The sequence below is a fragment of the Streptomyces sp. KL116D genome (genome assembly GCF_030766975.1).
Classification (GTDB): Bacteria; Actinomycetota; Actinomycetes; order Streptomycetales; family Streptomycetaceae; genus Streptomyces; species Streptomyces longispororuber_A.
In genome coordinates this window covers 1-52,129 of record NZ_JASERH010000151.1, presented here as the reverse complement: position 1 = coordinate 52,129, position 52,129 = coordinate 1, and the positions used below count along the sequence as shown (strand labels likewise).

General features: G+C 70.0%; 81 protein-coding genes and 4 pseudogenes (1 of these 85 cut by a window edge). 71 read left to right on the top strand and 14 right to left on the bottom strand.

What is annotated here, in order from left to right; translation table 11 throughout:
• From RBJ77_RS60195 to RBJ77_RS60100, 20 genes are all read left to right on the top strand, one after another.
• On the top strand, nt 1-582 hold the 3' portion of the coding sequence (locus RBJ77_RS60195; protein WP_372352673.1) for a hypothetical protein. 63 nt of this gene lie to the left of the window's left edge; the window shows 582 of its 645 coding nt (coding positions 64-645); the start codon falls outside the window, past its left edge; the stop codon is at nt 580-582.
• Entirely contained in the window at nt 579-1,151 is a 573-nt protein-coding gene (locus RBJ77_RS60190) for a hypothetical protein (RefSeq protein WP_372352672.1), read from the top strand. The genes RBJ77_RS60195 and RBJ77_RS60190 overlap by 4 nt, the downstream gene beginning before the upstream one ends.
• Complete coding sequence (locus RBJ77_RS60185; protein ID WP_372352671.1) at nt 1,148-1,447, top strand: WhiB family transcriptional regulator; 300 nt, start codon at nt 1,148-1,150, stop codon at nt 1,445-1,447. Before RBJ77_RS60190 ends, RBJ77_RS60185 begins: the two co-directional genes overlap by 4 nt.
• On the top strand, nt 1,444-1,713 hold the full coding sequence (locus tag RBJ77_RS60180; protein ID WP_372352670.1) for a hypothetical protein: 270 nt from the start codon (nt 1,444-1,446) through the stop codon (nt 1,711-1,713). The genes RBJ77_RS60185 and RBJ77_RS60180 overlap by 4 nt, the downstream gene beginning before the upstream one ends.
• On the top strand, nt 1,710-2,087 hold the full coding sequence (locus RBJ77_RS60175) for a hypothetical protein (RefSeq protein WP_372352669.1): 378 nt from the start codon (nt 1,710-1,712) through the stop codon (nt 2,085-2,087). The genes RBJ77_RS60180 and RBJ77_RS60175 overlap by 4 nt, the downstream gene beginning before the upstream one ends.
• Nucleotides 2,088-2,241: 154 nt before the next feature.
• Nucleotides 2,242-2,901: a DUF2303 family protein gene (locus RBJ77_RS60170; protein WP_372352678.1), complete on the top strand. Its 660-nt coding sequence runs from the start codon at nt 2,242-2,244 to the stop codon at nt 2,899-2,901.
• Nucleotides 2,902-3,242: 341 nt separating this feature from the next.
• A complete protein-coding gene (locus tag RBJ77_RS60165) occupies nt 3,243-5,015 on the top strand; it encodes an AAA family ATPase (protein ID WP_372352668.1) in 1,773 nt (590 codons plus the stop codon).
• A 580-nt stretch (nt 5,016-5,595) separates the two neighbouring features.
• The gene (locus RBJ77_RS60160; RefSeq protein ID WP_372352667.1) at nt 5,596-5,769 is read left to right on the top strand and encodes a hypothetical protein; all 174 of its coding nucleotides are present in this window, start codon (nt 5,596-5,598) and stop codon (nt 5,767-5,769) included.
• A 20-nt stretch (nt 5,770-5,789) separates the two neighbouring features.
• Nucleotides 5,790-6,539: a hypothetical protein gene (locus RBJ77_RS60155; RefSeq protein WP_372352666.1), complete on the top strand. Its 750-nt coding sequence runs from the start codon at nt 5,790-5,792 to the stop codon at nt 6,537-6,539.
• Nucleotides 6,536-6,958, top strand: coding sequence for a hypothetical protein (locus tag RBJ77_RS60150; protein WP_372352665.1), 423 nt, complete (start codon nt 6,536-6,538; stop codon nt 6,956-6,958). The genes RBJ77_RS60155 and RBJ77_RS60150 overlap by 4 nt, the downstream gene beginning before the upstream one ends.
• Entirely contained in the window at nt 6,940-7,317 is a 378-nt protein-coding gene (locus RBJ77_RS60145; protein ID WP_372352664.1) for a hypothetical protein, read from the top strand. Before RBJ77_RS60150 ends, RBJ77_RS60145 begins: the two co-directional genes overlap by 19 nt.
• Nucleotides 7,318-7,840: 523 nt before the next feature.
• Entirely contained in the window at nt 7,841-8,296 is a 456-nt protein-coding gene (locus tag RBJ77_RS60140) for a hypothetical protein (RefSeq protein ID WP_372352663.1), read from the top strand.
• A 54-nt stretch (nt 8,297-8,350) separates the two neighbouring features.
• A complete protein-coding gene (locus RBJ77_RS60135) occupies nt 8,351-8,632 on the top strand; it encodes a hypothetical protein (RefSeq protein WP_372352662.1) in 282 nt (93 codons plus the stop codon).
• Nucleotides 8,629-8,781 carry a hypothetical protein gene (locus RBJ77_RS60130; RefSeq protein ID WP_372352661.1) on the top strand — a complete coding sequence of 51 codons (153 nt, stop codon included), beginning with the start codon at nt 8,629-8,631 and terminating at the stop codon, nt 8,779-8,781. The genes RBJ77_RS60135 and RBJ77_RS60130 overlap by 4 nt, the downstream gene beginning before the upstream one ends.
• Complete coding sequence (locus RBJ77_RS60125) at nt 8,778-9,128, top strand: hypothetical protein (protein ID WP_372352660.1); 351 nt, start codon at nt 8,778-8,780, stop codon at nt 9,126-9,128. Before RBJ77_RS60130 ends, RBJ77_RS60125 begins: the two co-directional genes overlap by 4 nt.
• Before the next feature lie 58 nt (nt 9,129-9,186).
• Nucleotides 9,187-9,402 carry a hypothetical protein gene (locus RBJ77_RS60120; protein ID WP_372352659.1) on the top strand — a complete coding sequence of 72 codons (216 nt, stop codon included), beginning with the start codon at nt 9,187-9,189 and terminating at the stop codon, nt 9,400-9,402.
• A complete protein-coding gene (locus RBJ77_RS60115; protein ID WP_372352658.1) occupies nt 9,399-9,890 on the top strand; it encodes a hypothetical protein in 492 nt (163 codons plus the stop codon). The genes RBJ77_RS60120 and RBJ77_RS60115 overlap by 4 nt, the downstream gene beginning before the upstream one ends.
• Complete coding sequence (locus RBJ77_RS60110; protein ID WP_372352657.1) at nt 9,887-10,564, top strand: hypothetical protein; 678 nt, start codon at nt 9,887-9,889, stop codon at nt 10,562-10,564. The genes RBJ77_RS60115 and RBJ77_RS60110 overlap by 4 nt, the downstream gene beginning before the upstream one ends.
• Nucleotides 10,565-10,756: 192 nt before the next feature.
• On the top strand, nt 10,757-10,948 hold the full coding sequence (locus RBJ77_RS60105) for a hypothetical protein (RefSeq protein ID WP_372352656.1): 192 nt from the start codon (nt 10,757-10,759) through the stop codon (nt 10,946-10,948).
• Between the two features lie 89 nt (nt 10,949-11,037).
• Nucleotides 11,038-11,223: a hypothetical protein gene (locus RBJ77_RS60100; protein WP_372352655.1), complete on the top strand. Its 186-nt coding sequence runs from the start codon at nt 11,038-11,040 to the stop codon at nt 11,221-11,223.
• Between the two features lie 39 nt (nt 11,224-11,262).
• Here RBJ77_RS60100 and RBJ77_RS60095 read toward each other — a convergent pair whose 3' ends face one another.
• The 3 genes and pseudogenes from RBJ77_RS60095 to RBJ77_RS60085 all read right to left on the bottom strand — a co-directional run bounded on the left by RBJ77_RS60095 (nt 11,263) and on the right by RBJ77_RS60085 (nt 12,150).
• The gene (locus tag RBJ77_RS60095) at nt 11,263-11,496 is read right to left on the bottom strand and encodes a hypothetical protein (RefSeq protein ID WP_372352654.1); all 234 of its coding nucleotides are present in this window, start codon (nt 11,494-11,496) and stop codon (nt 11,263-11,265) included.
• A pseudogene (locus RBJ77_RS60090) lies at nt 11,496-11,743 on the bottom strand (hypothetical protein). Before RBJ77_RS60090 ends, RBJ77_RS60095 begins: the two are co-directional and overlap by 1 nt.
• A gap of 74 nt (nt 11,744-11,817) precedes the next feature.
• Entirely contained in the window at nt 11,818-12,150 is a 333-nt protein-coding gene (locus tag RBJ77_RS60085) for a DUF6233 domain-containing protein (protein ID WP_372352653.1), read from the bottom strand.
• Nucleotides 12,151-12,241: 91 nt separating this feature from the next.
• On the opposite strand from RBJ77_RS60085, the gene RBJ77_RS60080 reads away from it, so the two are divergent.
• The gene (locus tag RBJ77_RS60080) at nt 12,242-12,427 is read left to right on the top strand and encodes a hypothetical protein (protein ID WP_372352652.1); all 186 of its coding nucleotides are present in this window, start codon (nt 12,242-12,244) and stop codon (nt 12,425-12,427) included.
• A gap of 164 nt (nt 12,428-12,591) precedes the next feature.
• On the opposite strand, the gene RBJ77_RS60075 is transcribed toward RBJ77_RS60080, so the two are convergent.
• The gene (locus RBJ77_RS60075) at nt 12,592-12,900 is read right to left on the bottom strand and encodes a hypothetical protein (RefSeq protein ID WP_372352651.1); all 309 of its coding nucleotides are present in this window, start codon (nt 12,898-12,900) and stop codon (nt 12,592-12,594) included.
• 191 nt (nt 12,901-13,091) lie between these two features.
• Here RBJ77_RS60075 and RBJ77_RS60070 point away from each other — a divergent pair, with 191 nt between their 5' ends.
• From RBJ77_RS60070 to RBJ77_RS60035, 8 genes are all read left to right on the top strand, one after another.
• Nucleotides 13,092-13,280: a hypothetical protein gene (locus RBJ77_RS60070; protein ID WP_372352650.1), complete on the top strand. Its 189-nt coding sequence runs from the start codon at nt 13,092-13,094 to the stop codon at nt 13,278-13,280.
• Nucleotides 13,277-13,456, top strand: coding sequence for a hypothetical protein (locus RBJ77_RS60065; RefSeq protein ID WP_372352649.1), 180 nt, complete (start codon nt 13,277-13,279; stop codon nt 13,454-13,456). Before RBJ77_RS60070 ends, RBJ77_RS60065 begins: the two co-directional genes overlap by 4 nt.
• Nucleotides 13,457-13,593: 137 nt before the next feature.
• Nucleotides 13,594-13,929: a hypothetical protein gene (locus tag RBJ77_RS60060; protein WP_372352648.1), complete on the top strand. Its 336-nt coding sequence runs from the start codon at nt 13,594-13,596 to the stop codon at nt 13,927-13,929.
• Nucleotides 13,892-14,791, top strand: a complete 900-nt coding sequence (locus RBJ77_RS60055; protein ID WP_372352647.1) for a GIY-YIG nuclease family protein — start codon at nt 13,892-13,894, stop codon at nt 14,789-14,791. Before RBJ77_RS60060 ends, RBJ77_RS60055 begins: the two co-directional genes overlap by 38 nt.
• Nucleotides 14,792-15,011: 220 nt before the next feature.
• Nucleotides 15,012-15,344, top strand: coding sequence for a hypothetical protein (locus tag RBJ77_RS60050; protein ID WP_372352646.1), 333 nt, complete (start codon nt 15,012-15,014; stop codon nt 15,342-15,344).
• 314 nt (nt 15,345-15,658) lie between these two features.
• Nucleotides 15,659-15,847 (top strand): hypothetical protein, encoded by a 189-nt coding sequence (locus RBJ77_RS60045; protein WP_372352645.1) that lies wholly within the window; start codon nt 15,659-15,661, stop codon nt 15,845-15,847.
• A complete protein-coding gene (locus RBJ77_RS60040; protein ID WP_372352644.1) occupies nt 15,844-16,209 on the top strand; it encodes a hypothetical protein in 366 nt (121 codons plus the stop codon). The genes RBJ77_RS60045 and RBJ77_RS60040 overlap by 4 nt, the downstream gene beginning before the upstream one ends.
• A gap of 723 nt (nt 16,210-16,932) precedes the next feature.
• Nucleotides 16,933-17,190 carry a hypothetical protein gene (locus tag RBJ77_RS60035; protein ID WP_372352643.1) on the top strand — a complete coding sequence of 86 codons (258 nt, stop codon included), beginning with the start codon at nt 16,933-16,935 and terminating at the stop codon, nt 17,188-17,190.
• Between the two features lie 48 nt (nt 17,191-17,238).
• Here the strand turns inward: RBJ77_RS60035 and RBJ77_RS60030 are convergent, their stop codons facing one another.
• The 3 genes and pseudogenes from RBJ77_RS60030 to RBJ77_RS60020 all read right to left on the bottom strand — a co-directional run bounded on the left by RBJ77_RS60030 (nt 17,239) and on the right by RBJ77_RS60020 (nt 17,966).
• The gene (locus RBJ77_RS60030) at nt 17,239-17,400 is read right to left on the bottom strand and encodes a hypothetical protein (protein WP_372352679.1); all 162 of its coding nucleotides are present in this window, start codon (nt 17,398-17,400) and stop codon (nt 17,239-17,241) included.
• Between the two features lie 171 nt (nt 17,401-17,571).
• Nucleotides 17,572-17,778, bottom strand: a pseudogene (locus RBJ77_RS60025) (endonuclease domain-containing protein); the annotation flags it as partial.
• Complete coding sequence (locus RBJ77_RS60020; protein ID WP_372352642.1) at nt 17,775-17,966, bottom strand: hypothetical protein; 192 nt, start codon at nt 17,964-17,966, stop codon at nt 17,775-17,777. The pseudogene RBJ77_RS60025 and the gene RBJ77_RS60020, both read right to left, overlap by 4 nt.
• Before the next feature lie 100 nt (nt 17,967-18,066).
• On the opposite strand from RBJ77_RS60020, the gene RBJ77_RS60015 reads away from it, so the two are divergent.
• The 15 genes and pseudogenes from RBJ77_RS60015 to RBJ77_RS59945 all read left to right on the top strand — a co-directional run bounded on the left by RBJ77_RS60015 (nt 18,067) and on the right by RBJ77_RS59945 (nt 29,095).
• Nucleotides 18,067-18,417, top strand: a complete 351-nt coding sequence (locus RBJ77_RS60015) for a DUF6011 domain-containing protein (RefSeq protein WP_372352641.1) — start codon at nt 18,067-18,069, stop codon at nt 18,415-18,417.
• An 18-nt stretch (nt 18,418-18,435) separates the two neighbouring features.
• Nucleotides 18,436-18,849, top strand: a complete 414-nt coding sequence (locus RBJ77_RS60010; protein ID WP_372352640.1) for a hypothetical protein — start codon at nt 18,436-18,438, stop codon at nt 18,847-18,849.
• 96 nt (nt 18,850-18,945) lie between these two features.
• Nucleotides 18,946-19,473, top strand: coding sequence for a hypothetical protein (locus RBJ77_RS60005; RefSeq protein WP_372352639.1), 528 nt, complete (start codon nt 18,946-18,948; stop codon nt 19,471-19,473).
• 38 nt (nt 19,474-19,511) lie between these two features.
• A complete protein-coding gene (locus RBJ77_RS60000; protein WP_372352638.1) occupies nt 19,512-19,799 on the top strand; it encodes a hypothetical protein in 288 nt (95 codons plus the stop codon).
• Nucleotides 19,796-21,133 carry a phage terminase large subunit gene (locus tag RBJ77_RS59995; protein ID WP_372352637.1) on the top strand — a complete coding sequence of 446 codons (1,338 nt, stop codon included), beginning with the start codon at nt 19,796-19,798 and terminating at the stop codon, nt 21,131-21,133. The genes RBJ77_RS60000 and RBJ77_RS59995 overlap by 4 nt, the downstream gene beginning before the upstream one ends.
• A complete protein-coding gene (locus RBJ77_RS59990) occupies nt 21,133-21,306 on the top strand; it encodes a hypothetical protein (protein ID WP_372352636.1) in 174 nt (57 codons plus the stop codon). The genes RBJ77_RS59995 and RBJ77_RS59990 overlap by 1 nt, the downstream gene beginning before the upstream one ends.
• Nucleotides 21,307-21,323: 17 nt before the next feature.
• Nucleotides 21,324-22,891 (top strand): annotated as a pseudogene (locus tag RBJ77_RS59985) (phage portal protein).
• Complete coding sequence (locus RBJ77_RS59980) at nt 22,888-23,967, top strand: head maturation protease, ClpP-related (RefSeq protein ID WP_372352635.1); 1,080 nt, start codon at nt 22,888-22,890, stop codon at nt 23,965-23,967. Before RBJ77_RS59985 ends, RBJ77_RS59980 begins: the two are co-directional and overlap by 4 nt.
• Nucleotides 23,968-23,978: 11 nt before the next feature.
• Nucleotides 23,979-25,352 (top strand): phage major capsid protein, encoded by a 1,374-nt coding sequence (locus tag RBJ77_RS59975; RefSeq protein ID WP_372352634.1) that lies wholly within the window; start codon nt 23,979-23,981, stop codon nt 25,350-25,352.
• Between the two features lie 96 nt (nt 25,353-25,448).
• Nucleotides 25,449-25,889 (top strand): hypothetical protein, encoded by a 441-nt coding sequence (locus RBJ77_RS59970; protein WP_372352633.1) that lies wholly within the window; start codon nt 25,449-25,451, stop codon nt 25,887-25,889.
• Nucleotides 25,890-25,974: 85 nt separating this feature from the next.
• The gene (locus RBJ77_RS59965) at nt 25,975-26,196 is read left to right on the top strand and encodes a hypothetical protein (RefSeq protein WP_372352632.1); all 222 of its coding nucleotides are present in this window, start codon (nt 25,975-25,977) and stop codon (nt 26,194-26,196) included.
• A 3-nt stretch (nt 26,197-26,199) separates the two neighbouring features.
• The gene (locus RBJ77_RS59960) at nt 26,200-26,565 is read left to right on the top strand and encodes a hypothetical protein (RefSeq protein ID WP_372352631.1); all 366 of its coding nucleotides are present in this window, start codon (nt 26,200-26,202) and stop codon (nt 26,563-26,565) included.
• A gap of 37 nt (nt 26,566-26,602) precedes the next feature.
• Complete coding sequence (locus RBJ77_RS59955) at nt 26,603-27,667, top strand: hypothetical protein (RefSeq protein ID WP_372352630.1); 1,065 nt, start codon at nt 26,603-26,605, stop codon at nt 27,665-27,667.
• 2 nt (nt 27,668-27,669) lie between these two features.
• Nucleotides 27,670-28,719, top strand: a complete 1,050-nt coding sequence (locus RBJ77_RS59950; protein ID WP_372352629.1) for a hypothetical protein — start codon at nt 27,670-27,672, stop codon at nt 28,717-28,719.
• Nucleotide 28,720: 1 nt separating this feature from the next.
• Nucleotides 28,721-29,095, top strand: coding sequence for a hypothetical protein (locus tag RBJ77_RS59945; protein ID WP_372352628.1), 375 nt, complete (start codon nt 28,721-28,723; stop codon nt 29,093-29,095).
• Here the strand turns inward: RBJ77_RS59945 and RBJ77_RS59940 are convergent.
• Nucleotides 29,077-29,235 carry a hypothetical protein gene (locus tag RBJ77_RS59940; protein ID WP_372352627.1) on the bottom strand — a complete coding sequence of 53 codons (159 nt, stop codon included), beginning with the start codon at nt 29,233-29,235 and terminating at the stop codon, nt 29,077-29,079. The two genes, RBJ77_RS59945 and RBJ77_RS59940, sit on opposite strands and share 19 nt — an antisense overlap.
• Nucleotides 29,236-29,239: 4 nt before the next feature.
• On the opposite strand from RBJ77_RS59940, the gene RBJ77_RS59935 reads away from it, so the two are divergent.
• From RBJ77_RS59935 to RBJ77_RS59895, 9 genes are all read left to right on the top strand, one after another.
• Nucleotides 29,240-29,545 (top strand): hypothetical protein, encoded by a 306-nt coding sequence (locus RBJ77_RS59935; protein WP_372352626.1) that lies wholly within the window; start codon nt 29,240-29,242, stop codon nt 29,543-29,545.
• On the top strand, nt 29,545-29,718 hold the full coding sequence (locus RBJ77_RS59930) for a hypothetical protein (protein WP_372352625.1): 174 nt from the start codon (nt 29,545-29,547) through the stop codon (nt 29,716-29,718). The genes RBJ77_RS59935 and RBJ77_RS59930 overlap by 1 nt, the downstream gene beginning before the upstream one ends.
• A 280-nt stretch (nt 29,719-29,998) precedes the next feature.
• On the top strand, nt 29,999-30,319 hold the full coding sequence (locus RBJ77_RS59925; RefSeq protein ID WP_372352624.1) for a hypothetical protein: 321 nt from the start codon (nt 29,999-30,001) through the stop codon (nt 30,317-30,319).
• Between the two features lie 11 nt (nt 30,320-30,330).
• Entirely contained in the window at nt 30,331-30,552 is a 222-nt protein-coding gene (locus tag RBJ77_RS59920) for a hypothetical protein (protein ID WP_372352623.1), read from the top strand.
• Nucleotides 30,549-30,770: a hypothetical protein gene (locus RBJ77_RS59915; RefSeq protein ID WP_372352622.1), complete on the top strand. Its 222-nt coding sequence runs from the start codon at nt 30,549-30,551 to the stop codon at nt 30,768-30,770. The genes RBJ77_RS59920 and RBJ77_RS59915 overlap by 4 nt, the downstream gene beginning before the upstream one ends.
• Nucleotides 30,771-30,855: 85 nt before the next feature.
• Nucleotides 30,856-31,182: a hypothetical protein gene (locus RBJ77_RS59910; protein ID WP_372352621.1), complete on the top strand. Its 327-nt coding sequence runs from the start codon at nt 30,856-30,858 to the stop codon at nt 31,180-31,182.
• A 167-nt stretch (nt 31,183-31,349) separates the two neighbouring features.
• Nucleotides 31,350-31,745 (top strand): hypothetical protein, encoded by a 396-nt coding sequence (locus tag RBJ77_RS59905; RefSeq protein ID WP_372352620.1) that lies wholly within the window; start codon nt 31,350-31,352, stop codon nt 31,743-31,745.
• A gap of 1,487 nt (nt 31,746-33,232) precedes the next feature.
• A complete protein-coding gene (locus RBJ77_RS59900) occupies nt 33,233-34,834 on the top strand; it encodes a hypothetical protein (protein ID WP_372352619.1) in 1,602 nt (533 codons plus the stop codon).
• Entirely contained in the window at nt 34,743-35,474 is a 732-nt protein-coding gene (locus RBJ77_RS59895) for a hypothetical protein (RefSeq protein WP_372352618.1), read from the top strand. The genes RBJ77_RS59900 and RBJ77_RS59895 overlap by 92 nt, the downstream gene beginning before the upstream one ends.
• Before the next feature lie 629 nt (nt 35,475-36,103).
• Here RBJ77_RS59895 and RBJ77_RS59890 read toward each other — a convergent pair.
• Nucleotides 36,104-36,856 (bottom strand): hypothetical protein, encoded by a 753-nt coding sequence (locus RBJ77_RS59890; protein ID WP_372352617.1) that lies wholly within the window; start codon nt 36,854-36,856, stop codon nt 36,104-36,106.
• Between the two features lie 1,026 nt (nt 36,857-37,882).
• On the bottom strand, nt 37,883-38,128 hold the full coding sequence (locus tag RBJ77_RS59885; protein WP_372352616.1) for a hypothetical protein: 246 nt from the start codon (nt 38,126-38,128) through the stop codon (nt 37,883-37,885).
• 146 nt (nt 38,129-38,274) lie between these two features.
• On the opposite strand from RBJ77_RS59885, the gene RBJ77_RS59880 reads away from it, so the two are divergent.
• The 10 genes and pseudogenes from RBJ77_RS59880 (at nt 38,275) to RBJ77_RS59835 (ending at nt 44,763) form a co-directional block, all read left to right on the top strand.
• Complete coding sequence (locus tag RBJ77_RS59880; protein ID WP_372352615.1) at nt 38,275-39,345, top strand: hypothetical protein; 1,071 nt, start codon at nt 38,275-38,277, stop codon at nt 39,343-39,345.
• A 9-nt stretch (nt 39,346-39,354) separates the two neighbouring features.
• Nucleotides 39,355-39,876 carry a hypothetical protein gene (locus RBJ77_RS59875; protein ID WP_372352614.1) on the top strand — a complete coding sequence of 174 codons (522 nt, stop codon included), beginning with the start codon at nt 39,355-39,357 and terminating at the stop codon, nt 39,874-39,876.
• A 16-nt stretch (nt 39,877-39,892) separates the two neighbouring features.
• Entirely contained in the window at nt 39,893-40,102 is a 210-nt protein-coding gene (locus tag RBJ77_RS59870; protein WP_372352613.1) for a hypothetical protein, read from the top strand.
• 11 nt (nt 40,103-40,113) lie between these two features.
• The gene (locus RBJ77_RS59865) at nt 40,114-41,010 is read left to right on the top strand and encodes a GH25 family lysozyme (RefSeq protein WP_372352612.1); all 897 of its coding nucleotides are present in this window, start codon (nt 40,114-40,116) and stop codon (nt 41,008-41,010) included.
• 13 nt (nt 41,011-41,023) lie between these two features.
• Nucleotides 41,024-41,290, top strand: coding sequence for a hypothetical protein (locus RBJ77_RS59860; protein ID WP_372352611.1), 267 nt, complete (start codon nt 41,024-41,026; stop codon nt 41,288-41,290).
• A 30-nt stretch (nt 41,291-41,320) separates the two neighbouring features.
• The gene (locus tag RBJ77_RS59855; RefSeq protein WP_372352610.1) at nt 41,321-41,608 is read left to right on the top strand and encodes a hypothetical protein; all 288 of its coding nucleotides are present in this window, start codon (nt 41,321-41,323) and stop codon (nt 41,606-41,608) included.
• 830 nt (nt 41,609-42,438) lie between these two features.
• Nucleotides 42,439-43,178: pseudogene (locus RBJ77_RS59850) on the top strand (DUF6879 family protein).
• On the top strand, nt 43,175-43,942 hold the full coding sequence (locus RBJ77_RS59845) for a helix-turn-helix domain-containing protein (protein WP_372352609.1): 768 nt from the start codon (nt 43,175-43,177) through the stop codon (nt 43,940-43,942). The pseudogene RBJ77_RS59850 and the gene RBJ77_RS59845 overlap by 4 nt, the downstream one beginning before the upstream one ends.
• Before the next feature lie 255 nt (nt 43,943-44,197).
• Nucleotides 44,198-44,557 (top strand): hypothetical protein, encoded by a 360-nt coding sequence (locus RBJ77_RS59840; protein ID WP_372352608.1) that lies wholly within the window; start codon nt 44,198-44,200, stop codon nt 44,555-44,557.
• Complete coding sequence (locus tag RBJ77_RS59835) at nt 44,557-44,763, top strand: hypothetical protein (protein WP_372352607.1); 207 nt, start codon at nt 44,557-44,559, stop codon at nt 44,761-44,763. The genes RBJ77_RS59840 and RBJ77_RS59835 overlap by 1 nt, the downstream gene beginning before the upstream one ends.
• Before the next feature lie 255 nt (nt 44,764-45,018).
• Here RBJ77_RS59835 and RBJ77_RS59830 read toward each other — a convergent pair whose 3' ends face one another.
• The 4 genes from RBJ77_RS59830 to RBJ77_RS59815 form a co-directional block, all read right to left on the bottom strand.
• Nucleotides 45,019-45,249 carry a helix-turn-helix domain-containing protein gene (locus RBJ77_RS59830; protein WP_372352677.1) on the bottom strand — a complete coding sequence of 77 codons (231 nt, stop codon included), beginning with the start codon at nt 45,247-45,249 and terminating at the stop codon, nt 45,019-45,021.
• Between the two features lie 802 nt (nt 45,250-46,051).
• Nucleotides 46,052-47,278, bottom strand: coding sequence for a tyrosine recombinase XerC (gene xerC / locus RBJ77_RS59825; protein ID WP_372352606.1), 1,227 nt, complete (start codon nt 47,276-47,278; stop codon nt 46,052-46,054).
• A 149-nt stretch (nt 47,279-47,427) separates the two neighbouring features.
• On the bottom strand, nt 47,428-47,679 hold the full coding sequence (locus RBJ77_RS59820; protein ID WP_372352605.1) for a hypothetical protein: 252 nt from the start codon (nt 47,677-47,679) through the stop codon (nt 47,428-47,430).
• A gap of 213 nt (nt 47,680-47,892) precedes the next feature.
• On the bottom strand, nt 47,893-48,249 hold the full coding sequence (locus RBJ77_RS59815; RefSeq protein WP_372352604.1) for a helix-turn-helix domain-containing protein: 357 nt from the start codon (nt 48,247-48,249) through the stop codon (nt 47,893-47,895).
• Between the two features lie 564 nt (nt 48,250-48,813).
• On the opposite strand from RBJ77_RS59815, the gene RBJ77_RS59810 reads away from it, so the two are divergent.
• The 8 genes from RBJ77_RS59810 to RBJ77_RS59775 form a co-directional block, all read left to right on the top strand.
• Nucleotides 48,814-49,050, top strand: a complete 237-nt coding sequence (locus RBJ77_RS59810; RefSeq protein WP_372352603.1) for a hypothetical protein — start codon at nt 48,814-48,816, stop codon at nt 49,048-49,050.
• A gap of 171 nt (nt 49,051-49,221) precedes the next feature.
• A complete protein-coding gene (locus RBJ77_RS59805; protein WP_372352602.1) occupies nt 49,222-49,500 on the top strand; it encodes a hypothetical protein in 279 nt (92 codons plus the stop codon).
• Nucleotides 49,501-49,523: 23 nt separating this feature from the next.
• Nucleotides 49,524-50,102, top strand: a complete 579-nt coding sequence (locus RBJ77_RS59800) for a hypothetical protein (protein ID WP_372352601.1) — start codon at nt 49,524-49,526, stop codon at nt 50,100-50,102.
• A complete protein-coding gene (locus RBJ77_RS59795; RefSeq protein ID WP_372352600.1) occupies nt 50,099-50,224 on the top strand; it encodes a hypothetical protein in 126 nt (41 codons plus the stop codon). The genes RBJ77_RS59800 and RBJ77_RS59795 overlap by 4 nt, the downstream gene beginning before the upstream one ends.
• On the top strand, nt 50,221-50,598 hold the full coding sequence (locus RBJ77_RS59790) for a hypothetical protein (protein WP_372352599.1): 378 nt from the start codon (nt 50,221-50,223) through the stop codon (nt 50,596-50,598). The genes RBJ77_RS59795 and RBJ77_RS59790 overlap by 4 nt, the downstream gene beginning before the upstream one ends.
• Entirely contained in the window at nt 50,595-51,050 is a 456-nt protein-coding gene (locus RBJ77_RS59785) for a hypothetical protein (protein ID WP_372352598.1), read from the top strand. Before RBJ77_RS59790 ends, RBJ77_RS59785 begins: the two co-directional genes overlap by 4 nt.
• On the top strand, nt 51,047-51,310 hold the full coding sequence (locus tag RBJ77_RS59780; protein ID WP_372352597.1) for a hypothetical protein: 264 nt from the start codon (nt 51,047-51,049) through the stop codon (nt 51,308-51,310). The genes RBJ77_RS59785 and RBJ77_RS59780 overlap by 4 nt, the downstream gene beginning before the upstream one ends.
• Nucleotides 51,303-52,129: YqaJ viral recombinase family protein (locus RBJ77_RS59775; RefSeq protein ID WP_372352596.1), on the top strand; the 827-nt coding region annotated here is incomplete at its 3' end. The genes RBJ77_RS59780 and RBJ77_RS59775, both read left to right, overlap by 8 nt.

Sequence of the window (52,129 nt, the reverse complement as noted above, 5' to 3'; positions counted from 1 at the left end):
AACCAGAACCACAACGACATCCCCAAGGTCATCGGCCTCGACGTCGCCATGGGCATCACAGGCATCGCAGGCGACGGCTGGACCGACTACGTCAAGGCCAAGGGAGCCAGCCAGCACAGCCGCTTCGAGCAGCAGCTCGCAGGTATCGCCGACCACATCCGGCACGCCCGGTTCGTCGTCATCGAGGGCGCCGCGTTCTCGAAGAACAACAACGGAGCAGACGCACTCAGCGCCATGCGCTGGATGGTCCGCCACGAACTGTGGAAGCGGCGCATCCCGTACGCCGTGGTGAACCCGGACCAGCGGATCATCTACGCCGTCGGCACTGCGGCCCCGAAGGACCCGGACACGGGCCTGCGTCTGAAGGGCGTCCCGCTGAAAGCCGTCGTGCGGCAGGCCGTCGCCGACACGTACGGGATCGTCACCGAGGGCGAAGCAAAGTACGACGAGGCGGACGCGCACATCCTCTACGCGATGGGCCTGCACTGGCTCGGCCATCCGCTCGCCGTCGTGCCGGACACGCACCGCCGCGCGCTCGACGCGGTGCGGTGGCCGGACCGCGAGGCGGTGACCGCCCGATGAACCAGAACGCCACCCGCACCGACATCGTCGCCATGCTCCGCGACGGCCACAGCAACAGCCGCATCGTCCGCGAACTCCACTGCGACAAGGGCCGCGTCGCCCGCATCCGCCGCGAACTCGACCTCCCCGCCTACGTGAAGACCGAGCAGACCCGCACCATCGAGGAGAAGTGGCACAGCCTCACCCGGCCGACCGACGACGGACACGTCGAGTGGCTCGGCGAGCGCGCCACCATGTCCGGCACCCCCGTCATGCGCCACAAGGAGCAGTCCTACAGCCCCGCCGCAATCGCCTTCCGCATCCGGCACGGCCGGGACGCCGAGGGCTACGCCATCGCCGACTGCGGCCGACAGCACTGCGTCGCCCCCGACCACGTCGAGGACGAGGCCGGCCGCCGCCGCAACCGCGAGCAGCTCCGCTATCTGACCGGCGGACGCGAGCGGAAACCGGAGTGCGTCCACGGCCACGACCAGGCCGAGCACGGCCGGTACGAGCCGGACGGCACGGCCTACTGCGGACGGTGCAACGCCCTCCGCAAGTGCGAGGACCGGAAGGCGGCCGCCGCATGATCCGCCGCATCACCTACCGCGCCGCCACCCCCGAGACTCCCACGGCCGTCAACTGGCGCCTGCGCGGCGCCTGCACCGAGGTCGACCCGGAGTTGATGTTCCCCAGCACCAAGCAGGTCGAGATCGACGCAGCCAAGGACGTCTGCCGCCGCTGCCCCGTCCTGGCCCAGTGCCTGAAGGACATCCTCGCCGCCGAGGGCGGCAAGGACCCCGCCGCCCGTCACGGCATCGTCGCCGGCCTCACCCCGACCGAACGCCGGAAGATCTGGCGCCAATCGAAGAAGGACACGGCGTGACCGGCCAGCACGGGCTCATCGTCACCGGGGTCCTCACCATCGACGCCGGCCAGGGCTACGAGGACAAGGAAACCGGCCAGATCCACTACCGCACGCCGCCCCGGGCCAAGTACGAGTGCGGCCTCTGCCTCACCCGCGAAGGCCCCGTCTACGGCGTCGCGCCCGTCCGGGACTTCGTCCGCGAGATCCGCACAGGCCACCGGGCGCGCTGCCGCCCGGCCACCACCACCGCAACCCAGCACCAGCAAGGAGCACAAGCCGCATGACCACCCACACCAACCCCGAGACCGGCGAGGTCACCGAGATCACCGAGTTCTCGGCCTTCCTCGTCCAGCACATCGGCGGCCGAGCTCACGACGAGATCAGCACCGAGATGCACCAGCTCCTCGCCGCCGTCAACGAGCACGGCAAGAAGGGCTCCCTCAACATCACCGTCACCGTCGAACCGCCGAAGGGCCACATCGACGGCGCGCCCGTCGCCATCTCCATCGACAGCGTCCTCAAGGCCCCGAAGGCCAGCGCCCCGCCGTCCATCTACTTCGTCGACGACGACGGCAACGCCACCCGCAACGACCCCCGCCAGACGCAGGCGTTCGACGTCCGCGACCTGTCCACCACCACCGAGATCAAGGACATCTGACCGTGACCAACGACAACACCACCGCCGTCGCCGCCCTCGCACAACAGGCCCTCGCCCCACAGCAGGTCGAGCCCGGCCACATCTACCTCGTCGCCACCGCCAGCGGCCTCGTCGAGCGCGCGTCGACCTCACCGGCCCCCAGTACACCGGCCAGCTGGAGCGGAAGACCGGCACCACCACCGTCCGCGACAGCGGCAGCTTCCTCACCTACTACGGCAAGCACCACGACGCGAACACCGAGGTGTACGCCGACGTCGAGAAGCTGTCTGTCACCGCCGTCCTCGACGCGCACACCGACAACACCCCGCGGTTCGGCGGCCACCGCCTCGTCCTCGCGCTGCGCCAGACGAAGGCGTGGGGTGACTGGCTGCGCCACGACGGCAAGCTTCTCGACCAGGACACCTTCGCGAACTTCCTGGAGGACCAGCTCCCCTACCTGGAGACCCCGGACGCGGCGACCATGCTGGAGATCGCCCAGTCGATCAAGGCCACGACGAAGGCCGAGTTCCAGAGCAGCAGCCGACTCACCTCCGGCGAGCGGAAGTTCGTGTTCACCGAGGACACCAAGGCGTCTGCGGGCAGCAAGGGCGACCTCGGCATCCCCGAGGTGTTCACCATCGCCATCCCGCCCTTCGAGAACGCCAACGCCTACCGGATGACGGCCCGGTTCAAGTACCGCATCGACCGCGGCACGCTGCTCCTTGGCTACAAGCTGGAGCAGCCGGAGGAGCGCGCCCGCGCGGCGTTCACCGACGTACTGAAGTCGATCGGCGAGGGCATCACCACGCCGATCCTGAACGGGACGCCGGCCTGATGACCGGGGCCCGGCCGCGGGGCGGTACTTCCCCCGACGCTGCCCCGCGTGCCGGGCCCCCATCCACCGCCAACTCGTCGGCACTCGAGCAGCACTCCAGATAACCGCCGACCTCGAGCCCTCTCCCTCGAGGAACAGGCCGCCGCTCGAGAACCCAACCGGCTCATCTGGTGCCTGCACTCCTCGAGGACCGGCGAGCGCGAACTCCGGTGGATCCACCCATGGCATCCCCCCGACTGCCCCCACCCCCACGTCACAGAACACCGCTGCACCGCCCGCACGGCCCCACCCGTCCGGCCCGCACCACCCGAGCCCGACACCCTGTTCTGAGGAGACCGCCCGTGGACAACGTCCGCCCCTTCCAGCGCGACACGGCGGACCGCGACGGCCTCAACCGCACCTCACCCCACGATGCGGACGCCGAGAACTACGTCGCCGGCATCGTCATGCACGACCGCGTCGCCTACCTGGAGTGCGCCGAAGTCCTCGACCGGGAGGACATCTACCAACCCGCGGTCCGCCTGATCTGGGACACGGTCGGCGGCATGGTCGCCGAGGGCAAGCAGCTTCACCCGGTCACCGTGAAGGCGGAGATCGAACGACAGAAGCGACTGCATGAAGTCGACGGCGGCCGCCTCATCGACCGGCTCGGCGCCGAAACCATCACGGCCGGGATGGCGCAGTCGTTCGCCGAGCGGATCGCCGAGCGCGCACAGCTGCGCCGCTGGGACGAACACGCCAACGACCTCAAGGCCCGCATCCTCGGCGGCGCCACCACCGAGGAACTCGACAAGCTCGCCGACAAGCACCGCGAAAGCGAGCAGCGCCGCCACTCCGCCCACGGGCCGAGCCACCTGACCGGCTCGCTCCTCGACTGGGACCCCTTCTTCGCCACCGACTTCGGGAACGTCGAGCTCCTCCTCGGCGGGCTCATGGCCCCCGGCCAGCAGATCACCATCGTTGGCGACGGCAAGGCCGGCAAGTCCCTGTTCACGCAGGAGTGGCTGTGGCGCATGGCCACCGGCCAGGCGTTCCTCGACGACCGCGCCCTGCACCCCGTCCCCCTCCTGTACGTCGACGCCGAGAACGGCCACCAGGACATCCAGGAACGGTTCCTCTCCTACGGCGGCGGGCCCGGCCGCATGGGCCTCATGTCGTACGCCTCGTTCCCGCCCATCCGCCCCCTCGACACCGCCGGCGGCGGCGCCGACCTCCTCGCCATGGTCGCCGAGTGCGAGGCCCAACTCGTCTGCCTCGACACCGTCTCTCGGTTCATCTCCGGCCCGGAGAACGACGCCGACACCTGGCTCTCCCTCTACCGCCACACCCTCCTCCCTCTCAAGCGGGCGGGCATCGCCTCTGTCCGCCTCGACCACCTCGGCAAGGACAGCGAGCGCGGCGCCCGCGGCTCGTCCGCGAAGAACCAGGACGTCGACCACGTATGGGAGTTGCGGGCCCAGGGCGGCGGCACCGTCGTCCTCAAGCGCACCCACACCCGCACCGGAATCGGACCCGACTCGTTCGTCATGCTCCGCCAGTACCGCAAGCACGGCGACACCTACGTGCCCGGTGCCACCCGCCACGTCCTGATGACCTACGACGCGCCCATCGAGAACCTCATCGAGGGCTCCGTCGCGTGGCTCGTGAAGAAGCTCGACGCGATGGGCGTGCCCAACGATGCGGGCAACCCGAAGACCATCTGCTGCTCTCGCCACGGCCGGGATCAAGGCGTCCAAAGACAAGATCGCCGCCGCCGTCCGGGAACGGAAAAACCGGGACAACTTGGGTTCCCGGAATACCTTCCCCGAGACCTTCCCGGAAGACCTTCCGGGGAACGTTCCCCAGGGAACTTCAAAGGGAACGCAAAAACCCCAGGTCAAACATTCCCCGGGAACCTCGCGGGAACCTTCCCCGACCCAGGTTCTTCTCTAAGAGAGGGGAAGGGGGAGGGAACGCCCGCCACAGACACCACAGACACCCCCCTCTGCACCGTCTGCGAGCACCCCCTCACCGGCTACCGACTCGACCGCGGCTACACCACACACCTCGCCTGCGACCCCGAAACCGGCAGCCACCCACCAGACCAGGACGACGCACCCCACGACGCCGCCTGACCCGCGCACGCACCCGGTTAGCCCGGCCCCGCGCACACAACCCCACCCCAACGAAACGCCAGACCACCGGAGATCACCGTGTACCCGACCCTGTTCACCACCCCCGGCGTCCGCCAGTTCGCCGAGGACATCGACGCCGAACGCCAGCGCCAGCTCCAGAAGTTCGGCGACCAGCACCACCCCGACGGAACCGGCGGCTCGGGAGCGCGGTACGTCGCCGACCGATACCGCTCGATCGTCGACCACGCCCTTCAGGCCGACGGACCCACGTGGCGCGACGTACTGCTGGAGGAGGTGTACGAGGCGCTCGCCGAGTCGGACCCCGCCAAGCTGCGCGCCGAGCTGGTCCAGGTCGCCGCCGTGTGCGCCGCATGGGTTGCCGACGTCGACAGCCGCACGCCGGCCCCCGAGCCGCCCGCGGCGTGCGCGAAGTGCCGCACCCCGTTCGACCCCGCCGACACCTCGGTTCGACGGCCACGCCCGGCACTACGACACTGTACTGCCGCGGCTGCGTCGACGCCTGCCACGACAACGAGATCGCCGACCACCGCTGCGTCATCTGCGCCCCGAAGAACAGCCGATGACCGCCACCCCGGCCGACGCCGCCCGCCTCCTCGCCGAGTACGGCCACACCGACTCGGACACCCCGACCACCGCGGACCTCGTCGCCGCCGCCGAGCTGGCCGGCCTCGGCCATCCGGACCGGGCGCAGCAGGCCGCGATCCGTACCGCCCTCGACCACCTCGTCCGCTGACACCACGAAGGAGCACCACGATGCCCGACCGCCCGTACACCGACGCCGACCTCCGCGCCGAAGCCGGCCGCCAGCACGCCGTGTTGGCCGAGGACCCCGACTTCATGGGCGTCGGCGAGATGATGGCCGACGCCGAGGTCGAGAGCCTCGCCCCGCAGCACGTCGGTGAGGACATCGACGGCCAGCCGAACGACGCAGGCGGCGTCACCTGGGACGGTCTCCTCTGCCCGGAGACCGACGACAGCGAGGCGTTCGGCGAGGCGCAGCGGAAGATCCACGACCTGATCCAGGGCGCGGCCGACACGTCCCGCTGGGCCGTCCACCTCGGCGCCGACGGCCTCGTCCCGTCCACCGAGCACGAGATCACCCTCAACGCCGGGCGCCCGATCGCACGCATCCACTTCGCCTTCGAGCCCGACATGCCCGAGGACATGCGTACCGACCTCGTCGAGGGCATAGGCGACGCCATCAACGAGGCCGGAGCCGAGCGCGAGGACGACAACGGGCCGGTCGACTCGGACACCGAAGTCTTCGACCTGATCAGCGACATCGCGCTGAAACTCCGCGACGCCACCGACAGCGGCGAGTACCACGCCGTCGGCCTCATCTACGACCTCGCGATGAACCGGACCACGTGCGCTGAAGCGCGCGCCGAGCTGGCCGACATCGAGTTCGGCCACGTCTCGACGAGAGCGCCGGCCGCCGCGGTCCCGAACCTGCGGCGGCCGGCACCCCAGAGTCCACCACACGACACCCCGGAGCCACCATGACCACCACCCCGCTCGACCTCGACGCGATCGAGGCCCGCGCCACCGCCGCCACCCCCGGCCCCTGGTGCACCGACAGCTGGGAGATCTACAAGGGCGCCGAGTACGAGGCCGGCGCCGAGTGGCTCGGCGAGACCTGCCGCGCAGGCGAGATGGACGACAGCCGAGCCGACGCCGAGTTCGTCGCCCACGCCCGCACCGACGTGCCCGCGCTGATCGCAGAGGTACGTCGACTGCGCGCCGCCGATGACCGGGCGTCCTCGGCCTACGCGTACTTCGAGTCCTTGCGCAGCAGCCCGACACCGACGAGCAGCACGCCGACCGCGAGGAGACGGAGCGCGACCACGCCGCGGGCAGTCACGAGTACTGCGGCGCCGACTGCGAGGTCCAGTTCCCGGCCGAGATGCTTCGCAACTTCGTGATCGTCAAGGGCTACCCGGGCACCGCCGGGATGCTGCACGAGCTGCTCCGCCGCGCCCGCGAGGAACGCCCCCTCTCGCCGTTCTACGAGCACCCCGCGTGCGGGTTCCGCTGGCACGGCCGCGACGGCATGGACATCCCCATGCGCGACGGACAGCCGGTCTGCCCACGCTGCGAACTGCGCCGCCTGGCAGACGCAATCGAGCGCGTGCGAGCCTTCGCGGCTCACCTCGACGACATCGCCCGCAGCATGGCCGGCCCCGAAGCCGTACACCCGGTGGCCGCGCACATCCGCCACCAGCTCAACGCGACGGCCGACGAGGCGCAGCAGACCGAACAGAGCAACTGCCCCACACCCTGAGACCCACAACTGGGGCTGCGGCTGCCCCACCGACCAGACACCGCAGACCGAACCAGCCCCGGCGACCGTCGCGTACAGCGGCAAGGGCCGCTCCTACTGCCTCCGCTGCCCCCACCCCGCCGACGAGAACGTCCCTGCTCACCGCCAACGACATCGACCCGCACGAGCAGTGCACCACCTGCGGGCGCCACCTCCTCGACGCCGCAAGGAAGCAGCCGTGATCGTCCACGACCTCGCAGACCTCTGGCTCACCCTCATCTGAGCCATCCTCACCCTCGCAGCCACCGCCGGCCTCTGCGCCGTACTCGTCGTCGGCTGCGTACTCGTAGCCACCAGCGCCCTCACCGGCAACTGGCCCCGCCGCCGTACGAAGACCGCCGTCGAGTACGACGAGGCCGCCTGACATGGCCGGCCCCCTCGGCGTCGCGCTGCTCGTCTGGCCGCTCGCCTCCGCGCTCCTGCTCACCATCCGGTGGGCAGGGCGCACCCTCCTCAACCGCACCCACCGAAAGGCCCACTGATCATGGGATGGTCCAGCGCCAACAGCATCTTCGACCCCGTCGCCAAGGCCCTCGTCGAGACCGGCGCCGACGACGACACCAAGCGCAAGGTCCTCGGCGACCTCATCCATGAACTCCAGGACGGCGACTGGGACACCGAAGACGAGTCGCTGGAGGACTTCCTCGACGATCCGGCCATCGTCAGCGCGTTCGCCGACCGCAACGTCCACCTCAGCGACCGGCGTTGCTGCCCCCGCGAGCTGAACGTCACCCCTCGCGATGCGCTCATACTCATGCGCCGCGAGGACACCAGCGAAGGGCAGATGGGCGTAGCGGTCGACGCGTACGGCCACCACCTCGCTGACATGATCCGGGCCCACCGCGACGAGGTGAAGGGCTCCACGCTCGGCGCCGTCGCCATCGCCGACTGGGCAGCCAACCTCATCGACCCTCACCCCCACGCCTCGCGCAGTTGGTGACCACCGCGCCGCCGCCCCGCGCCCGGGGCGGCGGCTCCCACCGGAAGGCCCGCCATGCAGTTCCTCCTCATCACCGACGAACCCGTCCAAGTCCTCGCCGCCGAGCCCCGCACCCTCGCCGCCCTCACCGAGACGCTGCTCGCCACCCTCCCGCCCGTCCAACACCGCAACCAGCTCGGACTCTTCGAGGGCATCGACCTCATCGACGACCCGAACCTCCCGCCGGGCACCATCCACCTCCGCCCACGCCGAGACGTCTCGGCGCTCACCGCCGCGGAACTGGCCGATCTCGCCGACTGGTGCACCAGCCACACCGACCCGAAGACCGAACCGTGACCGTCGAACAGCTCGCCCTCGACTGCGAACCCGACTGGGACGACGAGGACGACCCCGACGAACTCGCCCTCCCCAACGACCTCCGCGGACAACGCATCCCCTACGGCGCCCACATCACCGACATCCCCCTGACAGGAGACCTCCTGTGACACCCGCCCTCCGCACCGCCCGCACCTGCACCACCGCCGCCCTCACCCTCACCGCCGGCGGCATCTACCTCGCGATCACCCTCGCCTGGTGGGCCGTCCTCCCCGCCCTGTACGTTGCCGCCTTCCTCGCCTGGGTCGCCGCCCGCGAGTACGGCTACCACCGGCTGATCCTCGCCGAGCATGAGCGGGCCCGCCGCGCCGCCCGCCTGGAGGTGCGGGTGTTCACGCCGTGCTGCCGCCTGCACGAGATCTCGTACGGCTACGCCCACGGCCGCGACTGCCGGCGCCCGCCCGACCCGACCCGACCGAGGAGCTTGCCGCCGCGTGCTGCACGGACGGCTTCGTGACGAGCGGCAAGGTCCACGCCTCGACGTGCCACATCAACCCGCAGAGGAGCAGCGCCGCATGAGCCAGCCCACCCCCGAAGAACTCGCCCAACAGCGACACGAGTTGTCGAACGCACTGCTCACGATGGCCGAGCAGACAGCGCCGATCTTCGACTCCGCCGACGGCATGCGCGCCGACCTGGAGCAGCGCGGCTGGTCGCCCACCGCCGCCGAACAGGTCGCCCTCGCCTGGCTGCTCGGCGCTATCCGTCTCACGATGGGAGGCGCCTCGTGACGTGCGCCCGGTTCCCTGACGCCTGCCCCAACCTGCGCACCGTGGCGCCCGACCTGCCGCATCACGAGGGCGGTCTCCGGTGCGGCTGCGACGACCTCGGGCCCGGCGCGCGGATCCCGCTGGACGAGATGACCAGCGACCAACTCGACGCCCTGTACGAGCGCGTCGACACCTACCGTGCCGCGTGGCACAGCGCCCGCGGCCGGGCCGCGCACCAGCGGTGCATCAACGCGGACCTGCGTACCGAGCTGGTCGCGAAGACCGCGCGCACCGAGCAGGCTGAGGCCGCCATCGAGCGGGCCCGGGGGCTCGCCTCGCAGTGGGCCGTGCTGCGCGCGTACGGCGGCGCCGCGACCGAACTCCGGGCCGCGCTCGCCAGCCTGGCGGCGGGCGTACAGCGCGCGGCCAGAGCGGAGCAGGACGACTTCGCCCTCACCGGCGAGCAGCCCGGACCGGCAGCGACCGAAGCGACCAAGGAGACCCCGTGAAGCTGATTGCCAAGGGCGCCTGCAACGGCGAAACCCTCTGCCCCGCCGTCACCCAGCTCGACAACGGCGACTACCTCATCGTCGGAAAGCTCCCCACACGGGAGCACCTCGACGGCCTGTCCGGAATCGAAGTGGGCATCGGCCCGGACGAGGCTGTGGTCATCCTCCCCCGCGCCGTCATGCAGGACGTCATGCCCTCGGCCGGCCCCCGCGTGCACTGCGGCCAGCTCATCTCCAACCTCTTCAGCACCCGCGCCGAGGAGTGCGTCCTCCCGCCCGGGCACACCGGCAGCCACGCCACCGACGACGGCGCGCGCTGGCTGCCCGCCGCCGACCCCGCGCAAGGAGCAGCCGTGATCCGCCTCATCTCGAACAAGGCTCTGTGGAACCTCCACGTCGCCGAAGGTCGCGCCGAGGAGATACAGGAGTGGGTGCGCGCCAACAACATCGACCCCAGCGACGTGCCCGTCGACGCCGACATGACGATCGAGGACACCCCCGACGGGCGCGTCATCCGGTACGCGGCCAACCTCCGCGATGCCGAGGGCGGCAGGCTCCTTGCCGACCCGGCCGGTGGGGTGCAGCAGGAGGAGCGGACCGTGCCGCTCGTCGTCGAGCCGCCGGCCGGGTGGCCCGTGTACGCCGCGCCCGACACGAAAGGAATGCAGCCGTGACGTGGCTCGACGCCGTCTTGTACGGACCGGGCTGGCTGGCCTGCGCCCTCACCCCAGTCCGTTGGTACGCGGAACGACGCCTCCACCGCCGCATCTCCAGTGGCAGCAAACCGAGTTCATGATCTGGAACCGCGGGGGCGAATCCTGCGTTACCCACATCACCACGCACAACTCACCACGCACGGAGCACACATGACACAGCAAGTCCAGGTCGGGAAGGCCAGCAACTACACGGACGCCAGGCGCGCTGCGGGATCCGCGCTGCTCAACTCGATCACAGACGCCGTGAAGGAGGTCGAGGAGGAGGGCAGCCTCGACGGGAAGATCTCGCGACTCCACTCGCTGGCCGAGGCCTACGCGCTCGTTGCCCACGGCAAGGAGTAACAGCAGCGAGCAACGCGGCCGGGAGTGGGACCGACAGGGGCCTGCCCCGGCCGAGCCGTGTCCGGCTTCGACCGGCCCGTTGTCCAGGCATGGACCTCGACGACGACACAACCGCCGAAGACCCGCCGGCCAAGCTGCTCCCCGTGCTCACCCTCGACGACGTGCACCAGCTCATGGAACTCCTCGCGGACGTACGCGACAGCCGCGAGGCGGACCCGGAGGTGGCGCGGTACCTCCTCGGGAACCTCGCGGCGCGCGTGTCCTCTCGCGAATGACCTACTACGGGCGGCCCGCGCCCGGCGGCATGCCCGGCATCACGCCGGTGTGGCTCGGCGCGATCCACTGTGCGGGCCTGCGCGTGTACCAGCGTGGTGGTCTTGGGCGACCTGCACCTTCACGCCGTCGGAGAACTTGATCGACACGTCCTGCCGCCGGATCGTAAGCCGCTTGATCCGGAACCACTGGTCGTCCCGCAGCACCTCGTCCGACGAGACGAGAAACAACGCGGGCTTCCACGCGTACACGTAGCCAGCGGGCGGCGTGCCCATCACGCGGCCTCGTAGTGGTGCGCCCGGCCGCCCCGCCACTTCACCCATGACGGGTCATCGAGCAGCCCTCAGCGTCCGGGAGACCGGCCCGGCGCAGGAACTCGACGACGTCCGCGTCCGAGTGCGCGAGGCCGAGGATCTGCCCGCGCGCCGTGACTCGCCGGCCGCCGGTTCCGAGCGGCGGGTGGACGACTATCGGCGCGGGGGGCACTACGTCCAGGGTGACTCTGTTCGGAACAGCCTGCATCCGTGAGGCGTGCTGAGACGGAAGAGCAGGGAGAGCCACCGTTGCCGTGACCCCGCGCGGTGGCTCGCTTTCGTTCAGTCCTCTATGCCGAGGGCTACGTCCGGCTGGCAGAACGGGCACGCCTCGATGCCCTCCGCGAGAGTGCGCACCGCGTCGTCGCGTGTGGCAGCGGTGGTGTTCTTGCCCGTCATGTTGCAGTCGCCGACGTGCACGGACAGGACGAGATCGCTGTGGACGACGCGCTCGATGAGCCATTCCGGGGGCGGTGGCTTGCTGGCGGCGGCGGTGCGGGCCTGCGCGGCGTGGCGCTGTTCCTCGTCCGCGATCCACTTGCGCGTGCGCGCGAGGTCCTGTTCCTGTACGCGTTCCAGGAAGCGCAGCAGGTCGAGGCGGGTAGAGTCGTTCACATGTTCGAGTCTAGATCGGTGCGCGCCCCGCGAGCCACGGTCCGATCGGGCGTACGATTCCGTTGAATCCCGAACAGAACAGGACCCCGCCATGACCGCGCCCGCCGCCGATGAGGTCACGTACATGCCGCCGACCAGCGGAGCCGGGCCGTGCGCCGGGAACTGCGGCAACCAGGCACAGAAGTACGGGCCCTCGAACGGCGGCCGCCCCTCCTCGCCGCTGTGCAACGTGTGCCTCGCGAAGGCCGAAGCCCGCCGACGCAAGGCGAGCGCGTAGCGCGCAGGCGGGCCGCTCGCAGCTGGCGCCCGCCTGCGCTACCCGCGAACGTAGGGCCGCCAAGGTTCGAACAGGAACCGAAAGTCGTGGCGTAACCACGCCAGGCACGAAGACGCCAGCACGAAGCCCCCGCCCATCCGGGTCGGGGGCTCGTTCGCGTGCGGCTACTCGGATCCCTTCTGCGCCGACTCGCCCGCCTTTCGGCGCTGCGCCCCGCTCACGCCCGCGCCGATCTGCTGAGCACGCGCCGCACTGATCCCGCCGAGTAGCTGGCCGATCTGCGCCCACGTCTTCCCGTCAGCCTTCAACGCCAGCACGCGACGCTTCCGCAGCTCACGCAACTGCACCTGATGGTCGGGCAGATCCTGCAACGCCTGCGATACGGCGACGGCGCACGCCTCGTCGTCCGCGATGGCCTCGAACGCCTTGATGGCTTCCATCAGGCGGGTCACCTCCTCGGGCTGGTCTGCCACTCCCGCGCTCCTTCCTGCGGTGCGGCCACCCATGACCCTAAACCCCGGGGTTGCGCTACATCAACCCCGGGGTTTAACTTGGTCGGGCGAGGCCGCCTACACCGGTCCCGTGCCAACAAGTACGGCCCCGGCCGGAGTTCGCACCTCCCGCCGGGGCCAGCCATCCACCTGCATCACCAGGAGGAATGACCGTGTCCAACGGTACAGAGCAGTCCACCCCGCAGCCCAGCCCCCAGCCCGGTACGCCGCCGAGCGGCAACCCGATCATCGACACGCCCGCCACCGTGGAGCTCTGCGCCAAGGACTACGCAGGCGGCGCCTTCGAACGGGTCACCAGCGAGAACCGCGACGCCGCCACGACCATGCGACACCGCGGATGAGCCTCCTCAGCCGACTCCTCGGCAACGACAAGCAGCGCGCAGCCACCCAGTACGCCGGCCGCGAGTCCGCCACCGAGACCGCCGCCCGCAAGCGCCGCGAGGGCCACCGCGCCCGCGTCATCCGCGACGGCGACGCAGCCGGTCAGCCGTTCCGCGGCCGCCGCGACTGGACCTGACCGCCACATGCCGGCCGGGCTCGGCGAACATCCCCCCGCCGGGCCCGGCCTCCTCGCTCCCTGGAGTAGCTCCGTGAAGACCCGCCGCATCACCCGCGAGCGTCTCGTCCCGCACACCGTCGACGGCAAGACCCTGCATGGTCCCCGACGACGACGTCATCGAGGTGCCCCTCCCGCCGCGCGACTGGGACCAGATCGCGCTCAACACGGTCACGGTCATCGTCACCGCGCTCGTCCTGGCATGCGTGGTGTGGTCGACCGTGTCCATCGGCGACCTCCTCTCCCGCGTCGTCATCGCGCCAGCCGCGTACGGCGCAGCCACGGTCTTCGATCTCGCCTGGATCGCCCTCATGATCATTGAGTGGCTGGCCCGCTACACCCCCGCCCGCGCCCGCGCGGCACGCAACGAGGGGCATCGCCGCACTCCTCATCGCCATGGGAGCAGTCGGCGCGCACGGCTGGCTGGCCGGTGACGCGGCCACCGGCATCGTCGGCGCTGTCGTCTCCGGCCTGGCCAAGGGCACATGGACGATCCTCCTCGCCTACCAGTCCGTACCGCTCGACAAGCGCACGGCCGCGTTCCTGGAGCAGGAGCTCGGCGAGGCCGGCGCCGAACTGGCCCGCATTCCGGTGGACCGTCGCGTCCAGCGAGCCCGCGCGCTGCGTGACGCCGAGCGCCGCGCCCTCACGGCCGACACTGTCGCGGCCCCCACCGAAGCCGAGAACGTCATCGAGCCGCCCGCGCCCACCAGCGGCGCACACGGGACCCCGGTCTCAGACCTGCGTTCCCTTTGGGGAGCACACGGCCCGATCGTCTACTTCCTCGGCAACGGCAGCCGCGTGAAGATCGGCACCACGAAGAACCTGCCCGGCCGCCTCTCCGCCCTGTGCCTCCCACCCGAGTCGCTCCTGTGCGCGTTCCACGGCGGGCACGACATCGAGCGGCGGTTCCACTCGATGTTCGCCGAGCACCGCGTGCCCAAGAGCGAGTGGTTCGATCGCACCGGCGCCCTCGCCGAGTTCATCGCCGCGCAGACCGGTGATGCGCCCCATGATGCGGGCGGCGCATCAGGTGATGCGGATGCCGCAGACGACGATGCGCGCGACGTGAGGCAGGCGCTTCCACCCCTGCCGCCGCTCCCTGCGGGCGCGTCGAAGACCGCGCTCATCCTGGCCGCATCGTCCACGCTTCAGCCCGGCGCAGCACCCGCAGCAATCGCGCATCTTCTCGCGCAGCACGGCCACGCCGTCGACACCGCGTACATCCGCACCGTGCTGTCCCGCGCCGCCGCGAAGGACGACGAGGTCGGCAAGGGCGGAGGTGGCTACGCATGACCCGCCCCGGCCCCGACGAGCTGCGCGTGCGCGCCCTCCTCCGCAAGCACGGCGTAGGCCCGGACGCCGTCGACCGGCCACTCCCTGCCCGCCCCCGCGACCCTGCCACCCGGCTACAAGACGAGGCCTCGGGACTGGCTCGACGACGTCCTCGACGGCAACACCGACCAGCCCACTCCCGCGGCCGGCCCCCGCGCCCACCGCCGGGCCCGCGGCGCCCGTGGCCGAGCCACGCGAGCGCCGTGACTGGTCGTGGGTGTGGCAGTGGATCCGCCCGTGGCAGACCGTCACGGCCGGCGCCGTGGCCGTGCTGCCGCTCTTCAACGGCTGGTCGCTGGCCACCGGTTGGGCCCGCGCGCTGCACGCCATGCGCGACGACACCATCGGCGGCGCCTACACCACCGCCGTCATGGCGCTCGCCCTCACCTACGCGCTTGACCTGCGCCGCCGCCGCTGGCTGCTCCGCCTCGCCCTCATCACCACCGCCATCGGGTCGCTCGGCGTCCTCGACTGGTTCGACCCGATCACCTTCGTCACTGGAGTCCACCGATGACCGGCACCGGCCTCACGTTCGCGGGCGTCGCGATCGTCCTCGTCGTCCTGTGGGCGAACCTGCGCCCCTGGTGGAAGGGCGACCGCAACCCGGCCAAGCTCAAGTCGTTCGGGAACGGGCGTTGCTCGGCGCCGTGTCGACGATGTGCGCGGGCGGGATGCTCGGCTGGCTCGCCGGATGCTCCGCGCGCGCCGCGAACACGGGCGGCAGCAGGGCGTTCAGGCCACCACCGGCCAGACTGCGGAGGCCGCGATCACCCACGGCGACCTCGGCCAGCTCACCCCCGAGGGCGCAGTGATCGTGTTCCTCCTGACGTGCGCCACGATCTTCGCGTACCGGGCCGCAGGCAGGACGAGCGCAAGCGCATGGTCGGCGGGATCTTCTGCGGCGTCTGCCTGTGCCTCACCGCCGGAGTCGCCTCCGCCCTGAACTGGCTGCCCGACCTGATCAACTCGGCCGGGTCCGTGCTGAAGGACAGCGTCGAGGGGGCCGGCCTCCTGTGAAGAACCGCCTCGCCCGCACCGTGCGCGCCCACGCCGCGGACCGTCTCATCCGGGGCAGCGCCATCGTGTGGGAGCGCCGCACCGCGGGCCTCGCCGCGTGGATCCGCAGGAGCCGCCGCGACGACCTCACCGGATGGAAGGCCGCCCTCGGCCCCGTGCTGTGCCTCGTCCTCGTCGGCATCCTGGCGTGGATCCTCTACAGCGTGCTGCGCGCGCTGCCGTGGCTGCTCGGTCTCCTCGTCGCCCTGTGGTGCCGGGCCGCATGGAAGGCTGGCCGCGCCCCCGCCGAGGAGGCGCCGGCCGAGACCCCGAGGAGGCCCCGGCGCCGCCCGATGTGGAGGCCGTTCGCACCCTCCTGTTGACCCTTATGGGGAGTGGCTCCGGGGTGCACCTCAGCACCGTCCTCGCCCACCTCCAGGAACACGGCCAGTGGGAGGGCCGCACGGTCACCGATCTGCGCCGCCATCTGGCCCGCCTGGAGGTGCCCCACGACGTTCGCGTGAAGGTGCGCGGTGTGCCGACGTGGGGGGTGCGCCGGAGGATCTGGAGGCCCCTTCCCCGGACAGGCCGCAGGAGCCGTCTACCGCCCCGTCTCCCACTGTCTGACCTGCGCGTCTACCGGCGTATCTACCGCCGTCTACCGGTCATCTACCCGGTCATCTACCCCGGGGCGGCCGTCCGCCTGGCAGCTAGCCGGCCGCCCCGGTTCACCCATCCCGATCACACGAGACAGGACCGTCATCATGGCATTTTGGAAGAAGGACGAGGCCCCGCGGACGCCGTCGGAGTCGACCCTGGACACGACGCTGAGCGGCCTGTCCGGCAACCCGGCGGACTGGACGGCGGAGCAGCGGCAGGCGTACGCCGCCGCGTCCAACCAGGTGGCTGGCGAGAACGCCACGCGGCCGGGTGACGAACGGCTGACACACTGGAGTCTGCGAGCCGGGTCGCGCCCGGCAGGCCCCTGCCACGTTTCCCCCGTCGTGGCGGGGCTCTCCCATGTCACAACCCGGACAAGCCCACTGCACACCAGGCGCAGCGCGTCGCATCATGCCCCTCAACACCAACCTGAGGGGGCGAGCGTCGTGGGGACCGAGCCGACGTACAACGAAGTGCAGTCAGCAGTACGGGTCGAGAAGCTGAAGATCTGGCTCGCGTGGATCGCAGGCAACGTGATCATGTTCCTGATTGCGAGCGCCACACGGAACGTGGCCGTCGTCAGCGTGATCACTCAAGTGCTGGTCGTCGTCGTGTTCCTGACGCTCACCGTGGCCCTGTTCCGGATGACGGGCGCACTGAACCGGAAGGCCGACGCGAGGCGGCGCGAGGTGCTCGGCGAGTAGCGCCGGCGCGAATGGAGCGGCCCCGCTGGAGTTCGGGCGGGGCCGTCGTCATGCCGGGGTGTCGTCGCTCTCGCCCTGCGGCGGTTGGTAGTCGAGACAGTCCTTCGTGTGCTTGATCGCCACGGGCACCCCGTCCGGGCCGGGGGCGACGATACGCACGTCGAGGTTGTCGAACGTGGCCCGGCAGTGCGGGCACTCGACGTCACTCATGCGGCCGGCTCCTCGCTGCTCGTCGGTCGCTCGACTTCCGGCCGGCGGATGCGGCGGCGCTCGCGCACGTTGGCGGCGTGGCGTGCGTGCAGCACACGGACGAACCACGCGTTCGCAAGGTAGCCAATCGCATCGGGGGTCCTGCTTCTCGCCTCGATCGACGTACCCCATGAGGGAGTTGCACTTCGAGCACAGCAGGCCGCGCACGGCGAAGAAGCCGTACGGCCCGGCGTGGTCGATGAACAGCTTCCCGTCAGGTGTCTGCGCTGCGCCCGTGCCGCAGAGCTCGCAGCAGCCCCCAGCGTGCCGCCACAGCTCGTCGTAGTCCTCGCACGTGAGGCGGTAGCGCTCGTGCTGGCAGGTTGCGTGGTGCGTCACCCGGCTTGCCGCCCCTCTGCAATCAGGCGCCTGACGGTCTCTCGGCTGTAGCCAGTCGCCTCGATGATGTCCTTCTGCGGCATGTGGTCTGCGGCTTCGGCGAGGCCGCGTGCGCGCACTCGTTCAGCCTCGGCGATGGTCGCGTCGTAGGTCTCGCGGATCTTCTTCACGTCGTCTCGGGTTGCCATGACTCCAGTATGCCTAATCGAGTAGGCCTAATCCAGTTGACATGCCTCATCGGTTAGGCCTAACCTATTAGGCATAGCCAGTCGCACCGAGGGGGACCACATGAACGCCGCAGCCACCACCACCCAGCACGCCACCTGCCTCGGCTGCGGCCGCAAGCTCACCTCCGCCAAGTCCATCGCCGCCGGCCGTGGCCGCGTCTGCGCCGCCAAGGTCCGCGCCGCTGAGCAGACGGTCGACACCAGCGACTACAAGGCCCACCAGATCGCGAGCGCCCGCGAGTTGATCGCCGACGCCGCGATCATCCCCCTCCGCTCGACCGTCTTCCTCGCCGTGTCCACCGACGGCACCGAGACCTACCGCAGCGCCCCGACCGCCTGCACCTGCCCGGCCGGCATCAAGGGCTCCCGCTGCTACCACCAGCTCGCCGCCCGCCTCCTGCTCGCCGCCTGAACCCCGAGGAGATCCGCCATGCAGACCACCGCACTCGACTGGGCCGTCCGCACCACCGACGGTTACACCGTCTCCTGCGACAGCCGCGACACCGCAACCGAACTCGCTGCCGACAAGCCGCACTTGACCGTCATCTACCGCCGCCCCGGTGGCAGGTGGTTCACCTTTACCGCGGAGACTCCCATGCGCAAGCTCGACGCCGCCGCGCTTGCCGAGTGCGGTGACGTCGAACTGAACGAGCGGCCCGAGGTGCAGCACGTCAGCGAGGACATGGTCCGCGAACACGTCATCGACGCCGGCGAGCTGCCGCGCTACAGCGCCGCACCATTCGCCGCGTGGCTGCACGGGGCGTGGACCGAGTACACCGCGGACGGCGCGCACACGAACGGCGACGTCATCGCCAGAGCCCTCGCGGACTGGCGCGGCCAGTAGGTCACCGGTAGCGCCAGAGGCCCGCCCCCACCGACGGGGGCGGGCCTCTCTTCGCGCGCCACACGCAACCCTGCACTTCGCAGTTACCATCAGACCATGTCAACCGGTAACACGCCACCCAAGCCGGAAGACCCCAACGCCCGGCAGCGCAACGGACGCGGGTCCTTCGAGCGCAGCATGGACACCGTCCGCCGCGACGCGCGCGCCGCCGAACTCCGCGCCGACGGGCTCACGTACGCGCAGATCGGCGAGCAGCTCGGCATGAACAAGGGCGACGCATACCGCGCCGTGCAGAACGCGAAGGCCGACGTCGCCCGGCCGGCCGTCACCAAGTTGATCGCCGCCGAGTCGGGTCAGCTCGATGACCTGTACGTGATGGCCCTGGAGATCATCGAGCGGAATCACGTGACCGTGTCGCACGGCAAGGTGGTCACGATGGCCGACGAGTCGGGCGCGGAGGTTCCGCTCCTCGATGACGGGCCCCGGCTCCAGGCGATCCAAGTCGCCCTGCGGGTGCGGGAGTCGTACCGGAAGCTGCACGGCCTGGACGCCGAGCAGAAGGTGAACGTCAGCGGTGCCGTGCGGTACGAGGTTGTCGGAGTCGACCCCGCGGACCTCACGTGAGACGGCCGGGCGCGTGCGCGTTCTTCTGCCCACACGCCGTGGCATGGGTGCGCCTGCTCGACGGCACCCACAACCGGCTGTGCCGGACCTGCCTCGACGACTGGTTCGACATGGCCGACGACTCGCCCGCCTGGGAGCCTGAGGCGTGGGGCTGGCTCACGGGCGGCGAGCCGCTCACGGCCGCGGACATCACCGCTGCGCTCAGGGATCCGAGTAACCGCGGCATGGTCACCGGTGTCCTGCGGCGAGAAGCGCGCGTGAACCCTGGCTGGCTGCGCTCCCTCATGCCCTCCGGGTACCGCGCCTTTCGTACGGCGGCGTGGTGACGACCGCGCTCGACCGTGACGCGGTCGTCCGCTACGAACCCCGCGGCGCCGCCCGCGACCTGTTCAAGAACCGGGACGCCGAGGTCGTCATCGCGGGCCCGGCGGGCACCGGCAAGAGCCTCGCAGCCCTGTTCCGCGTGCACCTCGCCGCGCTCAACAACCCGGGGATCAGGGCGCTGATCGTCCGCAAGACCGCGGTGTCTCTCGGCTCGACGACGCTGGTGACGTACGAGAAGAAGGTCGCCGCCGACACGCTCGCGCGGGGCGTGGTCCGCTGGTTCGGTGGCAGCCCGCGCGAGGCGCCGTGCTACCGGTACTCGAACGGCTCCGTGATCGTCGTCGGCGGGATGGACAAGCCCGAGAAGATCATGTCGGCGGAGTACGACCTCGTGTTCGCGGACGAGGCGACTGAACTCACCGAGACGGACTGGGAATCGATCGCGACCCGCCTCCGCAACGGCGCCCTGTCGTGGCAGCAGCAGATCGCCGCCTGCAACCCGGCGCAACCAACGCACTGGATCAAGCGCAGGTGCGACCAGGGCCGGGCCAAGATGCTCGTCTCCCGGCACGCCGACAACCCCGCCTACGTGAACGCGGACGGCAGCCTCACCGAGCAGGGCCGCGACTACTTCAACAAGCTCGACGCCCTCACCGGAGTGCGCAGGCTCCGGCTGAAGGACGGCGTATGGGCTGCGGCCGAGGGCCTGATCTACGAGGAGTGGGACGACGCCGTCCACCTCATCGACCCGTTCAAGATCCCGCCCCAGTGGTCGCGTTGGATCGCGGTCGACTTCGGGTTCACGAACCCGATGGTCATGCAGTGGTGGGCCGAGGACGGCGACGGCCGCCTCTTCCTGTACCGGGAGCTGTACCACTCTCGGCGCCTGGTCGAGGAGATGGCGCGGCAGGCCCGGGAGTTGATGGTGTACCCGTCCGGTCAGTGGCGCGAGCCTCAGCCCCGTGCGGTCATCTGTGACCACGACGCCGAGGACCGGGCGACGCTGGAGAAGTACCTCCAGATGGGCACGCAGCCTGCGGAGAAGGCGGTGTCGACGGGCATTCAGGCGGTGAAGTCGCGGCTGAAGGTGGCGGGTGACGGTCGCCCGCGGCTGTACGTCGTGCGCGGTGCGCTGGTCGAGCGGGATCCGGTGATGGACGAGGTGAAGAAGCCGGCCAGCACGGAGGAAGAGCTGAGCGGTTACGTGTGGGCGGTGAAGCCCGGCGGGACTGCGCCCGAGGCGCCGTTGAAGGAGAACGATCACGGCGCGGATGCGCTCAGGTACATGGTCGCCGAGCGGGATCTCGGTGGGCGGCCCCGGATGAGGTGGGTGTGATGAGGAAACTGGACCCCTCGAAGCTGAAAGATTTGCGGCCGAGCGCCATGTTGACAGGAGGATTTACACTCATCACAGCAGGAACTTGGAATATCTTCGGTACAGGGATTGGTCTGATCACTGCCGGAGTGTCCGTGATGGTCATGCAGTGGTGGGTCGACGGCGACGACTGATGTGAGGGAGGTGACCGATGGGCAGAACGCTCCTCGGATCCCTGGCCTCCGCCGCAACAGGCATCGTCAACCGCACCCCCGTCCCCTTCGCCTCCGCCACCAGCCGCGCCGGATTCGGCTCCGGCTTCGTCCGCCCTGCCGGACAGCTCGCCCAGATGCGGGCTATGAGCAGCTCGTCGACCCTGTTCGCGATCGTCGACCGCATCACCACCACCTACGCCGGCGCCGAGTGGAAGCTCTACCGCTCCGCCAAGAGCGGCCGCGACGAGGACCGCGTCGAGGTCACATCACACGCTGCACTCGACCTGTGGACCCGGCCGAACGCCCACATGACCGGCCCGAGTTTCCGCGAGAGCGCGCAGCAGCACGAGGAGCTGACCGGCGAGCAGTGGTGGGTGATCGGCCGCCACGAGAACAGCAGCCTGCCCCTGGAACTGTGGCCCGTGCGCCCGGACCGGATGGAGCCGATACCGGACGCGAACGACTTCCTCCTCGGCTACGTCTACCGCGGCCCGTCCGGTGAGCGTGTGCCGCTGGCCGTCGACGACGTCATCGGTCTGCGCCGTCCGAATCCCGAGGACCCCTACCGGGGATGAGCGTCGTCCAGACGATCCTCATGGACATCGACGCCACCCGCGCCTCGGCTGAGTGGAACGCGAACTTCTTCCGCAACAGCGCCGAGCCGGGCGGCCTCGTCGAGGTCGACCGGCGCCTGAGCGACGACGAGTTCAACGAGTTCCGCACCCGCTGGCGCGAGCAGCACCAGGGCGTGAGCAACTCGCACCGAGTCGGCGTGCTGGAGAACGGCCTCAAGCGGGTCGACCGTAAGTACTCGATGCGGGACATGCAGTTCACCGAACTGCGAGGCGTGAACCGCGAGGTGATCCGCGAGGCGTTCGGGTTCCCGAAGCCGCTGCTCGGCGCGGTCGACGACGTGAACCGGGCGAACGCGGAAGCGGCGGAGCTGGTGTTCGCGCGGTGGCTGATCAAGCCGCGCCTGGAGCGCGTGCGGGAGATGCTCAACACCCGCCTGCTCCCCATGTATGGGACCACGGGCAGGGGCCTGGAGTTCGACTTCGTCAGCCCCGTCCCGGAGGACATCGAGGCCGAGGCCGACGTCCTGCACAAGCGCAGCCTCGCCGCGGCCACCCTCCAGAGCGCCGGCTACTCGGCGGTCGACGTCCTCAAGGCCACTGACCTACCGGAGATGGGCGCGCGGACGCCGGAGGAGCAGCTGCTCGTTGACATCGTCCGCGGCGCCCCGTCGACGGCCCCCGTGATCCTGCCTCTCCTCGGCTTCGATCTGCCGGAGGGGTTCGGCGAGCAGCCGGCCGCGCAGCCCTCCAACGTGTGGCGGCCGCCGGCGTGGGCCGCCGAGGAGATCGAGAACGCGGCGCGGTGGGTCGTCGTCGCCGAGGACGACGACAACACCTGCCAGCCCTGCCGCGACAACGACGGCCACGTCTACCGCACTCGGCGCGACGCGTACGCCGACTACCCCGAGGGCTCCGGCTACAAGAAGTGCGTCGGTGCGCAGCACGGCAACGCGTGCCGCTGCCGTGTCGAGAAGAGGCGAGGTAAATGACCGGAATCCCTGGCCTCGTGCTGCCCGCCGCCGCGGCCGGCTTCGTGGCCCGTCAGCGGGAGCAGGCCGAGAAGCTCCGCGCGCAGCATGGCGTCGAGGCGCAGTCCTGGTACCGCATCACGAACGCGGCCGACCCGGACGAGGCCGAGCTCCTCTTGTACGACGAGGTCGGCGGCTGGTTCGGCGCGACGGCCGATGAGTTCATTGCGGACCTGCGCGGGATCACCTCCCCGAACCTCCGCGTCCGCATCAACAGCCCCGGCGGCTCAGTGTTCGAGGGCATCGCCATCGCCAACGCACTGCGCTCCCACCCGGCGAACGTCGTGATCCAGGTCGACAGCATTGCCGCGTCGATCGCATCCGTGATCGCGATGGCCGGGGACCGGGTCGAGATGGCCCCGAACTCGATGCTGATGATCCACGACGCGGCCGGGGTGTGTCTCGGCAACGCGAGCGACATGGAGGAGATGGCCGAACTCCTCGGCCTGATCAGCGACAACATCGCCGACGCGTACGCCGCACGCGCCGGAGGCACCCGCGAGCAGTGGCGCGCGGCCATGCAGCAGGAGACTTGGTACCTGCCCGACGACGCGATTGCGGCCGGGCTGGCGGACGAGGCCCTCGCGAAGCCGCGCACGGGCGAACCCGTCGCGCCGGACGAGGACGACGAGCCGGACATGGCGCGCGCGTGGGACCTCGCCGCGTACGGGTACACCGGGCTGGCGCCAGAGCGGCCGAAGCCCGGCCCGCCGCCCGCCGCCCACGAGGACGAGCCGCAGACCCTGACGATCAACTTCGGCGAGAGCCTCGGTGAGGAGTTCGTCGCCGCCCTCCGCGCTGCGGTGGCACCCCCGGTCAGCAAGCCTGCCGAGCCGGAGCAGCAGCCCAGGGCCGAGGCGGAGCAGCCGGACGAGCCCGAGGCGCCGGCCGAACCGGAGCCCGCGACCGCACCCGTCAACGAATGGGCGGCCGACGTCGCGCACCTCACCACAGACCCAGCGGACGAATGGGCCGCGGATCTCGCTCATCTCACCGGCCCCGACTCGTCGTCCAGCACGGCGACGGTATCTGCCTGAAGGAGGCACCAGTGGCTACACCTACGACGACCGTCCCGCGCAACAGCGATGAGCTGGCGGAGATGCTCGCCGACCCGGCGAAGCGCAAGGAGATCTTCGCGACGCAGGACTCCACGCAGGAGTTCATCGTCGCCTACGCCGAGGAGCAGCAGGGCGACGGCACCGAGCTGAACAAGCTCGTCGCCGAGGAGACCCAGCGGCAGTTCGCCGCGATGCTCCGCGACAACGGGTTCGACGCGAAGGACAAGGACGCCCGCGCGGCGATCAAGCGCCTCGACCTCGACCCGCAGGCGCGGCGCGGCGGCGCGATCATGCTGACGTCGCACCGGCAGGGCACGGCGCACAACGCCGCAGCGCCGGGCGCGGTCCTCGACCAGCACTTCTCGAACGCCATCGAGTACGTACAGAACATCTGGCACAAGAACCCGCGCGCGGACGCCGAGAAGCTCGGGGCGCTCCGTAACGCGGCGTCGTCGATCTCTCCGGCCGACGGCGGGTTCCTCGTCCCGGAGACGCTCCGCGCGCAGCTGCTCCAGCTCGCCCTGGAGAAGGCGGTCGTGCGGCCGCTGGCGACGGTCGTGCCGATGGAGTCGGCCCGCGTCCCGTTCCCGATGATCGACACCACGACGAACGCCGGGTCGGTGTTCGGCGGCATGGTCGCCTACTGGGGCGAGGAGGGCGCCGCCCTCCAGGACTCGAACCCGAAGTTCGGCCGGGTCGAGCTGGACGCGAAGAAGCTCACGGGCCTCTCCGCCGTCCCGAACGAGCTGCTTCAGGACTCCATCGTCTCCTTCTCCGCGCTGATCGAGACGCTGTGGCCGCAGGCCCTCGCCTTCAGCGAGGACAACGCGTTCCAGTCCGGCACCGGCACCGGTGAGCCCCTCGGCTTCCGCGGCGCGGGCAACCCGGCCGCGGTCACCGTGACCCGCGCGAACGCCAACAAGATCCAGTACGTGGACGTCATCGGCATGTACGCCCGCATGCTGCCGTCGTCGCTGTCCAACGCCGTGTGGATGTGCGCCCCCGACGCGCTGCCGCAGCTCCTCCAGCTGTCCCTCACCGTCGGCACCGGCGGCAACTCGGTGTTCGTCGTCAACGCCGCAGCCGGAATGCCGATGAGCATCTTCGGCCGCCCCCTGATCATCACCGAGAAGGGTTCGGCGCTCGGCTCCCGCGGCGACCTCGCGTTCGTCGACCTGTCGTACTACCTCGTCGGCGACCGACAGGTGATGACCGCCGACTCGTCCACGGACTACGCGTTCGGCAACGACAAGACCACGTTCCGGATCATCCAGCGCGTCGACGGCCGCCCGTGGATCCAGTCCGCCATCACCCCCGCCAACGGCAGCACCGCGACGCTCTCCCCGTTCGTCGAGCTCAACTAACCCCCACCGGCCGCCGCTGGCATTCACACCCCGGCGGCGGCCACGACCGGGCCGGCAGTGTCGCCCCGGACCGGACTCAGACGGAAGGAACACCCCATGTCTCAGCGAGCACTCGGCCGACTGTTCAACGTCACCCCCGCCGCCGACGGCGTATGGATCGCTCTGAAGGGTGCCGCGGCTGGCGTCACCTTCTCGTGCTTCCTGACCGGCGCGGCCGGGGACACCTACACGCTCCAGGAGGCGAAGGACAGCTCCGGTACCGGCGCGCAGAACCTCGCCAACATCGCCGAGTACCACACGAACACCGGCAACGCGTCGGACGCGTGGACCCGCCGCACGCAGGCCGCCGCGGCGACGGTCGTCACGGCCGCTGCGGCGACGCAGAACGCGATGGTCGTCGAGGTCGAGGGGACGAGCCTCAGCGACGGCTACCGGTACGTGAAGCTCACGTCGACCGGCGCCGGAACGGTGACCGCGATCCAGCGGGACCTCGGCGTGATGCGCGCCCCTGCGTCGCTGCCGGCCACGGGCGCCTGACATGGCGGTGTGGGAGTGCGCCGAGTGCACGGCCAAGTACAGCGTGGGCGCCCCGAAGTGCCCGCAGTGCCGGTCGACGGTGCGCATGAACGAGGCCACGCAGCCCGACGAGCAGGAGGAGACCAGCATGCCGAAGATCACCGTGCACGGCGGTCCGTCGATCGAGGGCGCCGACGTCGACCCGGACAGCGGCGACGTGACACCGGCCGACGAGACGGCGAAGGACGAGGACACCACGGCTGAGAGCGAGACGGCCGAGCAGCCGCAGCGCTCCCGCCGCGGACGCAAGAACACCACCGCGGAGTAGGACATGGCCGAAGGATTCTCAACCGCCGCAGCGAATGCGGTGCTCGACGCGCAGGTCACGGCGTACCCCTGGTTCAAGCTCCACGTGGGGGCGCCCGGCTCGGCCGGGACCGCGAACCCGGCTGTCGAGACGACCCGGAAGAGCGTCGCTTTCGCCGCGGCGACCGGGGCGACGAAGACGTCGAACGCGGACGCCGTGTGGTCGAGCGTGGCCGGCACCGAGGACTACACGCACTGGTCGCAGTGGTCCGCGTCGAGCGGTGGATCCTTCGGCGGCTCCGGCACCGTCACCGCGAACCCGATGGTGACCGGCGACTCCTTCACGTTCCCGGCCGGGAGTTTCGTGCTCTCCGTGCCGACCGCATCCTGACCGACCGTCCACCACACCCCGAGGGAGGTGATCGACCATGACGACCTTTACCGACGACTTCGCCCGGCCCGACGGCACTGACCTCGGCGCCGGCTGGGTCGAGGTGTCCGGCGACTGGGCGATCGTCTCCGGCCAGCTGTCCCCGGGCGCGGACACTGGCACGATTGTCCTGCGGGCCGCTGCCACGGTGGCCACCAGCGACAACTACGCGCAGGTGACGATCTCCGTTCCCGCGGTGGCGAGTCAGGGTGTGTGGTGCCGAGGCGATGCCACCATTGCCAACGGCTACCTGTTCCGCAACAACGGCACGAGCTGGGATCTCTTCAGCGTCGTCAGCGGCTCGTTCACCGCCATCGGCACCTACGCCGCCGCGGCCGCGCCCGGCGACGTCGCACGAGTGCAGGCCGTCGGCTCGGCGATCAAGGGAATCGTCAACGGCGTCGAGCGGATCAGCGTCAGCAACACCGCTGTCACCACCGGCACGTTCGTCGGGCTCCGCTCGGACTCCGTCAGCTCGATCCGCTACGACCAGTTCATCGGCGGCGACGTCACCGCCGGCGTGGAGGGCAGTGCGGCCGGCGTGTTCGGCGGCCTGTCCGGGGTCGCGTCCGGCGTCCGTACGGTGCTCGGCACCGCGGCTGGTGCGCTCGGTGCGCTCGCCGGTGCGGCCGTCGGCACACGGCGGGTGAACGGCGCTGCGGCCACCGTGCTCGGCGGCCTGAGCGGTACGGCGTCCGGGGCCCGCGGCGTGCGCGGCACGGCCGCCATGTCGGCGGGGCCACTGGCCGGCATCGCGGTCGGAGTGCGCGCCGTGTCCGGGGCTGCGGTCGGCGAGTTCGGGCCGCTCGGCACGGTCACGGCGACGACCGAGGAGACACCGGCCGCCGGGCCCGGGTCTTGGTACGGGCTCCTCGACATCGTCCAGGAGGCCGGGCAGCTGTACCGCGAGGACCGGGAGCGTATCCCGAGCGCGTGCGAGGACTGTGGTGAACCGCTGCGCACCGGCCCGCGGGGTGAGCTGTACTGCTCGTTCGACGGCTCGATCTGGGGGCCCGGCGGCCGGCGCCTCGGCCACGTCGGCGCCGCCTCGGGGCGGTGGTGACGGTGATCTGGTACGCGACTCGCGAGCAGGTGAAGGATGCGCTCGACGCGAAGGAGACCGCCCGCGCGAACGCCCGGATCGACCGGGCGCTCGGTGCCGCGACGACGGCGGTCGAGGGGCTGTGTCACAGGCGGTTCTACCCGGAGGTGGCGTCCCGGTCGTGGGACTGGCCGTCGGGGCAGGGCGCGCCGTCGTGGCGGTTGTGGCTCGACGACAACGAACTGATCGCCGTGTCCACGTTGACGTCAGGCGGCCGGGACATCGCCGACACCGACTACCTCCTCCGCCGCTCCGACGGCCGTGACGAACCGCCGTTCACGCACGTCGAGTTGAACCTCGCGACGTCGGCCTCGTTCGGCGGCGGCGCGACCACACAGCGGGACATCACGGTGACCGGCCTGTTCGGCTACCGCAACGACGAGACGGTCCTCGGCGCCCACACCGGCATCACGGGTGGTGCGACCACGCTGGACGTCGACGCGGCTACGTCGGCCGAGGTGGGCGTCGGCTCGCTGCTGCGGCTGGACGACGAGCGTGTCACCGTCACGGCCCGGTCGATGGCGAGCACGGGGCAGACGCTCACGGCTGCGGTCGACGGGCAGATGAAGACCACCGTCATCCCGGTCGGCGACGGGACGGCGTTCGCCGAGGGCGAGCTGATCCTCATCGACGGCGAACGCTGCCGGATCGACGAGATTGCGGGCAACAACCTCATCGTCCGCCGCGCCGCCGACGGGTCCACGCTCGCCGCACACGACGCGGCCACCCCGGTCTACGCCCCGCGCTCCCTGCGCCTGCGACGCGGTGTCCTCGGCACCATGGCGACCGCGCACACCGGCGGCGGCACCGTCGTGCGCTGGGACCCGCCGTCGCTCGTCGCCGAGCTGTGCATCGCGCAGGCCGTCACCAACCTGCTCCAGGAGTCCGCCGGGTACGCCCGCACCGTGGGCGCTGGCGAGGGCACCCGCGAGGCGGCCGGCCGGGGGCTCGCCGCGATCCGCGATGACGCGTACACCGCCCATGGCCGCAAGGCCCGATCGAGGGCGGTGTGACATGGCAGTGACGATCGATGTTTCCAGCCGTGGCCCGATCTTCGACGGGCGTGCGCGTGCTGCTGCGAATGCGTACGTCGACCGGCTGGACACGGAGCTTGCGGAGACGGGCGTCCAGTACGTGCGCGAGGAGCTGCACAAGGTACTCAAGCACCCCACCGGCTATTACGAGTCCCGGATCACCGTGGAACGGGACCACATCGTCACGGACCAGGGCGTCATCTACGGGCCGTGGCTCGCAGGGCTGGGCAGCCGGAACTTCCCGGTCACGCGGTTCAAGGGCTACGAGCACTGGCGGCGCGCGGTCGAGCGCCTCCGTGCCCGGAAGCAGGGCATCGCCGAGCGGCTGCTCCGCCGCTACGTGGGGAGGATGTGATGGACGTCCTCGGCATCCTCGACGGCGTCGAGTCGCACGCTGCCGCGTCCGGCTTCTTCGAGCGGGTCAACGGCCACGAACCGCAAGAGCGCGCCGACGACGGGCGGTCTGACGGCTGCGGTGTGGATCGACTCGATCACGCCGGTGCTGTCGTCCGGTCTCGCCTCGACGACTGGCCGTCTCCTCGTGATGGTGCGCCTGTACTCGCCGCTGTCCGAGCCGGAGGACGCGGTCGACCGCGACCTCACGGCCGCGACGGTGAACCTCGTCGGCGCGTACTGCGGCGACTTCACCCTTGGCGGCCTGATCAAGAACATCGACGTTCGCGGCGCGCACGGCGTCGCCCTGTCTGCGCGGGCGGGCTACCTCGAACAGGACTCGGCCGTGTTCCGGGTCTTCACGATCTCCGTGCCTCTGATCGTCAACGACCTGTGGGAGGAGGCCCCGTAATGGCCAAGCAGTCTGGTCTCGGCGACAACCTGTACATCGCGGGCTATGACCTGTCCGGCGACATCTCCGCCCTCGGCAACGTCGGCGGCGGGCCGGCCGCCCTGGAGACGACCGGCATCGACAAGAGCGCCCCGGAGCGCATCGGCGGCATCCGCGACGGACGCCTCAGATGACCTCGTTCTTCAACCCGGGCACCTTGCCCGACCGATCGCATGCCCGGCTCAAGACCTTGCCCACGACGGACGTCATCGCCGCCTACTTCCGCGGCACAGCGCTCGGCGGCCCGTCGGCGAACATCGTCGCCAAGCAACTCAACTACGACGGACAGCGCGGCGACAGCGGCGAGTTCAAGTTCGCCGTCGAGGCCGCCGCCAACGCGTACGGCCTGGAGTGGGGCCGCTCGCTGACCGCGAGCGCAAGCGCACCGACGCCACGGCAACGAACGGTACGGGCGTGGACTTCGGGGTCGGCTCGCCGCCTCTGTTCAACGGCGCCGCGAACTTCGGTCTCCAGGCGTACCTCCACGTGTTCGCGTTCACCGGGACCTCGGTGACCGTGAAGCTCCAGGAGTCCAGCGACAACGGCGTGGGCGACCCGTGGGCGGACGTGACCGGCGGCGCGTTCACCGCCGCGACGGCGATCGGCGCGCAGCGCATCGAGACAGCGCGCGGCCTGACCGTCAAGCGGTACCTGCGCGCTGTGAGCACTGGGACTTTCACCTCGGCCACGTTCGCCGTGTCCGTGAACCGCAACGACGTGGCGACGATCTTCTAGGAGGGCTGGCCATGCAGCAGATGAACCGAGTCGACCGGCTGCTCCTCGCGCCCGGCGCGTACCAGACGTACAGCATCACCAGCCCGCGGGACACCTCGCTCGTCGCGGCCTGCCAGCAGGTGGGCTGTGCGGCGTGGCTGCGCGGAGTGGGAGTCGACGGTCGACGAGCGGACCGAACTCGGCGCCCGGCAGGCGGCGTACATCCGCACGCAGTCGCGGCGCACGTTCCGTGAGCAGCGCACCGAGGCCAGGGCTGACCGTGTTCCGGTTCGAGTCCGGGCAGCGCTGCTTCGCCGAGCACAAGACCCGGCCGGAGGTCTACGTCGTCCGTGACGGCGACTGGCGCGGCAACCCCACCGGCAGGACCCGGCAGCACACCCGTCCGCAGGACTGGGTCGAAGACTTCGGCGAGCACCAACTCCGCCTCGTCGACCAGCAGAAGGAGGGCTAAGCCATGGCCAAAAGAGAGCGGCCTCGGGTGGACGACCTGCTCCGTCGATGACGCAGCAGGTACCGCACGGGCGATCAAGAACGACGTGACGAACCTCCAGTTCGCGACGCCGCGCGCGGTGCAGGACGTCACAGGCATCGACAAGTCGGCCATGGAGCGGCTGCTCCTCCTCGCGGACTTCTCGATCACGCTGAACGGCGTCTTCAACGACGCGACGAACCAGGCGCACGACGTGTTCAAGACGATCCCGTCGACGAGCGTCCTGCGCACCGTGAGCCTCGCCGTGTCCGGCCAGACCCTCAACAACGAGTGCCTGCTGACGGACTACCCCCTCTCGCGCAGCGACAGCGGCGAGCTGACGTGGGCCGTGCCGGGCGTGCTCGCCGACGGCACTGTCCCGACCTGGACCTGAGAGGCGCACGTCATGGGGTTCCGACCCAAGAGCAAGCTCTACGAGTTGAAGTTCGAGGAGACCCGGACTTCGACGGCCTCGTCATCAAGCTGCGCGGCCTGAACACCGGGCAGACCCTCGGTATCGAGACGGACCGGGCCGACGGCAGCGAGAGCGCCGTGCACCGGATGCTGAAGACGTACGCGGACCGGCTCGTCGAGTGGAACATCGAGGGCGACGGCGGGGAGATCCTGCCGACCACCTTCGAGTCTGTCCTCAGCCTCGACATCGACCTCAACAACAAGGTCATCGAAGCGTGGGTGCAGGCCATCAACGGAGTGTCTGCCCGCTTTGGACGGCGCCTCGCCCGATGGCGCGCCGTCGCTGGAGGCGTCGATTCCGATGGACGTCCCCTCCGAGAGCCTGGCGAGCTGATCCACGCTCGCACAGTGCTGGCGCTGTGCGAGCGGTTCCACTGCCTTCCCTCACAGCTGTACGCCGAGGACCCCGAGCTGTTGCGGATGCTCCGCATCGTCGACCTCGGCACCCCTGATGAACCGGACCCGGAGGTGAGCCATGTCTGATGACGTAACGATCACAGTGCGCGTCAACAACCAGACCGGGCCCGGGATGCGGGACATCAACGGTCAGATGCGGGACCTGCGCGGCCGGTTCGCTGCAGACGCCGGCGCGATGACGAGGGCTTCGGCCGAGTTCCAGAAGGCGAACATCGGCCTCAAGTCGACGCTCATCTCGCTGGCCCCGGCGCTGATCCCTGTGGCGGCGCAGGCTGCACCGATCGCGGCCGGGCTCGGCGCTGCAGGTGTGGCCGCGACCGCGTTCACGGCTGCGGTGGTTCCGCAGATCAGCAAGATCGGTGAGGCAGCGAAGGCGCACGCCGCCTATGAGGACGAGGTCAAGAAGAGCGGCGCCGCGTCCGAGGCCGCGGTCAAGAAGCAGCAGGAGTACGCGCGGCAGTTGGACGCCATGCCGCCGGCCACGCAGCGCGCGGCCGGGTCGTACATGGTGCTGAGTAGCGCCTTCAAGAGCTGGTCGGATCAGACTGCATCGTTCACGATGCGGCCCGTCGAGCAGGGCCTGCAGGTCACGACCGCGCTCCTGCCTCGACTGACGCCGCTGGCCCGCAGCTTCTCGACAGAGCTGACGCGGGTCACGACGATCGCGGGCGGCGCCATCGCGACCCCCGGATTCGACCATCTCGCCGACACCTTCAGCGCGTTCACCGACCGCACGCTGAAGAACGCCACCGATGAGTTGGTCCACTTCATGCGGGTGCTGTCCTCCGGCAACGCGTCCGGCCCGTTCACCGAGGTCATGGCGTACGCCCGCGAGAACGGGCCCGCCGTCCGCGAGACGATGCAGGCTCTCGGCGAGGCGCTGCTCCACGTCCTCGACGCCGCGTCGCAGGCCGGGCCCGGCATGCTCGCGGTGGTCAACGCTTTCGCGCAGCTCGTGTCGGCCGTGCCCGCCGGGTTGCTGGCGAACTTGATGCAGGTCTACACGGCTTTCAAGCTGATCAAGTTGGCCGGTGTCGGCATGGCCGCAGTGTCCGGCGGCGTGACCGGACTGGCCACGTCCCTCGGCGCGCTGCGCGCCGCGTCCCTCGCCGCCGGCGGCGGCATCGCTGGACTGCGGGCCGCGTTCCTCACCCTCGGCACGGCGGCCAAGGCGACCGTCGTGGTCGCCGGGATCACGGCCGCCGTGCTCGTCCTGTCCAAGCTCGCGTCCATCGGCAAGAGCGCACCGCCGGATGTCGACCGGCTGACGACGTCGCTCGGCAAGCTCGGCGAGTCCGGCAAGGTCAGCGGCGAGGCAGCGCGCGCGTACGGCAAGGACTTCGACGGGCTCGCCGAGTCGCTGCGCACGCTGGCTCGGCCTTCGACGATGGAGGGGATTCAGCAGGGCATCGTGGGCCTGTTCGGCATGGACTCGACGCCGATCAAGAACGCGAAGGAAGACCTCGACGGCGTCGACAAGGCGCTCGCGAACATGGTCAAGGGCGGCAAGGCGGATCTCGCTTCGGCTGCAGTTCGACCGCATCGCTGCGGCGATGAAGAAGCAGGGGCTGTCGTCGGGCGAGTTGAAGGGGAAGCTCGACGACTACAAGTCGGCTCTCGCCGACCAAGCCTTCGAGCAGCAGCTCGCGGCCGAGAGCATGGGCATCTTCGGTGCGCAGGCTCAGGCGACGGGCGAGAAGCTGGCCGCACAGAAGGCCAGCGCGGATGGGCTGCGGCAGAGCATCGAGGCCCTCAATGACGTGAACCGCGCGGCGCTCGGCGGAATGATCGGGTTCGAGGCGAGCATCGACGCGGCGCAGAAGGCGGCACAGAAGAACGCTGGCGCCCTGCGCATGGTCGGCGGCCAGCTCGATCTCAACTCGCCGAAGGCCCAGGCCGCCGCGATGGCGCTCCAGGATCTGGGCACTAAGACGAAGGACGCGGCGACCAGCGCGCGGGAGTCGGGCGCGTCGTGGGAGCGGGTGAACGGGATCTATGCGCGGGGCCGCGAGCAGTTCATCGCGAGCGCCCGTGCGATGGGTCTGTCGCGGTCTGAGGCGGCGCAACTTGCTACCGAGATCATGAACATTCCGTCGTCCCACAAGACGAAGATCCAGATGCAGACTGAGGACGCGATCGCGGGTCTGTCCTCGGTGATCTCGGCGATCAAGAGGGCGCCGAATGCCAAGAGCGTGACGGTCAAGGCGTTGACCAAGGACGCGATCTCGACGCTGGAGAGTCTCGGCTACAAGGTCAAGCGTCTGCCGAACGGGAAGTTCTCCGTCACGGCTGCGACCGGGTCGGCAATGTCCAACATCCGCGCACTCCAGCGGGCACGCGACGCACTGAAGAGCAAGAACATCACGCTCACCACCACCAAGCTCACCGTGTTCAAGACGGTTCAGGCCAGCGGCGGCGGCAACCAGGCGGCGAAGAACTACGCGGAGACGTTCAGAGCGTTCGGTGGCCCGGTCCGCGGGTACGCCGACGGCGGCAACGTGCAGGCGATCCCGAACGGCGGGTACGTCCAGGGGCCCGGGTCGGGCACTTCGGATTCCATCCTCGCCATGTTCGGCTCGGGTGCGGCCGCCGCGGTGTCGAACACCGAGTACGTCATGCAGGCGGCTTCGGTCCGCAAGTACAGGGGTGCCGTTCTTCGACGCGCTGAACGCGGGCCGTCTGAAGCTGGCCAGCTTCGCGAAGGGTGGCTCTGTCACGAAGGCGGAGCGCGATGCCCGCAACGCGGCTCAGGGCGACCTGTCCATCACGCACTTCGGGACGATGGCGGGCTACAAGAACACGGAGATCCGCAACGCCTTGGCGAGGCCGGAGTCGATCGGCCCTCTCGTGTCTGCGCTGAACCAGTGGCGCTCCACGATCATGAAGAGCACGCACGGCAGCCAGGAGCGCGGTCTCCTGCGGATGCTCGACTCCTACGGCCGCTCCCTCATCAAGAACGAGCGCTCGTTGGCCAAGGTCAACGAGGCTCTCGACAAGGCGAAGACGAAACTCGCGGACCTGAAGAACGCGGCGACGCAGCTCTCCGACTCCGTCAAGGGTGGCGTGCTGTCCTCGGCGAACATCACCAAGGGCGCGAGCGGCGACGGCCCGGTCACCGTGCGCAGCATCATGGGCGGCCTCACCGCGTCCCGTGACAAGGCGTCCGCGTTCTCCAACGCGCTCGCCAGCCTGAAGAAGCAGGGGCTGTCATCGGCGCTGATCCAGCAGATCGGCGAGGCCGGAATCGACGGCGGCGGCCTGGAGACCGCGGGCGCGCTCTTGGGCGCCTCGAAGTCGGAGATCGCCAGCCTGAACAAGCTGCAAGGCCAGATCGGGACGAGCGCGAAGGCGGCCGGGGCAACGACCTCGGACGCGGTGTACGGGGCGCAGCTCAAGCTTGCGCAGTCGTCCGTGACCATGCTGACGAAGCAGCAGGACAAGCTTGAGAAGGCCATGGACAAGCTGGCCGCTGCGATCGAGCGGTCCATCAAGCGGGCGATCGGCGGCAAGGCCAGCGGCGGAATCATCGGCGCGGCGACCGGCGGTGCGCGCGGCGGGCTGACGTGGGTGGGCGAGCACGGCCCGGAGCTGGCCCGGCTGCCGTACGGGTCGCGGGTGTATCCGGCGCACACGTCGCGCCGTATGGCGGCCGATGCGGGCGGAGGATCGGGCTCGCCGATCATGGCCGTGATTCAGCTCGACGGGCGGACTCTCGCGCGGGTGCTCATCGACCCGTTGCGCGGTGAGATCCGCGGTCTCGGCGGCGACGTGCAGCGCGCATTGGGGGTGGGTTGATCATGGCGTTCCCGCAGACACCGCTACCGATCAAGGTCGAGCTGAAGACCGGAGCGACGTGGACGGACGTCACCTCCGACGTGCGCGGCGAGTCCCAGATCCGTATCACCCGCGGCCGGTCGAACGAGGGGCAGCAGGTCGACACGTCCCTGCTGCGCGCTCACCCTGAAGAACCCGGCGGGCAAGTACTCGCCGCGCCTGCCGACGAGTCCCCTGTACGGGCAGATCGGCCGCAACACCCCGCTGCGCGTCAGCGTGATGACGGGCACCCCGTACCTCGACCTGCCCGGCACGTTCTCCGACTACGCCGAGACGCCGGACACGGCGGCCCTCGACATCACGGGCGACCTCGACGTCCGCGCGGATGTCACCCTGTCCAACTGGCTGCCGGCCACGTCGAGCGGTGCCACCCCCACCGTGCAGATCATCGGCAAGCACGGGGCGGCACCTCAGCGAGCGTGGTTCCTCGGCACGCAGATCGGGCGCCTGTACCTGGAGTGGTCGCCGGACGGGACGACGACTCTGTCCGCGTCGTCGACGATCCCGCCCGTCATCCCCGGCTCGGGCCGCCTCACGATCCGGGCGACCCTCGACGTCAACAATGGCTCCGGCGGCTGGACTGCGAGGTTCTACACGGCGGACTCCCTCGACTCACCGTTCACGCAGCTCGGCGACCCTGTGACCGGGACCGGTGTCACCAGCATCTCGAACTCGTCGGCCCCGCTGCGGGTCGGCCGCGCGACCAGCTTCAACCTGATGTGGCCGCTCGGCCGGTTCCATGCCGCCGAGGTGCGTAGCGGCCTGTGGGGCACGGTCGTCGCGCAGCCGCGGTTCAACCAACAGGCCGTGGGTGCCGGGTCGTTCGCCGACTCGGCGGGCCGGACGTGGACGATGTTCGGCGGCTCGCAGATCACCAACCGGCAGACGCGGTTCGCGGGCGAGGTGTCGGCGTGGCCGGGGCGGTGGGCCAACCGGTTCGATCCCGTCGTGCAGCTGGAGGCGTCGGGGGTGATGCGGCGCCTGTCGCAGGGCGCGAGCCCAGTCCGGTCGCCGATGTTCCGCGAGTTCACCAACCCCATGCGCACGGGCATCGTCGCGTACTGGCCGATGGAGGACGAGGCATCGGCGACCGCGTTCGCGTCGGGGCTCGACGGGCAGCCGGCCATGTCGGTGCCGTCGTCGGGGGTGACGCCGGCCGCGTACTCGGACTGGGTGGCCAGTGCTCCGCTGCCGACGTACTCGTCGGGGATGACGACGGTCCGGCCGGCGCCGTATCCGGCGACGGGCGCCCTGTTCGCCCGGTTCTTCGCGGCCGCGCCGGCGGGCGGCGTCAGCTTCACGGACCGGCTGTTCTGCTTCACGACGACGGGCACGGCCCGCACTTGGAGCCTGTTCCTCAACTCCGCAGGCAACCTGGATCTCCGCGCGTATGACGCGGACGGTGCACAAATCCTGACCACCACCTTCGTCAACTTCCAGATCAATGGCAGCCGGCGGTCGATCGGTATCGAGCTCACGCAGGTCGGCGCCGACATCTCCTACAAGCTGATCGTGATCAAGCTCGACTCGTCCACGCTGACCGTCGCCGACTCGGCCTCCGTCAGTGGCACCCTCGCCGGGTACACGGCAGGCTCCGCGAGCGAGGTCCGCATCGGGCAGGACGGCGCGCTGAACGGTACGGCCGTGGGCCATGTGGCCATCGCGAACACGGCGACGGCCTACGCCTCGACTCTCGGCGCCCTCGTCGGCTGGCAGGGGGAATCCACCACCTCCCGCGTGTACCGGCTCGGCGTCGAGGAGGGCATCGTCTCGCACACCGCGTCCATCTCTGATGAGCGCATGGGGATACAGGGCACCTCCACGCTCCTCGACCTCCTGCACGACGCGGAGGCTGCCGACGAGGGCATCCTGTGCGAGGAGCGCGGCTACCTCGGCCTGCGCCTCCGCGACCACGTCAGCCTCTACAACCAGGCGCCCGTGCTGACGCTGAACTACACCGGCGGCACAGGACTCGTCGCCCCGCTCGACCCCACCGACGACGACCAGTCCGTCCGCAACGACATCACCGTCCAGCGCGCGAACGGCTCGTCCACGCGCCGCACCCTCGACACCGGCACCCTGTCGACGCAGGCCCCGCCGTCCGGCGTGGGCCGCTACTCGGACAGCGTCACCCGCAACCTCGCCACCGACCCGCAGACCAGCGAGCACGCGGGATGGCTGCTGCACCTCGGCACGTGGGACGAGACCCGCTACCCGGTCGTGCGCGTCAATTTGGCGGCAGCCCCGCAGATGATCGACGCGGCGGCGGTCGTCGACACCGGCTCCCGCATGCAGATCCTCAACCCGCCGTCGTGGCTGCCGCCGGACACCATCGACCTGATGTGCCAGGGCTACAGCGAGGTGCTCGATCAGTTCACGTGGTCGATCGATTTCAACTGCACGCCGGCCGGGCCGTGGGACGCAGCGTGGGCGGGTGATGGGACGACGGCGTCGGCGGCACGCGAGTTCGCGTGGATCGACACCGACGGCTCGGTCCTTGCTGAGGATCTGACGACGACGGAGGCGGACGTCGATGTCCTCACGACGGCGGGCCCGCTGTGGACGCCGAACGCCAGGGACACGCCGTTCGACTGGCGGATCGGCGGCGAGGTCATGACCGTCATCAACACCGGCAGCATGATCAACGACAATGCGTTCTTCGACACCGACGCCGGCGCGTGGACGCTGCAGAACTCGACGATCAGCCGCTCCCAGACGTACGTGTGTCCGCACCCGCGGGCATATCGCCTCGCTGCGGATCGTGCCCAACGGGGTGGCATCGTCCGGCGGCGCGACCTGCGCCACCACTGCGGTCGGCACGGTCACGCCGGGTGCCACGTACACGGCGGGCATGTGGGCGTTCTCCGCCAACGGCTGGAGCGACGTGCAACCGTGCGTCGACTGGTTCGACGCTGCGGGCAGCTACCTGTCCACCGGGTTCGCAGGCTCCGGGTTCCCGGTGGCAGCGTCGGTGTGGACGTGGATCGAGCAGGATCTCGTCGCGCCGGCGAACGCGTCGCGCTACTCGATGCGGGCCCGTCACGGCGGTACACCGTCGGCCTCCGACATCTGGTACGCGTGGGCGATCCGCCTGTCCCGGAAGACCTCGTCGTGGTTGCGGGACACGTTCTCCCGCACGTCGTCGAACACGTGGGGCACCTCGGACACCGGCAACGCCTGGTCGAACGTGGGCGGCGGCGTCGCCACCGACTACACCCTGTCCGGCTCGTACGCCTCGCACGTCCTGTCGACCCTCAACGACACGAGACGGACGGGGATCAGCGCACCGTCGGCGGACATCGACATGTACTGCGACATGACCGCGTCCGCTGCAGCTACGGGCGACTCCCTGTACGGGGCGATCTGCGCGCGGATGCTCGACGCGTCCAACATGTACATGTGCCGGGCCGAGTTCACGACCGGCGGCTCTCTCCTCATGACCATCCGCAAGATGGTCGCCGGAGTACAGACACAGATCGGCTCCACGTTCACCGCGCCGGTGGGCTACACGCCCGGCACGTTCGTGAGGTTCCGATTCCAGGTGATCGGCAGCGCGCTGCGCGCCAAGGTCTGGCGGATCACCGACCCGGAGCCCAGCTCGTGGCACATCGACACCACGGACACGGCGATCACCGCCGCGAACCAGATCGGAACGCGGTCCGTGCGGATCACCGGCAACACCAACGCCGCGTCCGTCGAGGTCCGCTACGACAACTACGAGATCACCAACCCGCAGACGTACATGGTGACCCGCAGCGCAAACCGCGTGATCAAAGCACAGACGGCCGGAACGCCGGTTGCCCTCGCCCACCCCGCCTACCTGGCCCTCTGAGGAGACCGCATGTCCAAGTACCCCTCGACGTACGCCGGTCAGCGGATCACCGGCCTCCTCCTCCAGTCGATGCTCCCCGAAGTCATCCGCAAGACGACAGCGACCGACCGCGCCGCGACCACCACGCTCGCGGACGACCCGGACCTCACCACCACCCTCGAAGCGAACGCCGTCTACTACGTCGAGATGGAGCTCTGGTACGCGGCGACCACCCTGTCCTCCGGCATCAAAACGGCGTGGACGGTGCCGGCCGGGGTGACCGGCAACCGGTCCGCGCTCGGCATGGCGTCGAATCAGTCCGACAGCACGCCGGCGGGCACCGGCCGGTGGGGCGTGCACAACTACAGCACGGCCGTGTTCTACGGCGACCGCCAGTCCGCAACGAACCTGATCCTCGCCCGCGAAACGTCGGTCGTCACGACCGGCAGCAGCGCCGGAACCCTGGCCCTCCAGTGGGCGCAGGACACCTCTGACGCAGGGAGTTGCCGGATGGGCGTCGGCTCCCTGATGCGCATCACCCGACTCGGCTAGGAGGCCACCAGTGGACATGCCGTACCCGTACCACCAGCTCGTCGCGAACGGTCCGCGCGAGACCGGTCTCGTCGTGACCCTTCACGTTCAGGAGGGCGCGGGCGGGCCGCTCGACGGGCAGAGCGTCGACACGGTCCTTGATGGCCTGCGTGCCCAACTCGGGGCGGGCGAGGGCGTCTCGATAGCGATCACCCGCTCCGAGATCAAGACCACCTACAACCTGTAGAGGGGGATCAGATGACGACCAGCCGCGGCATCGACGTATCCGCGTACCAGGGCCCGCAGGACTGGGCCAAGCACAAGCGCGACGGTGTCGCGTTCGCCTTCGTCAAGGCCAGCGAAGGCCAGCACTCGCGTGACTCCCGGTACGCCACGCACATCACCGGTGCCAAGGCCGCGGGTCTGATCGTCGGCAGCTACCACTTCGCGTGGCCGAACCAGAGCGCAGCGTCCGAGGCGGAGAACTACATCGCCGCCGTCCGGTCGCACGCCGGGCCCGGCTACGTGCACTGGCTGGACCTGGAGCGCTACAGCGACGGCCGGAACTACAAGGGGCGCAGCGCCTCACAGATCAAGGCGTGGGTCGCCGCGTGGATCGCCGCCGTCGAGCGCGCGTTTCCGGGGCAGCGCGTCGGCGTCTACACCTCCGCCTCCGACCTCGCGTCGGGCCACGTCCCGAGCGGCGTCCCGCTCTGGTACCCGGCATACCCGGGCTCGGCGGTGGACTCGTACCCCGAGGCAGAGAAGCGCGCCCGGCCGCGGCCGTCGGGCCGCGCCCCGGAGTTCTGGCAGTTCGTCGGCTCGCCGCTCGACCGCTCCGTCTGCTACATGTCCGCGGCCGAGCTGCGCACATGGGCGGGCGGGGGCACGCCGACCAGGCCGAAGTACGAGCCGTTCCCCGGGGCGAGCTGGTTCACCATGGGCCGCAAGTCTCCGATCGTCGCCGCCATGCACGACCGTCTCGTCGCGGTCGGCTGCAACCGCTACCAGTCCTCGAAGAACAAGGACGTCATCGGCTCCGGCGACAAGGCCTCGTACGAGGCATGGCAGCGCGAGTGCGGCTACAGCGGCGCCGCCGCGAAGTGGCCGCCCGGCCCGACCACCTGGACAAAACTCCAGGTCCCCAACGTCTGATCGGAGAACAACCATGACCGAGACCAACCTCCCCAGCATCGGCGGCATCGCCAAGACCGGCGCCGACTTCGCCCGCGACCTCGCCGAGCGCACCCTCGCCACGTTCGTCGTCGCGGCCGGTGGCGTCGCCGTCGCCGCGGGGCCGGCCGACATGTTCCACGCCAGCTTCTGGCAGACCATGGGCGCGGCCGGAGTCGCCGCCGCGGGCTCCCTCGTGAAGGGCATCCTCGCCAGAGCCTTCGGCGCCCCCAACTCGGCGTCGCTCGTCAAGGGCGTCTGACCTGCCTCATGTTCACGCCCGGGAGGTGGTATGGACGCCGCCATGGTCACGGCGATCGCCGCGCTGATCGCGGGGCCCGTGGCCGCGGCGGCAGCCATGTACGGCACCCGCGGCGCCAACAGGGCAGCCCGGGAGGGCACAGCATTGAGCGGCTACGACAGCCTGACGCAACGCCTGACGGCCGAGCGCGACAAGGCCGAGGCCGACGAGAAGACGGCCCACGCAATGGCGGCCGCCGCCGAGGCGAAGGTCGCCGGACTGGAGGCCGAGATCTCGCGGCTCCGGCTCCTCGTCACGCAGCTCGGAGGGACACCGTGACCCGCACCGAGCAAGTCCTCTACCAGTCACGCCACTTGCTGTGGATGACGGCGGCGCTCCTCATCCTCGGCGGCGGCGTCAGCCTGTCGCTGATCCTCATCCACCGTGAGGCGACGGCGCGGGAGCAGGTCGCGCACGAGGCGGACCTCCGCGGCGCCGCCGTGTCCACCCTCGCCGGGAATGTACGGGAGCTGCGCGCGCAGATCCAGGCCGCAGGGAAGAAACCAGTCGCCCCGGATCCCGCGAAGGCGGTCGAGGACTTGCCGGACCGGGCGGCGGTGCCGGTGCCGCGGCCGGGGCCGTCGGGCCCGCCCGGGAAGGAGGGCCGACCGGGGAAACCGGGCCCGACGATCACGCCGTCGCCGGGCCCGCAGGGGTCGCCGGGCGCTCGGGCGCTGACTCGACCGTGCCGGGGCCTGCCTCGACGGTGCCGGGTCCGTCCGGTCCGCCGGGCCCTGCGGGGCAGGACGGCAAGGACGGGACCGACGGAGCGAACGGGACGACGCAGTGCCCGGACGGGTACTCGTGGCAGGCGCCGGCCGATGACCCGGACGCGCTGATCTGCCGGAAGACGGGCGCGGCGCCGCCGCCGGAGCAGCCGGACCCGTCGGATAGTGCGCCGCCGGTGGCGGCCGGCCTGGATCCGACCCGACGCCAGTACGTATGAGCTTGGCCCTCATCGCCTTCGGGCGGTGGGGGCCGTTTCGTCATGCCCGATTGCGCGCAATCACACGCCGCCGGACGCGATCTGCAATCCTGCGCAATGCCGCCATCCCAGCGTGCACACGCGGCGCATGCTGGACGCCCAACACCCGCTGACGGAGGACGACATGACCCTCAGGTTCATCGGCACCACCAGCGACGACGGAGACTGCCCCACCCTCTACGAGATCCCGGAGACCGAAGAGATCCTCGTTCAGGGGGACATCGAGACCGACCCCGGCCACCTCGCTGAGCTGCGCGACGTGAAGCCGTCCGAGTCGTTCGTCCGCGTCCCCCGCTCGCTCCTCACCCGCTACGCGCCCCGCACGCCGGCCCCGGAACTGGTGCCCTTCAAGGAGATCAGTCACCTGTTCTCGGAGTTCCGGCACACCGCGTGGCGCTTGGAGACCCGCACCGGTTACGCCTCCGACCGCAACAGTCCGAAGTGGGCGCGGTGGGTGGCGGGCGAGGACATCTCGACGGAGCCGGACAACGCGTGGCGGGACAACGTCCGCGCGCAGGTGGCGCAGGGCAAGCGGTTCGAGAGGGTTCGGCTTGTCGACGAGCCGGCCACGCAGGGCAGGAGTTCCTCCTTGCGTCGGGCCTGGGGAACGTGGCCGCGGGCGAGGACATCCGCAACCTCACCCGCAGGCGGGCCGCCGAACTTCGCCTGCCCGACTACGACTTCTGGCTTTTCGATTCCAAGATCCTCGCCCGCTTCGCGTTCGATGACGAGGACACCACTCTCGGCGTGTACGTCACGGAGGACCCGGCCGACGTTCTCGCCGCCTGCCAAGCCCGCGACGCGGCATGGCACCACGCTCTGCCTACCAGGCAGTTTCAGCGCGGGGTACGTTCCAGTGTGTGAGTGACTTCCAAGAAGCCCGGCAGATCCTCGGCGCGCGACTCGCAGAGCTGCGCGCCGAGGCGGGTATGGAAGGGAAGGACCTTGCCGCGAAGCTGGAGTGGCAGCCCTCGAAGGTAAGCCGACTCCAGAATGGCAAGCAGACGGCGAGCGCGCAGGACATCACGGTGTGGGCCGCGGCCGTAGGCCGGCCCGACGTCGAACCGGAGCTGCAGGGGCTTCGCGCTGGCGTGGAGCTGAAGCACCGGACGTGGCGGCGACAGCTCGCGGGCGGACATGCCGAGCGGCAGAAGCTCGCGATCCGTGAGACCGAGGCGACTCGGCTGATCCGCGCGTTCGAGGTGGCCCGCATCCCTGGCCTCTTGCAGACACGCGAGTACGCGCGCGTCATCTTCGACTCGAACCCCTCCTTCCGCGAGATTCCGGCCACGACCGACAAGGCGGTAGAGAACCGCATGCGCCGGCAAGAGGCCCTGTATGAGCCGGGCCGCGAGTTCCGGTTCCTGCTGTGTGAGGCCGCGCTGTATCACCGTTCGTGCCCAACGGGCGTGATGGCCGCGCAGCTCGACCGTCTGTACAACGTGGTTGGACAACCTCAAGTTGATCTGGCTGTGCTGCCGTTCGGGTCGCAGCTGCGACGCACGGCCGCGCATTCGTTCTGGATCTACGACCGGCGGCAGGTCATCGTCGAGACGATCACCGAGGAACTGTGGCTCACGGCCGAGGAAGACATCCGGCTGTACGAGCGAGCGTGGGACTGGCTCTGATTCGTCGGCCGAGCGGGGGCAGATCGCCCGTCGCCTGATTGGCCGAGCGCGGGCGTCTCTGGATCTCTCCTGAGCAACCCACGCAACTGACGAACCGTTAGATGCAATCGCGCGCAATCGATCACCATCCTCGCCGACCGCACGCCTACGGTCCTGGTCATGGCCGCAAAGACAACACCCGCACGACGCGCGCCGGGAGACACCTGGCTCGCCCGATGCACTCGCCACGCGCGCCTCGTCCACGAAGTGTGGAGCGTGGGCGGCGTCGCACCGATCCGCTCCACCCACTGGCTCGCCGCCGAGGCCCAGATGATCGAGGCCCTCCACGCCCGCAAACGCATCCCCGCACGGGCCCGCGGCCCGCTCCTCATCGACCCCGGCCTCGACGCCGCATGGTGGCTGGTCCCGCTGGACGCCGCCGAAGAGCTCGCCGACATCGCCCACCTCACCGTCCACCCCTTCGACTGGCCCCTGCACTGCCCGTCGACCCAGCAACCCGCGTGCGGCCGCTTCTGGGTCGACGCACCGGACGGCTCGGGGACCCTGACCGACCCTGTGTACCTCGCCGCGGCATTCGGTCCCGCCGCCGGCCGACTTCCCGCGGAGGCCGTTTGATGACCATCTCAAGAGATTCCACCTACCTCCTCCGCGACATCGACACCCCACCCCGCCCACGTGAAGCGGCGCCTGAGACGCCCACAGATCTGGCGTACCGGGCGCTGCTCGACCACATCGCCGAATGCGAGCGGTGCGAGGCGGACTGGCGGAAGTGCCCCACCCGCAGGGCCCTGACCGAGACGCTGCGCGGGGTGCGCGGGTGAGCGCCGGCGGCCGCTTGTGCTGGCTCTGCCAGACGCCCATCAAGAACGGCGAACTCGTCGAGCGCGACGTGGTGCATGTCGGGTCGGGTCTTGGCCCTACGGTCGAGCGGCATCAGGGGGCGTGCCCCAGTAAGCCGCCCCTGTCGCAGACGGCTCCGGTCGGACGCCGTTAGACCCCCCATCGTCGGGACCCCCGCGACCGATGGTGGGAAGGGTGGACGCCCGGGCACAGGAAGTCCGGGCGGCCACCGCCCATCACACGAGGTCGCGGAGTGGGACGTCGAGCGCGATGGCGATGCTGATCAACGTGTCGACGTACGGCGACGCGTGGCCCTGCTCGATGCGGTTGACGGCCTGCCGGTCGAGGCCGGCGCGCTCGGCGAGTCCCTCTTGGGTGAGGTTCGCGTGGAGGCGTGCGGCGCGGATGCGGTCGCCGATGGCTCGCCGGGCGGCGAGGACTCGGGGCGACGGCGGAGCGGGCGGCACCCTGCTCAACGCTGGCCGCCACATGATCGACTGTCTGTATCGTCGAGCGTACATTTTTCGATCACGAATCGGCCACGTGTGCAAGACCCGTGCGAATACAACGCACGTTCGAGTGATTCCGGGCGGTGCCTACGGCGCCTGAGGCAACCATCCGACACCGTGCATATGACAACTGCACCACCCGTGGACGGCCCCCACCTGATGGGGGCCCGCGCCTCTCCCGATGTACGCGCGTCCGCCGGAGGGAGGCGCACCCGCTCTGATCCAGTCAGAGCACGACGCCCCACCCCATGAACCCGGGTGCGAGGGCGTCTACGATTGTCGCGCGGCCCCCGCCGATCTATGCGACGGGGGCCGCGGCTGTAGGCCGGGCCTCCCCGCCCGGACACCACAGGAGGAAGACGAGCGCGCGTCTGGCGCGAGCGGGGAGGCACGCCAGCCCTCGTCACTGGCGACTCTACGGCCTGTCGTGAGCTGATCAATCCCTCGAACCGGTGATAGTCGAGCATGATCACCGGGGGTTGTGGACTCTATGTGGACTCTGATCACAGGAGAGGCCCCCGGTGATCACACCGAGGGGCCTCTGACCTGCTACTTCACACGGTGGGCGCGGACGGTTTCGAACCGCCGACATCCTGCTTGTAAGGCAGGTCTTCGACCTGACCAGCGTTTCCGAGATCCTCCGAGGCGCTCCGAGAGTGATCGACAACCCCTGAGACTTCCCGATCGAGGATCTTCCGAGAGTCTCCGAGAACCCCCGAGGGGGGCATGTGGACTCTTCGTGGATTCCACCCCCGGCCGGTCACTCAACGGCCCGGAGTCCACTACCCTCGCCGCCCTCCCCGGCCAGCGCCGCACGCACCCGCTCCTGCGAACCCTCCGACTCATGGGTGTAGATCCACGTGACCTTGCCGCCGCGCTTCTGCCCCAAGAAAGCTTGCGTGTCCCGCTCCGGCACACCCAGCCTGTGCAGCTTGGTCGTGACGTCGTGCCGGTACTCGTAGATCCGAGGCCACCACTCCGTCCGCCCGGTCTCCGGGTCGACGACCTTGCGTGCCACGCCGGACTGATCGAGCGCCTTCTTCCACGGCCGCTGAAGGTTGTTCGGGTTCAGCGCCGCGCCCTTGGGGCCGCGGAACACGAGCTCGTCCACGTGCAGGTCGTACGGGTCGGTGAGCGCCGACCGCGTGCGCTTCGGCTTCCACTTCTCCCGCATGAAGCACACAGCGCTCCATGCCCGCGGCGTCAGCGCCACCGCGCGGAACCCTGCGTCCGTCTTGGGCACGGCTTGTCGGCACAGCCGCCCCCCGTCGAGGACGAGAATCTCCTTGATGTAGACGACCCTCTTCTCGTCGTCGATGCAGTGATCCCGCAGCCCGGCGTACTCACCCGGCCGCATCCCGGTTTCGTTCGCGAAGTCCCGGAAAATCACCTGGTAGTACGGCGGCAGCGCCGCATGGATGAGGGCGTATTGAGCCTCGGTCGGTGGCTTCAGATCATCCGGGTGCTTGGCCGGCTTGGGGGCCGTGACTTCCAGATGGGCCGCCGGGTTGACGGTGATCCGTTCGCCGTCCTTGATCGCCGCGTCGAGGATGCCGATGAGGAGCCGCCTGGTCTGGCACTGAGTGCGGTAGCCCTTCACCTCTTGCGTGAGCCACTTCTGAAGCTCCATGAACTCCAGGTCGATCAGCTTGTAGGCGGACCACTTGGGTTGGATGTGAGCTGTCCAGATGCTCCGCTTTCGGTTGCGGGTCTTGACCCTCCCCTTGTGCTGCTGCACCTCCCAGTACTGATCCCACCACGCGCCGAGGAGGATCTTGCCCCGCTCCGGGTCCCGATAGGTGCGATCGCGTACGGCCGTGCGGGTCCTGTCGAGGAAGTCCTCCGCAGCCTTCTTCCCGCCGTCCTTGATCGAATAGTTCTTGGCCTTCTGCTTGCCGGTCGGGTCGCGGTAGCGGGCCTGCCACGCACCGACGCAGTCGCGGCGCGGCTTGCGCTCACCGTGGACGGCCGGCGGGTAGGCCTCCATGCACAGTGGGCACCCGCACGTCTTGACCCTGATCTGCCGGGGGTTGTTGCTCGCCCTACGCGGCACGACAGCCCTCCTCCCGTGCGCCGTAGCTCTTCAGTGGAAGATCGGCAGGGAATTCCGCACCGCCTCTGCGGTGGGGCTCGTGGTTACGCACCACTGTTGATCACCTCGCCACTCCTTCGCTGCTGGGGAACCTGCGCGCGGAGCCGGATCGGCTCCCCGCACCAGCAGCGTGCACCGAGCTCCCCTTGCGGGATGGCGAGTTCAGCGAGAACCGCCCGGACGGCGCGGAGCGCGAACTCAGGGATGCGCAACTCCGAGGGGATGGTGATCAGTTGACGGTCCGCGTCCCACGGTTCGAGCGTGGCGAGCGGCGCGTACTGCGCGCGAATGCACATAGGCGGTCCCCCAGAGACACGAGCTACCAGAGAGAGCCGTGGGGGAGGACATCGGCCGTGCGGTCGAAACTACATCCTGTTGGGGGAATATGCGACCACTCAGAGCCATCTTTGTGCGCACGGATTCACCCTGAGTGAGGGGGTCCGTTTAGCGGAGACCTTGTCGATCAAGGAAGGGTTGTACGCAACTACTTGACAGATCGTCAGGACCGGTCAGCGGTTGCTGTCCCGCAGCGCCTTCGCCTGGATCTCCATGACCTCCTGCTGCTGCTCCGTGAGGCCCTGGAACAGCTCAAGCAGGCGCTCTGCACGGTCGGGAGAGATCGGCCCAGGAGCCTTCCGGCCGGCGGCATCCGACAGTCGCTTGACGCTGTACTTCGGGTACCGGCTCGACAGCCTGACGATCGCGTCGTGGCGCGGGGTGCGCTTCCGGTGCAGCCAGGTGTTCACCGTGGAGACGGAGACGTCGATCGCCTCCGCGACCCTGCTGCCATTGACCTTGTACTCGGTCATCAACTCGGCCAGCACTTGCGCGAAGTCCTCAGCGAGGGCTCGGCTCTGGTTCTCCACGCGCCAAGATTGCCCCGCCGCTTCTACTTTTCGCAAGTGAAAGTAGAAGCGTGGCGCGATTGCGCGCAGCGCGTGACCTCCCGTCGCGCGCCGTCAGTATGTGGATATGCCACCAGACTAGAACACGTGTTCCATTCCTGCACGGGTTCGGAGGATTCTCGGAGCACCTCGGAGGATCCCATTGACAGCACTTCGACTTCGACTGTAGAAATGTCGCATCACCTCGACAGCGAGGTGAGCAACACCACCACCAGGCACGGGGTCCATATGCCGAAAGTCAGCCGCAAGGGCGAAGGCAAGCCACTCAGAGACGCCATGCAGGCGGCCGGCCTCTCCGGGCCGGAACTCTCGAGGCCACCAAGGAGATCGACCCGACGGGCCGAGGCGTCAGCCCCGCCACCGTCGGCCGGATCGCCGGACGCGGCAAGACCGCCCGCAACACCTGCGAGCTGAGCACCGCCTGGTTCGTCGCCGAAGCCCTACACCGGCGGACGAATGCCCCCCTCCAGGACCTCTTCAGCATGCCCACACGTTCGACTACGACAGTAGAAAGGTCAAGGTCTGATGCCGAAGAAGAGTGAGCGCCTCGCCGCACTCCCGGCCGGACTCGTCCCGCTGCTGAGCCAGCCGCAGCTGGAGACGTACTACGGCGTCTCCGACTGGCAGATCCTCCAGTGGATCAAGCAGGGAATGCCGGTCGTCGCGTACGCCGGCCGCCAGCGGCGCTTCAACTTCGCCGACTGCGAGGCGTGGCACGCCGCGAACGCCGCCACGGACCCCGAGCTCGCCGCCACCGGCTGACTCCCCCACTCCAGAAACGCCGAAGGGCCGCCCGACTTTCCCGGCCGGCGACCCCACGACTCGGCAACCCCATCTCACAGAACACGAGGTCACCGATGACCACTCACACTACCGCCCTCGCAGCGCAGCTCTTACGAGCTGACCAGCGACAACCGGATCGCCGTCGAGACGATGCTCGACTACATCTCCCTCCCCGCGCCGACGATCGTGCCGCGCGCCGATGCCGTGTTCATCACCGTCACGAACGTCGACGACCTCGGTGCCTGGCTGGTGGCGCGCGGCGGAAAGATCCACGTCACGCCGGCCTACGACGGGCTCGAACTGTGGACGCTGGTCACGCGGACCCCGAAGGGCAGGGACGGTACGTCGGTTGAGGTCCGGGTGTCGGTGCCGGTGCCCGCTCGCGAGATCGTCCTCGCGAACATCCTCGCCGCGGTGGTGTCCCGGTGAGCGCCCCGCTGGTGGTGAACACGGTGGACGGCACGGTGTGGACGCGCCGCGAGCAGACCCATGGCGGTGCCGCGTTGTACGGCCTCGCCGGTGCGGCGCCGGGTGCTCCTGCCGAGGTGCTTCAGACCCTCGCGGATCTGGAGGCGATGGGCATCACGGGCTCGGCTGACGCGCTGCCGTTGCCGGTGGGCCCGTCGGTGGTGGCGTCGGCGGATCGGTTGTCGGCGCTGCTCGCCCCGACTCAGGTCCTCCCGGCCACCTCGGCGGTCCGCATCCGCTGGCCCGACGGCCGCCCACCCATCCCTTTCGGCTGTCGCTGGTGCGGCATCGAGCACAGCGGGCACGGCCGCCGGTACCACACGGCTCGTGGTGGCCACTCGTGGGAGCAGCCGACGCAGGCGCAGATTCTCGCGCGGATGAAGGCCCGCCGCGCGGCACGCACGGCGGTGTGCCGGTGCCCGGACCCGAACGACCCGGCGGACCTGCTGCCGCGCCCGCTCGCTCCGGTCATTGACCCGTGGCGCTGTGAGGCCGACGCCTGCCGGATGCACGACTACCTCGTGGGTCGCTGGCTGACCCCGGTAGCGGGCGGTGCCCTGTGAGCTTCTTCGCTCTCTGCCTCGCCCTGCTCTGCGCGTCGGCGTACGGCCTCGGCTCCGTCATCGTCTGCGCCCTCTGCGAGCTCGGCTTCACCCCGTACACCCCGAAAGGCGGCACCCGATGAACCGCATCCGTCTGTTCTTCCACCGCATTTTCCGCCGCCCCGCAGTGACCGGCCCGTTCCCGATCTACCTCCGGCGGATCCCGACCGGCGTCGTCCTCGACCTGGAGGCGTACTTCGAGCACGTCGTCACCACGATCGCTGACGACGAGGAACTCCTGGCCCTGCTCCTGGAGTTCGCCGACGACCGCGGTAGTGCCGGCGCGTACGACGGGCACGCCCCGGAGAAGCTCCTCGTCGAGCAGATCGGCGACCGGGTCGGGTTCTCCGTCCCTGTGTACGGCGAGAAGGTCCAGGCCTTGGCCGAGCGGCTGCGGTCGTTGGCTCCGGCCCCCGCTGTGGTGATCCCGGCACAGCGCGAGGCAGGTGCCGCGTGAGCGCCGTCCCCACCCCCGAGGCCTACCCGGGCGAGCTCGCCATGCTGCGCGGCCTCGTGCGGGCGATCCGGACCATCGCGGAGCACAGCGACATGGACGAGGTGCGCCACGTCCTGGCCGAGCACGCGACCGACGAGCGGGCGTCCTACGACGCGCTCGGGGAGAAGGCCACCGCGCACGCCGCGGCGACGGCCACTCCCGCCGGGCCGCTCGGCGCCGGCGCCCGCAACCGCCTCGCTCTACTCCGCAGCTCCATCACCGAGCGGCAGGGCGAGTGGACCACCCGCCGCGTACAGGCCGTCTACCACGCCCACTACGGGGCCGACGACTGGCGGGCCACCGCCCGCCGCGACCTCGCGCAGCTGCACGCCGAGGGCCTCCTCGTCGAGCACACCGAAGACCCGACCCGCCACCACTACACCGTCAACACCCGTACGGGGGGCCACTCATGACCGGACCCGAGCACTACCGCGAGGCCGAACGGCACCTCTCCGCCGCCTCCTACCTCCGCGAACCGGACGGCCTGCCCGCCGACCCGACCGCCACCGACCACCACCTCGCCATGGCGCAGATCCACACCGACCTCGCCAAGGCCGCCGCGACCGCCCTCAACGCCTCCGTCCTCGCGTTCGCCCACGACCTCGGCGACTCCCGCGTGAGCGAGTGGGACGCCGCGATCGCCAAGAAGCCGAAGGACGATGACCTTGACTGACACCGTGCAGGCCGGGGCGCTCACCGCCCCGGCCGCCGGCCGGAAGGTCACACCGACCGGCCGCCTCATCCTCCCCGCCGACGCCGACCGCGCGAACTGGCTCCTCGCCCGACGCGAAGGCATCGGCTCCTCCGACATCGCCGCCATCCTCGGCATCAGCCGCTACGGCAACGCGCTCAGCGTGTGGCACGACAAGACGGGCGGCCTCCCCCTCGAAGGCGACGACTCCGAACCGGCCCTGTGGGGACGGCTCAACGAGGAGACCGTCGCCCGCGAGTGGGCCCGACGCAACCGCTCCGTAGTCCGCCGCGTCGGCCTCGTCCAGAACATCGACCGGCCCTGGCAGATGTGCACCCTCGACCGCCGCGTCCTGGAGTGCCCGCTCGCCGACGGCCGCGAGAAGTGCGCCGTCGAGATCAAGTGCCGCGACAAGATGAAGGCCGGGCAGTTCCGGCGCGGCGTCGCCGACGATGTCCTCGTCCAGACGTTGTGGCAGGCCGACGTGTGCGGCTTCGACCACGTGCACGCCGCAGTCCTCATCGGCGGCAACGACTACCGGCAGTTCGTCATCCGCGTCGCCGACCATGCCGACCTCGTCGCCGACCTGCGCACCGCAGGCGAGCGGGCGTGGCAGCAGATCGTCACCCGGCGCGCCCCGTCGGTCCCCGGCGACGCCGACCCCGATGTCCTGCTCGACCTGTACGAGCGGCTCTACCCAGACCGTGACGGCTCGGTGGACCTGACCCGGGACATCGACACGCAGGACGCGGTGGCCGACTACCTCGACGCCCACAACGACTACACCGCAGCCGAGAAGCG

Coding starts and splice junctions, on each gene's coding strand:
- RBJ77_RS60140 (WP_372352663.1), top strand. CDS start 7,841: ATGGGATGGTCCAGCGCCAACAGCATCTTCGACCCCGTCGCCAAGGCC.
- RBJ77_RS59865 (WP_372352612.1), top strand. CDS start 40,114: ATGACGACCAGCCGCGGCATCGACGTATCCGCGTACCAGGGCCCGCAG.
- RBJ77_RS60030 (WP_372352679.1), bottom strand. CDS start 17,400: ATGAGTGACGTCGAGTGCCCGCACTGCCGGGCCACGTTCGACAACCTC.
- RBJ77_RS60145 (WP_372352664.1), top strand. CDS start 6,940: ATGCTTCGCAACTTCGTGATCGTCAAGGGCTACCCGGGCACCGCCGGG.
- RBJ77_RS59820 (WP_372352605.1), bottom strand. CDS start 47,679: ATGTGCATTCGCGCGCAGTACGCGCCGCTCGCCACGCTCGAACCGTGG.
- RBJ77_RS60095 (WP_372352654.1), bottom strand. CDS start 11,496: ATGGGCACGCCGCCCGCTGGCTACGTGTACGCGTGGAAGCCCGCGTTG.
- RBJ77_RS60120 (WP_372352659.1), top strand. CDS start 9,187: ATGAGCCAGCCCACCCCCGAAGAACTCGCCCAACAGCGACACGAGTTG.
- RBJ77_RS59780 (WP_372352597.1), top strand. CDS start 51,047: ATGACCGGACCCGAGCACTACCGCGAGGCCGAACGGCACCTCTCCGCC.
- RBJ77_RS59835 (WP_372352607.1), top strand. CDS start 44,557: ATGACCATCTCAAGAGATTCCACCTACCTCCTCCGCGACATCGACACC.
- RBJ77_RS60020 (WP_372352642.1), bottom strand. CDS start 17,966: ATGGCAACCCGAGACGACGTGAAGAAGATCCGCGAGACCTACGACGCG.
- RBJ77_RS59810 (WP_372352603.1), top strand. CDS start 48,814: ATGCCGAAGAAGAGTGAGCGCCTCGCCGCACTCCCGGCCGGACTCGTC.
- RBJ77_RS60015 (WP_372352641.1), top strand. CDS start 18,067: ATGAACGCCGCAGCCACCACCACCCAGCACGCCACCTGCCTCGGCTGC.
- RBJ77_RS60055 (WP_372352647.1), top strand. CDS start 13,892: ATGGGAGCAGTCGGCGCGCACGGCTGGCTGGCCGGTGACGCGGCCACC.
- RBJ77_RS59885 (WP_372352616.1), bottom strand. CDS start 38,128: ATGACCTCGCCGCCGATCCGCCAGTCGAACGGCGTGTCCCTGGCGTTC.
- RBJ77_RS59805 (WP_372352602.1), top strand. CDS start 49,222: ATGCTCGACTACATCTCCCTCCCCGCGCCGACGATCGTGCCGCGCGCC.
- RBJ77_RS59930 (WP_372352625.1), top strand. CDS start 29,545: ATGGCCAAGCAGTCTGGTCTCGGCGACAACCTGTACATCGCGGGCTAT.
- RBJ77_RS59965 (WP_372352632.1), top strand. CDS start 25,975: ATGAACGAGGCCACGCAGCCCGACGAGCAGGAGGAGACCAGCATGCCG.
- RBJ77_RS60175 (WP_372352669.1), top strand. CDS start 1,710: ATGACCACCCACACCAACCCCGAGACCGGCGAGGTCACCGAGATCACC.
- RBJ77_RS59920 (WP_372352623.1), top strand. CDS start 30,331: ATGCAGCAGATGAACCGAGTCGACCGGCTGCTCCTCGCGCCCGGCGCG.
- RBJ77_RS59790 (WP_372352599.1), top strand. CDS start 50,221: ATGAACCGCATCCGTCTGTTCTTCCACCGCATTTTCCGCCGCCCCGCA.
- RBJ77_RS60155 (WP_372352666.1), top strand. CDS start 5,790: ATGCCCGACCGCCCGTACACCGACGCCGACCTCCGCGCCGAAGCCGGC.
- RBJ77_RS60010 (WP_372352640.1), top strand. CDS start 18,436: ATGCAGACCACCGCACTCGACTGGGCCGTCCGCACCACCGACGGTTAC.
- RBJ77_RS59980 (WP_372352635.1), top strand. CDS start 22,888: ATGACCGGAATCCCTGGCCTCGTGCTGCCCGCCGCCGCGGCCGGCTTC.
- RBJ77_RS60190 (WP_372352672.1), top strand. CDS start 579: ATGAACCAGAACGCCACCCGCACCGACATCGTCGCCATGCTCCGCGAC.
- RBJ77_RS59960 (WP_372352631.1), top strand. CDS start 26,200: ATGGCCGAAGGATTCTCAACCGCCGCAGCGAATGCGGTGCTCGACGCG.
- RBJ77_RS59945 (WP_372352628.1), top strand. CDS start 28,721: ATGGCAGTGACGATCGATGTTTCCAGCCGTGGCCCGATCTTCGACGGG.
- RBJ77_RS60080 (WP_372352652.1), top strand. CDS start 12,242: ATGACCGCGCCCGCCGCCGATGAGGTCACGTACATGCCGCCGACCAGC.
- RBJ77_RS60135 (WP_372352662.1), top strand. CDS start 8,351: ATGCAGTTCCTCCTCATCACCGACGAACCCGTCCAAGTCCTCGCCGCC.
- RBJ77_RS59875 (WP_372352614.1), top strand. CDS start 39,355: ATGTCCAAGTACCCCTCGACGTACGCCGGTCAGCGGATCACCGGCCTC.
- RBJ77_RS60185 (WP_372352671.1), top strand. CDS start 1,148: ATGATCCGCCGCATCACCTACCGCGCCGCCACCCCCGAGACTCCCACG.
- RBJ77_RS59855 (WP_372352610.1), top strand. CDS start 41,321: ATGGACGCCGCCATGGTCACGGCGATCGCCGCGCTGATCGCGGGGCCC.
- RBJ77_RS60100 (WP_372352655.1), top strand. CDS start 11,038: ATGGACCTCGACGACGACACAACCGCCGAAGACCCGCCGGCCAAGCTG.
- RBJ77_RS59955 (WP_372352630.1), top strand. CDS start 26,603: ATGACGACCTTTACCGACGACTTCGCCCGGCCCGACGGCACTGACCTC.
- RBJ77_RS59860 (WP_372352611.1), top strand. CDS start 41,024: ATGACCGAGACCAACCTCCCCAGCATCGGCGGCATCGCCAAGACCGGC.
- RBJ77_RS59905 (WP_372352620.1), top strand. CDS start 31,350: ATGCTGAAGACGTACGCGGACCGGCTCGTCGAGTGGAACATCGAGGGC.
- RBJ77_RS59870 (WP_372352613.1), top strand. CDS start 39,893: ATGCCGTACCCGTACCACCAGCTCGTCGCGAACGGTCCGCGCGAGACC.
- RBJ77_RS60105 (WP_372352656.1), top strand. CDS start 10,757: ATGACACAGCAAGTCCAGGTCGGGAAGGCCAGCAACTACACGGACGCC.
- RBJ77_RS59990 (WP_372352636.1), top strand. CDS start 21,133: ATGAGGAAACTGGACCCCTCGAAGCTGAAAGATTTGCGGCCGAGCGCC.
- RBJ77_RS60060 (WP_372352648.1), top strand. CDS start 13,594: ATGGTCCCCGACGACGACGTCATCGAGGTGCCCCTCCCGCCGCGCGAC.
- RBJ77_RS59970 (WP_372352633.1), top strand. CDS start 25,449: ATGTCTCAGCGAGCACTCGGCCGACTGTTCAACGTCACCCCCGCCGCC.
- RBJ77_RS60160 (WP_372352667.1), top strand. CDS start 5,596: ATGACCGCCACCCCGGCCGACGCCGCCCGCCTCCTCGCCGAGTACGGC.
- RBJ77_RS60150 (WP_372352665.1), top strand. CDS start 6,536: ATGACCACCACCCCGCTCGACCTCGACGCGATCGAGGCCCGCGCCACC.
- RBJ77_RS59900 (WP_372352619.1), top strand. CDS start 33,233: ATGAAGAAGCAGGGGCTGTCGTCGGGCGAGTTGAAGGGGAAGCTCGAC.
- xerC (WP_372352606.1), bottom strand. CDS start 47,278: ATGGAGGCCTACCCGCCGGCCGTCCACGGTGAGCGCAAGCCGCGCCGC.
- RBJ77_RS60065 (WP_372352649.1), top strand. CDS start 13,277: ATGAGCCTCCTCAGCCGACTCCTCGGCAACGACAAGCAGCGCGCAGCC.
- RBJ77_RS60005 (WP_372352639.1), top strand. CDS start 18,946: ATGTCAACCGGTAACACGCCACCCAAGCCGGAAGACCCCAACGCCCGG.